This window comes from Glaciimonas sp. Gout2, assembly GCF_035018905.1.
Lineage (GTDB): Bacteria > Pseudomonadota > Gammaproteobacteria > Burkholderiales > Burkholderiaceae_D > Glaciimonas.
The window spans coordinates 57672-115342 of the sequence record NZ_JASJXA010000002.1 but is presented as its reverse complement, the minus strand read 5'-3'; the positions used below and the strand labels follow the sequence as shown (position 1 = coordinate 115342).

Below are 57671 nucleotides of genomic sequence, written 5' to 3'. Positions count from 1 at the left end.
AATCAAAAACATCTCAGCGGTACTGAACGCGATTTTATCCTGCGCGGACAAGAAGCCAAGTACAACGAAAGCCACTCTAAAAAGGCCAGTTGGTCGCAAATTGTCCGCAATCGTAACTTTTGGTCAATCGCTATTCCGCGCTTCCTGTCGGAACCGGCATGGCAGACTTTTAACGCCTGGATTCCGTTATACATGGTCACGGTGCACCACATGAACTTGAAGGAAATTGCGATGTTTGCATGGTTACCATTCCTCGCGGCCGACATTGGTTGCGTATTGGGCGGTTACCTGAGTCCTTTCTTCCATAAATATGCAGGCGTCTCACTGTTCACATCACGCAAAATGGTGGTCGGCGTCGGTGCCTTGTGCATGATAGGACCAGCTTGTATCGGACTCGTTTCCAGTCCGTACATTGCCATCGCCTTGCTATGTGTAGGCGGCTTTGCACACCAGACCTTATCCGGCGCACTGTATGCCATCACGTCCGATGTATTTGGCAAGAACGAAGTAGCAACCGCCACTGGCATGGCCGGTATGTCAGGATATTTAGGTGCGACATTATTTACGCTCGTGTTCGGCATACTCGTTACGCAAGTCGGTTACGGGCCGCTTTTCGTGCTGTTGGCTGTATTCGATCTACTTGCGGTCGTCGTGCTGGTGCTACTGGCGCGTGAGCGTTCCTGTAGCGACGCTGGCACACCGATTGGCGCGCAGGTAGCACTCAATCCCTGATCAACATTTGGCGACGCCACGCGGTTATACTTTTGGAAATGGTGTCAAACTGGTAAATTTGGCGACTCTGGGTATCCGAGCGTTGAATCACTGCACACATCATTTCCATCTTATTGCTAAGCGAATCCAACTATGAACGCATCACAACCTGATCAGCAATCCACCGACGAGACGCCAATTAGCGCGGCACGGCGTGTCTACCGTTACCTGCGCCAACGCATCATCGACATGACACTGGTTCCGGGCGCGCGTCTGGTCGAACGCGATATCGCCGAAGAACTTGGTATCAGCCGCACGCCGGTGCATGAAGCGGTGCAACGATTAGCAGAAGAAGGGCTGATCGAAGTGGTGCCCCGCGTCGGCACTTTCGTTGCGCGTATTCCGCTAGACAGTCTGGAAGAAGCGATGTTGGTACGTTCCGCGCTGGAACTTGCAATCATCGAAAAGGCGGCACAACGCGCTACGAAGGATGGGGTCAGCCGCTTGCAAGCGATTCTTGACGCGCAAAGGGCCTGTATTGCGGCAAACGATAAAGCCGGTTTTCATCAGACCGATGAGGCTTTCCACGAGATGCTAGCGGAGCTGTCCGGCTTTCCCGGGGTATGGCCATTAATACTGCAAGCCAAAACCCAGATCGACCGCTACCGTCAGCTAACATTACCTTTGCAGGGTCGTATGGATGGCGTGCTGGTCGAGCATAGCGAAGTTGTGGCTGCGATTGCTGCGGGCAATCCGTCCAATGCGGTGGCAGCCATGCGCGATCATCTCGACCACGTACTGCCGTTGCTCGAAATAACCCGCAAGATGCGTCCGGAGTATTTTATTGCCAGCGCCAAACCAAAAGCTAATAAATTTTAGATTAACGGGAATTGGACTCAGGCAACATCAACGCCACGGCAACGATTGGTGATGTTTCAGAACACGCCTTCATCTTCCAACCGACAACCTGCCATCTGTCCGGGTAAATATAGATGCCAATACGGCCGACGCACATATGGTTCGACCGTATCAGCAAAGCGGTATTGAAAACAACTGTCCTATTTTAGGCAGCCGGTAAATCATCCTCAATATAAGCACGCACGATATCGTCAAAGTTATCATCGCTGCTAAAGCCGAGAGCCGTTGCTCGGGTTGCGTCCCATGCACCGGGCCAACTGGAAATAATGCGATCTATGGACGGGTCCTGTTTCCACTCCACGCGTTTGGCGACTTCTGATCCGGCGACGCGTTCCAACGCCCCAACCATCTCGCCAACAGTCACTGACACACCTGGTAAATTAATCGTGCGACGCGTACCGAGCGCTTCAGTAGTCAGCGTATAGCCATGAATCAGGCACGCGATGACCTTGCGTGGAGAAAGTAACCAAAGCCGCACTTCCGGGCCGACCGGACAGACCGTCGGCTCACCGTTAAGCGGCTCGCGAATGATACCGCTGGCAAATGATGATGCGGCCTTGTTCGGCTTGCCGGGACGCACACTGATTGTCGGCAACCGCAACACTCGACCATCGACATACCCTTTACGACTGTAGTCATTCAGCAATAGCTCGGCGATCGCTTTTTGTGCACCGTATGACGATTGCGGGTTAAGCGCAGTATTGTCTTGCACCACCGCTGGCAAGTCGCCGCCAAACACCGCCACCGAACTGGTAAATATCACACGCGGTTGATGACCACAAAGACGGCAACGCTCCAACAACAGGCGCGACGCTTCAAGATTGATGCGCATGCCTAACTCAAAATCCGACTCAGCTTGTCCACTAACGATAGCCGCCAAGTGAAAAATAGCCGCAGTATCCGTCGTGATCGCCCGTTCCAGCAATGCGCTGTCGGCGATATCACCAGTGATTTGCGTGACCCGCGCATCGTCAAAACCGGTTGCGGCGACAATGTCGACCAGTACAATTTTGGTGATAGTCTGTAGCGCGCCCTTGCTATCTGGCAACGTTCCCTGCGCTAATAGCTGGCGCGCTAAGCGCTGTCCTAAAAATCCGGCTCCGCCGGTAATAACTACTTGCATGGAATACTTTCTAAAATGATAGATGTTTTAAAGTTCGTCTTGCAGCGCAATGATTCGCTTATTTTTGCGCTGGAAGTTGCTCTGGCAATTAGGCTTTTAGCCAGGGTTTAAGCCATCCCAAGCCTTCAGAGCTACCGGCTTTAGGGCGATACTCGCAACCGATCCAGCCGTCGTAACCCAACTGATCAATCAATGTAAATAAATAGGGATAATTAATTTCACCCAGGTCCGGCTCATGCCGATCAGGCACGCCCGCAATTTGAATGTGGCCGATTCCACCATGCGGCCGCACCATGTCGCGCTTTAATTTAACCGCAAGATCACCTTCTACGATCTGGCAGTGATACAGATCAAACTGTACGCGCAAATTATCCAGCCCAACCTCAGCGCAAATCGCTTGCGCATCATCCTGACGATTCAGAAAAAATCCAGGAATGTCGCGGGTATTGATCGGCTCGATCACCAGCGTGATGTTGTGTGGCGCAAGCTGCTGTGCCGCATACGCCAGATTGTCGATATACACGGCACGATGACGGGCGCGATCCTGTTCCGGGCCAATCAAGCCAGCCATCACATGCAGCTTATCGTTGCCTAATACACTGGCATATTTCAGCGCAGTATCAATGCTACGTCTAAACTCATCCTCACGCCCTGGTAGTGAGGCGATACCACGCTCACCCTTTGCCCAATCTCCCGGCGGTGCATTAAACAATGCCTGCGTAAGTCCATTGTCGTCCAAAAGGTCTTTTAATACAGCAGCAGCATAGTCATAGGGAAACAAAAATTCCACGGCTTTAAAACCATCTTTCGCAGCGGCCTTAAAGCGGTCTGGAAATTCGTGTTCGGTGTACATCATCGTTAGATTTGCGGCAAAACGTGGCATCGCGAAACTCCTTAAATATTTACTTCGGCAGCATGTCTATGCTGCCGAAATGTTATTACTCGCGCTATTACAGACGAACTATTTATTCACCATCTTAGGCGAAGTCAGATAGATGGAAATTGCCCCGACGACGAGCATTCCGGCCAGCATAAACATACCGGTCTGATTGCTATGTGTCGTATCTTTCAGCCAGCCGACCAAAAATGGACTGACGAATCCGGCCAGATTGCCGACCGAATTAATCACCGCAATACCTGCAGCCGCCGCTGTCCCCGACAAAAACGCCGTCGGCAACGACCAAAACAAAGGCGAACACGTCAGCACACCCATTGCAGCCAATGATAAAAATGTGATGGCGATTACCGTGTTGTCCGCAGCCAGCGCTGATATAACGAACCCAACTGCGCCCAACAATGCCGGGATCATCAGATGCCAGCGACGCTCACGCAGACGGTCTGAACGACGCCCGATCAAAATCATCGCCACTACCGCGCACAAGAATGGAATCGCACTGATCAGACCAATATTTAGCGCGCCTTCCACACCAGAAGCCTTGACCAATGTTGGCAACCAGAACGTCAAACCATACTGACCCATAACGATGCAAAAATAGATCAGACACATATGCCAGATACGGGCATCTTTAAAAACACCGGCGGTAGATTTCGGGCTGACTTTACCTTTTTGGTCTTCAACGATTGCGGCTTCCAGAAAATCTTTCTCGTCCTCCGATAACCACTTCGCCTTGCGAATGCTGTTGTCCATTACAAAAAAAACAGCAATACCGATCAGGACCGCTGGAATTGCTTCGATCAGAAACATCCATTGCCAGCCATGCCATCCACTGGAACCGTGAAATGCTTGCATGATCCAGCCAGATAATGGGTTACCGAAAATGCCGGATAACGGAATCGCTGCCATGAAAGTCGCAACCACTTTGGCGCGCCGATGTGATGGGAACCAATAGGTCAGATACAGAATGATACCGGGATAAAATCCTGCTTCAGCCAGACCGAGCAGAAAACGTAAAACATAAAACTGCGTCGGCGTCTGGACAAAGACAAAGCATGCGGACAGCAATCCCCATGTAATCATAATGCGGGCAATCCATAACTTGGCCCCGACTTTGTGCATGATCAAATTACTTGGCAATTCAAACAAAAAATAGCCTAGAAAAAATATACCTGCGCCGAGGCCAAAAACGGTTTCACTGAATCCTAAATCGACCGACATCTGAAGCTTGGCAAAACCAATATTGACGCGATCCAGATAAGCGATCACGTAACACAACATAATAAATGGCACAAAGCGCCAGAATACTTTTTTGTACAATCCATCGGCGTCAATAACGCCCTTTTTTGGGACTATTGGCTTGCCAGAACCGGCTGGTTTATTTGCCACATTTCCTGGGTTAATTGTTGATGACATCTTGTCTCCGTCTTGGTTTTTTTAAAAAATCGTTCTATGCTGCACATTGTTTGAGTGACTGTTTTAGTCATTCTTTTGGTCATGCTTTTAGTCATGCTTTGGGTAACTGTTTATGTTACTTTCACCACCGTACGCCAAACGTCTGACAAAGATCGGCGATCTCGGCCTCATCCAATGCAAGCGGTTTTTCCTGCAACATCATCCACAAACGCGCCGTCTCTTCAAGTTCTTCCAAAGCCGCAGCGGCTTGCAAAATGCTGGTGTGCCATATCACAGGGCCCAGTCGTTCCAATAACACACCACGCACAGAGTTCGCCAATGTTGTGATCTGTTCGCCCACTTTAGGATGACCGGGACGGCAATACGAAATCAGCGGAATACGGCCTACTTTCATCACCTGATATGGGGTAATCGGCGGCAACACTGCGTCCTTACTCCACACACCCGCTAAAGTCAAGGCCACCAGATTGGTCGAGTGGGTATGTATCACGGACTGCGCTGTCGGATTGTTATCGTAGACTGCGCGATGCAATGTCAATGTTTTGGAAGGCTTATCGCCACTCACCCATTGCCCCGTTGCATCGACTTTGGCAATCAATGCGGGGTCCAGCATTCCAAGACATGCATCAGTCGGCGTGATTAACCATCCATCTTCTAATCTGGCACTGATATTTCCAGATGACCCAACGGTATAGTTGCGTTGAAATAGACTGGCCCCCACGCGACAAATTTCTTCGCGCAATGACTGCTCTTTAAGCGATGGTTTATTCGATAAGGCGTTCATTAGTTTGCAGCTCCCGAGCGCAATGCAATGCGTTCATCACCCAGTTGTCGTAAAGCTTTTTCAAAGAAATCAACGGTTCCAAAATTACCAGACTTAAGCGCCAATGCCAGCGGCACATCGCCGATTGAAGCAGTTGCCGGGACACCAGGATCAATCTGCTTGCCGATGCGCAGCGCAGTAACATTGAGTGCTTTGACGACTGCGCCCGAGGTTTCACCACCAGCGACGACAAAACGACGGACACCGAGAGCAAACAAACCGCTGGCAATCTCAGCCAGCGTGTCTTCAATCAATGCGCCTGCACGTTCAACGCCCAGTTCGGCTTGCACTTGCTTGACCTGCTCCGATGTCGTGGTCGCGTAGATTAGTGGCGCTTGATTGGAAAGATGCTCCTGCGCAAATGCCAACGCGTTTGCAACAACCGGCTCACCTCTTGCAACGGCTAACGCATCGATACGGAAGGCCGGATGCTTTTCTTTCCAGTGCCCGACTTGTGCATTAGTCGCCAGCGAAGCGCTACCGGCCAGCACCACCGACCAACCATCAATCGTCGGCAAAGCGCTTGCCTGCACATTTTGCGACGTGTTTAACAATCCGGCACGGACAAAATTGCCAGGTAAGCCAAGAGCGATACCAGAGCCGCCAGTGACTAACGGCAAACCCGCGCACGCCGCGCCAATTGCGTACAAATCGGCATTAACCAACGCATCCACAATAGCCATGCGCACCCCGCGCTGATGCAGCGAAGCCATTTCGGCCTGAATAGCTTCAACCCCTTGCGCCACGACCGGATAGCCAACCAGACCCACTGTGCCAGTGGTTTGCTGTTGCAGCACGCGCACCAGATTGGCGTCCGTCATCGGTGTCAACGGATGATTCTGCATGCCGGATTCGTTGAGTAGCTGATCATTGATAAACAAATGACCGCGATATAGCGTGCGTCCGGTCTCTGGAAATACTGGACAGGCAAGCGTAAAATCCGCGCCTAGCGCATCCAGTAAAGCATCGGTAACCTGCCCGATATTGCCTTGCGCTGTGGAGTCGAAAGTTGAACAGTATTTAAAGAAAAATTGACGACAGCCTTGCTTCTGCAACCAAGCCAGCGCCGCCAGCGACTCTGCCACGGCTTGATTAGCGGGAATCGTGCGAGATTTCAACGCCACCACAATGGCATCTACCTCGGTTGGTGCAACATCCGGTACACCGATGGTTTGCACAGTGCGCATTCCTTCGCGCACCAGCATATTTGCCAGATCGGTAGCGCCGGTAAAATCGTCGGCGATACAACCAAGAAGAGGTTGAGATATTTTGTTGGCTGGATTAGCTATGCTGGACATACGATTACTCCTTCGCAACCGGCAAGTTAATACCCGGGAAAATTTTAATCACGGCAGAATCATCCTCGCCGCCATAACCGGCGGTCGACGCCATCATAAACATCTGGTGTGCCGCCGCTGATAATGGCAAAGGGAATTTGCTGGCACGCGCGGTATCGAGGACCAAACCCAGATCCTTGACGAAAATATCAACTGCCGATAGCGGGGTATAGTCCGCTTTCAAAATATGGGGGACCCGGTTTTCAAACATCCAGGAATTGCCCGCGCTATTGGTGATGACTTCATACAACGCATCTGGATCAACGCCCTCGCGCATGCCCAGCGCCATCGCTTCGGCAGCCGCGGCGATGTGCACACCCGCCAGTAATTGATTAATCACTTTGACCTTCGAACCAATGCCGTGAGTATCGCCAAGGCGATAGACTTTCCCTGCAATCGCTGCCAGCACGGGTTCTGCTTTAACATATGCCTCCGCCGGTCCAGATGTCATCATCGTCATTTCACCGGCATTGGCGCGCGCCGCTCCGCCTGATAAAGGACCGTCCAGCATCAATAACTGCAGTGCGGCCAGACGCTGGCCTAATGCGGCCGAGAAATCGGGCGCAACTGTCGCACTGGCAATCACCAGACTACCCGGCTTCATGGCTTCCGCAGCGCCGTTTTCACCAAAAAGCGCTTGCTCGGTCTGGGCGGCATTAACAACCACGGTTATCACAACATCGCACTGCGCGCCTAGTTCGGCTGGCGTGGCGCAAGCGATCCCGCCTTCGCTGGAAAACTGTGCCAGCACTGGCGGACGAAGATCACATGCGTGCGTGCGCAAACCGGCCCGTAACAACGAACGGGCAACGCCCAAACCCATGGCACCAAGGCCGATGACACCCACGTTTATGGTCATGATTTATCCTGTTTTAATAATGGTGTTAACGCTTACCGCACAACATTGAGCGGCATATTTTTTGGTTTAATAAAATGCACTGAGAATGTTTACAAACTTGACTTGAATAATTGCGTCGTGAGCTAGACAGCATCTACGATTTTTTTGACCTTAATCGAAGTAACATTTTTAACGCTGCTTTTCTTGATCACTCCGCCGGTTATCGCAGGCTTCGCACCCTGCGATAACCGGCGCGCCGCGTTAAACATATGTGTTTGCGCTGCATTTCGTGCACTGAGCGCATCACCAGCCGAGATTGCCGTCGCGATAGCGGCATGTTCCTCATAGACCTGACGCATGAAATCGGCATGCCGCGCTTCATTCGTACGGGTGATTTTTGTCGCCGCTTCGAGATACTGATTTAAGAAAGCCAACGTTTGGAGCAGGAAAGGATTACCCGTGGCTTCGGCGATGCTGCGGTGAAACATCACATCGGCCTTTACGCCATCACCGCCAGCCACGACATCTGCCTCAATTCCGCGCAATGCTGTTTCAATCGACTTAAGCTGGCGTGGCGTGCGACGAATGGCTGCCAACGCGGCAACCTCGGCGTCAATCGCCCGCCGTAACTCAACAATTTGCAGAACGGCATCGGCGGAGGATGCTTCATCAAACTGAATGCGCAGTGGGCGTAAATGGCCTTGTTCACTGACATACACGCCGCTGCCCTGACGTGGTTCGACCGCGCCCTCATTCTTCAATCGCGAAATAGCTTCCCGAACGACGGTGCGGCTGACGCCATATTCTTCAGAAAGTACTGGCTCAGTCGGCAGTTTTGCGCCTGGACCATATTCGCCGCTTTGAATTTTTTGAAGTAATTCCTGCGCGACGGTATCGCTCAGTGATGCGCGATTGGCAGCTAGTTTTTTGAACATAAGGTCTCGTTATTTTCTAATTATTAACTCATTATTTCGATGAATTAGTTTATCGATTTTTCATAATGTGACCATATCATCATATGACTTTGAATAAAAATCAAGCATCAAAATAAAATTTTTATACCTGCTGGCGCAATCATGGCTTCCGAGAAACACTTTAAAGACTTATGCAGTTATTACTACGTGCGCAATATAGTCCAATCGGACGATACTCCTACGCAACTTTCATCGGTACATTGACCCAAACTGCACAAACTTGCCTCTACAAGACAACAGTTTGTGAAAAATTAAACAGGTCATCCATCCTGAATGTGTTCATTAGTCAATCTACTGCGGCTCAAATTCGACTATGCCGACTATAAAAGAGCCGTTCGCACCGACGTGCAAACTTTCTGCTTGGATTACCAGCAAAGGTGTCGTCCAGCAGAGGTTTTCACAGCGACAAGCAACGGGTATCTGACAAAAAATAATAAGGAGACAAAATGCAATTACTTTATAAAAAATCAATCATCGTCAGCTGTGTCCTGGCCACTCTGGCATTGAGCGGTTGCGGCAGCACTGGTTCCGTCGCTTCAAATTCAGGCTCGGGCGGTTCCACTTCAGGAACCGCTGTGCCTGCGGCCGCACCAGTCAATCAAACCGCGACCGCAGTCAGCCAGACCGGCTCTACCATTTCTGATGCGGGCAATCTGATTGGCACGACACCTTTGCCGATTCCAGGGATCGCTACAACCCAAAAAGATCTTGGGGCTACAGTGTCTAGCAGCGGCAATATAGTCACCGCTCTCGGCAATGGCGTCAGCAGTGGGTTGGGCCAAATGGGAACCAACCCAAATTCGGTCGGCACCACGGTTGCCAGCACAGGGAACGTCATCAGTGCAACTGGCATCACACTAGGAAACGTCGGTCAGTTAGCGACCGACTCAGGTGCGGCTGGTAGCCCATTGCAGCCGCTGAGTCCCCTCACAGGACCAGTCGGATCCGCTCTGAGTAACGCGGGTGTATCGATTAATAGTGCTGGTCAGCTGGCTGCTTTGTCGCTCGCTACGGGCCCGGTAGAGCAGATTACCCAATCAATAAGCAGCACCATCACGCCACTTGGGGCAACCATCTCCAGCACTACTTTAACAGTGGGTCAAACTACCGGTTTGGGTCAACCAGTCGCAGGGTTAATCACGACCATCGGCAACGGTATTGGTGGTGCTGGCACACAAGTTGGAGCGAGTTCCAGCAATGTCCTGGTGCAGGATGTGGGTGGCATCGTTACAACAGTTGGTGGCATCATAAATAGCACGACCGGTCTATTGCTCTCCCCCGGCACGACGAATAATGCATCCGGCAGTGCATCGAGCAGTCCGTTAGATCCACTTAAATCAGTCACCTCAATCGGTGCGACCGGCAGCAGCAGTGGTAGTCCACTGGCACCTGTTACCAATCTATTGGCCGGCGCATCTGGTTCGGCATCCACTAGCAATCCGGTAGCGCCGGCCACTAACCTTGCCACTGCCCTCGCTCCCTTATTGAGTAGTGCATCGGCCGCTGGCTCTGCGTCCACCAGCAGCCCGTTAATGCCCGTGACTGGATTATTGAGCGGTGTAGGTAAGGCGCATTAAAACTATTGAGCGAAACACGCACTCCCTGCAAAGTCTTCACCCTGCGAAAGCTGGAGGCTTTGCAACTCGTCAACGAGATGACGCTAGGCGGCAACTCAGCACAAACATAAAAATATCCGGAGACATATAAAATGAAAGTAAGTCATTGCCTTGCTGCTTTAACATTCATTCTGATTTCGAGCATGGCAGCAGCGCAAAAAGCTGGTGATACCGTGGTCAATGTCGGTGGGCTTTACATTAACAACTCCAAAAGTAGTAGCACGCCGCTGCATACTGATCTGGGCGTGTCCTTATTGACCCAAACCACCCTGCTGCCGCAAAAATTCGACTCGCCGGGTACGAACCTCAGGGTAGGTAATGCGGTCACGCCGCTATTGACGGTCACGCATTTTGTCACCGACCATTTCGCCATCACGAATGTTGCTGGTTTGCCGCCAAGCTTTAATATTTATGGCAGTGGCAAGGTGACTACGCCCGGCGCTCTTGGCGCTGCGGTGCCTCCGGTCGTACTCAACCAACCTGGAAATGCTCCTCTGGCAAGCGTATTGCAATGGAGTCCCACACTGCTATTTCAATACTATTTCCGCGATCCAAAAGCGACTTTCCGTCCTTATCTGGGCGCTGGTGTTAGCTATAACTTCTTTACCCACGTCAAACTCAACGACAACTTCAATCAGGAACTGAAAAACACGGGCGGTTATCTTGCCTTCGCCTCCACAGGCAGTAATGCAACCACAATCCAAGCCAAAGCGACTTCGTCGTTCAGACCGGTATTAAACGGCGGTCTGAACATTAATTTTGACGACAACTGGTCTGGCAACCTCGGCGTATCGTATCTTCCTCTGCAAACAGATTCGATCATTACGGTTAAAGACAAGAATGGCAATACCGTCTTGACCAGTACTGCAAGACTGAATATCCCCGCCATCGCCACCAACTTTACCCTCGGCTATAAGTTTTAAGGTACCGTAACTGTTGACGCAGGTCGGACGGCTAAAGTAGTCCGACCTGCACCTTTCGCTCCAGAAAACAACACTGCGTCCTCGTCAATATCTAAAAATATGACCACGCTGCACGTAATACCTTCGTAGGTCTTCCTCTTATCTCACGCTTAACAATCCGTTTACAACCATCGGTTGCCCCACAAGCACCATTGAAGAGCATCACAACTCATCCTTCCGTCCAGATGCCACCAGTTAACTGGTCATTTACCGCATTTTTTAAAAACATAAAATAGCTTTTAAGCACATTTCCTTGAGGAAATTCTGCGATAGAATCAGCATTGATTCACGAAAATTGAATCGAAAACCATGAATTGCGCCCGACAAGCGCGCGTATTTTTTGGACTAGCCAGAAGCAACTACCTTCGCCCGGTTATCCAATAGATTGCCCGTGAAGTTGAGATGATAGAAATGAGAAGCTTCAATGAAAAAAATGTTTCTCAAATGTAATTTGACATTACCCTGGGATGTTGCAACTCACGGTGCAACTGCGACCGCAACTCAGTCAACCGATATAAATTGCCCTACGCCAACTTTTTCCCCGCCAAAAAAAATCATCAAACAAACTAGCAATCCTCCCAATCGGATTAATAGCAGCAACAACAGTTCGAAAATCACATCATCAAATAGCATAAAAAACGGTGCTGACATGACCGAAAAAGCAATCGGTGCGCGACATTTTCCGCCATCCAAAATTAGTCCACCTGCGAACTCTCTTCTTCTCATAACACGTCAGCAAGTCGTTGACCGACTGCTTCGCGCAGACACTGCGAAGCTGATGGTTATTGATGCGCCCGCCGGTTTCGGAAAGACGACCTTATTACGCTCTCTGCATCATTTTTTAACAGCCGAAGATAAGGCGGTCGCCTGGTTGACGTTGGATGTGGGTGACAACGATATTGATCAACTGACGCTCAACCTGGCACAAGCGCTGGAAAAAATGCTTCTTACCGCCAGCATTTTTGCCACTATATTTGCGGATGAAGCATCCGTCCATTCGCGTAAACAGTCACCTCCGGGCGTATTGGATACGGTGGTCGCCAGCGCACTGCCGTTTGTACTAATACTTGACGAATTCGAGACGTTACGCAACTCTGCAGTGATGTCCTTGATACAGCAAACTATTGAAACATTGGGAGCGGGACAACAAATCATTATTGGTTCGCGCGGAAGGCCGCTATTAAATCTGGCGCGGTTGCGCGCCCGTCAGCAATTGCTGGAATGCGATGCTACACACCTACGATTTAGTCTGAAAGAAACCATCGAATTTTTGCGCGATAAACGCCATTTAAAACTCGCCGATCAAGAGTTAAAACAACTCCATACCATTACCGATGGATGGCCTGCCGCATTATGGTTATCATCGTTAGCGCTTGAAAACAATCCTGATCCGCGCCAATTTGTGCAGACGTTTTCGGGTTCGAATAACACCATCGCGACCTATCTGGCAGAAGATGTACTGTCTCAAAAACCGGAATATTTGCAAACGTTCATCCTGCAAACCAGCGTCCTTGATCAATTTTGTATCGAAAACTGTAACGCCGTCACAGGCCGAACTGACAGCCAACAATTATTGGAAGAAATCGAGCATTCCAATATGTTTATTTCACCGCTTGATGAGCAGCGAAAGTGGTTCAGCTATCACCCGCTTTTTGCCACGTTTTTGCGTTCTCAATTGGAGCAAAAATATCCTGGCTTATCGCGCACTTTGCATCGACGTGCAGCGGGTTGGTATCTAGAGCAGAATCGACCAATACCTGCCATTGATCACGCAGTTTTATCATGGGATAAAACGCTGGTACTGGAATTGCTCGAACAAAAAGCAGAATCGTTATTGCTACAAGGCCGGGTCCGTTTACTGGCGCGCTGGTTCGATACATTGAAAGGCCAAAGCATCGATGACAATCCAAAATTAATCTTCGTTTATGCCTGGGTACTGATACATACCAATCGCAGCGGTGAGGCATTAGCGTTGCAGGAGTCAATGGGCAGCGACAGCATTGACGATTGTAATGCTGCTTCTGGCAAGCGAATGTCTTATCCCGCATCAATGGCGCTGCGCACATTCAGCCTTGTGATGCTGGATCGGATTGAAGAAACTGCCCCGATTTGGGAGGGTGCGTATGGCCTCGAAAATGAAGCTTATGCGCCTTTTTTGCAAACGATGCTGATGATCGGTTGCGCCTACTATTACGCGACCATTGGGCGCTATCAGGAAGCGCGGCAGGCACTTGATCGGGTGACGCAGCAGTATTCAACCGGCAGATCGTTATTTGGCGGGGCAGTCGCAGGCTATATGAATAGCATGCTCGATATGCTACAGGGAAAATTTCGCTCAGCGGCTGCGCGGCTGCATCGCTTAATCGGTGAGCCCTCACCTCCGGTCGTGGCACGAGTCGGTGCTGATAGTGGATTTTCCAGTATCTATCTGGCCGAAATTTACTATGAAACCGGACTGCTGGATGCGGCCAAACGTCTATTAAAAATGTACCTTCCGCTGGTCAAAGAAGCGGGCATGCCAGATCACCTGATCGCCAGCCATTTGATTTATGCGCGTATTCTGCGTGCAGAAGGAAATATTAACGACGCCCTGCAAACCCTATTTGATATGGAGCATCTCGGATTACAGCGCGGATTATCACGTTTGGTTGAGATGGCCCGTATAGAGCGCGCCCGCGGTGCGATGCTTGATCGCGATGTCGTCACCGCAAAAGACATGCTGGCGTTAATCAAACCAACGTCGGTCAGCAACCATCCTGATTTTCAACCGATCGCAAATGATATCGACAGTCCAACGCTGGCACTGTTGCGATTGAAGATATATACCGGACAAGCACTCGCTGCCGTTCCGCTGCTAAAAGTCCATTTGGAAGATGCCTCGCGTCGCGGTCGCGTGCGTTATGCGCTTCGTACCAAGGTGCTTTATGCTTTGGCGTTAGACCATGCAAAACAACGTGACCTCGCTTTAGCGATACTGGCGGAAGCTTTGCACGAAGCACTGGCAGAAAATTTTGTGCGTATATTTCAAGACGAAGGTCCTGCACTTTTGACGCTGATCGAAGAGCTGCTGGACGCCCTGCAAAATAGATCACAGGGCAAATCACATACCGGCTTTGCTGATAAACGCAACCAGACGGCACTGCGTTTATTCGCAGAAAAAATCATCGACTCCTACGATCACACGCACGTTGCTGTCAACGACGAAACATCTAAACAACGCGTTGCCATCGCAGAGGGCGGGGACCGAACCGAGAACCTGCGACCGCGCACCGCCAAAAATAGCGGCGACGTAACAGAGCGCGAGCGCGATGTTTTGCTTTTACTCGCAAAAGGCCATGGCAATCAGGTCATCGCCGAAAAGCTATTTGTCTCCGTGACGACTGTGCGCACGCATTTGCGCAACATTAATCTGAAGCTTGACGCCCATAACCGCACCGAAGCGATTGCCATTGCCCGCAAACGCGCCATTATTCGGTAATATTTTCGGTAGCGCCCATCACTCTTGCGGAATCGTCCTTACGCAGTCGATAAGAAAAATTTCTTTGAAAAATCACACTATGCTAGGAAGATGCGAGAAAACCGATACCGCGTCGTTTTACAAACAGGAATAAGGACGCCTATGAAACGAACACCTTGCCTGGTTGCCTCCGGTTTTAACTGCACTCGCCTACGATCACTCCCTACATCCCTATACGCAGGAAAAAATCAATCGTTCTTTACCAAATTTTTTAGCAGATCTTCGATCTCGCGGCCGGTTTTTTCGATGTGTATCCTGAGGAATTTCTCTACCTCAGCCACATTTTTTTCTCGGCATAGCACAAGAATTTTTCTGTGATCGTCCTGCGATTCCCTCTTGTAACCGGTCTTATTCCATAAAAGCCGCAAGTATGGCTCGAGACTAGCTCTTAAACGGTCAAGGATTGCCGTCGTGCGTGGACGATTAGCTTTTCCATAAAGACACTTATGGAAAACGACGTTCAGCGAAATCAGATCGTCGATATCGCGCGCCTGCTCAAGCTGCTTAATCGTCGCTTCTGCCATTTCAAAGTCTTGCGCATTCAACGACGACATGGCCGCCTTGATTAGACTTCCCTCCAAGGTGGCGCGCAAGTCGGTGATTTCGGCCACATCCTCTGGTGACAATGAATACACCACAGCACCGCGCCGTGGCGTCACCGACACCAGTCCTTCGTGTTCCAGAATACGTAATGCTTCGCGGACCGTGACTTGGCTTACTGCGAACTGCTTCGCAACGGCATCCTGCCGCAATGGTTCGCCGCCCTTAAGCACGCCTTTCAGGATCGCATCGCGCAATGCGTCGGCAATCGACGCAGTTGCAGGTTGCCGATTGGCAATGACGCCCTGTGCAAATGATTCAAGTATTTTCATATTCACCTCGTGGTCGACATTCTAACAAATTTATTTGACATAATCGATTATCGATACTAATATTCCCAATTATAAATTATCGATTATCGATTATTAAAGAGGCCCACATGAAGCTAGACCTAACCCAATTCGACGCCCTGACGTTTGATGTCTACGGTACTTTGATCGACTGGGAACCCACGATCATCTCAATGTTTCACAGCACGGCAGACCAATACGGCGTCACGCTCCCGAACGAGCAATTATTGATGGAATTCGACAAGGCACGGGCAGCGCTGCAGAAACAGCGTCCCGCCTTGCTTTATCCGGACGTGCTCCGCGCTGCGTACGGCCAGTTCTGCCGTAAATACGATATTCCGGAGAACGTCCAAGAGCGCGAGGTGTGCGCCAACTCCGTGATGTTATGGCCGACATTCACCGATACGCGGGATTCATTGGCTCATCTGCAGAAGCACTTTAAGATCGGTCTACTTAGTAATATTGACAATTCATCAATCCAATTCTCCGAACGTAAATTGGGAATAAAGGCCGACGTTATCGTTACAGCCGAGAGCGTCAACGCATACAAACCGGATCACGCGCATTTTCAGGCAGCATTCGAGACCTTCGCCGCAATGGGCATTCCAAAAGAAAGAATTCTGCACGTTGGCCAGAGTTTGCGTGCCGACGTCATTCCCGCGAACCAGCTCGGGCTGTCCAGCGTCTGGATCAAACGTCCGGGACGTAGTCTCGGCTCGCGTCCTGAAGATGCTATTGGCGCCAAGCCGGATCTCAGTTTTGACTCGATGCAGGAATTCGTTCTGTATCACCAAGCACACTTGGCACTTGCCTGATCGCATTCAATTTCTTTTTAAGATAGGAGAACGCCATGAGCAGTAACAACACAGAATCCAAAGCCTGGGTCCACTTTGCAGCGTGTATTGCAATAGTGGCTGGTCTTTTTTGTAGTGACGCCAACGCGCAAATGGCCGACTCCACCGTTGCACGCATAAAGGCCACGAACAAAGTGAAGATAGGCGTTCGCGATTTCAGCGTGCCGCTCTCTTACTTGGACGAGAATCAAAAGCCGACCGGCTACACAGTTGAGTTGTGCGCTGCCGTGGTCGCATCCTTGAAGAAGGAATTAAATCTCCCGTCTCTCGAAGTTGTCATGCTATCAGTCGATCTTTCAACACGGATTCCTCTGATTCAAAACGGAATGATCGACATGGAATGCGGCTCTACCGTCAACACACTAGCGCGTCAGAAACAGGTCGAATTCTCTTACGTTATAGCGATTGCTTCCGACCAGCTTCTGGTTAAGGCTTCTTCGCCCATCAAAGAGCTGGAAGATCTAGCAGGAAAGGTGGTTGCGTTGCCGAGCGCCTCCACCAGTTTGGCATCCATAATAGCCATTAACATTAAGAAACACCTGAACATGCGTTTGATGTACACACGCGATCAGGCGGAAGGATTTCTCGCGGTACAGACCGGTCGCGCCGATGCCTACATCACGGATAACACGATCCTCTACGGACTTCGAAAAGCAGCGAGGAATCCAGCCGAATTTCGTATAACCGGACGTCCTCTATCCTATCTGCCTTACGGGATCATGATTGCCAAGAACAACTCTACCTTGCTGGCCATTGTAAATCGTACGATTGCGGAGAAATTCCGCAACGGCGACGGGAAAACGATGTACGAAAAATGGTTCGGCCCATTGAACATGCCACTCTCGCCACTATCCAAGGCATCCTTCGAACTAAATGCCATCCCTGATTGAATTTCGAAATTTCACAGTGCTGTCACTCCATGCGAAGGAGTGCAGCATTTAAACGACAGAAATCCTATTCAAAGAGACATTCCATGCTTGCTCTACAACCCAATTCGAGTATTCAACATTCTTTACTCGGAGAAATTTCGGTGCCTGTCTTTCATGATGTTGAACGGGCTGCGCTGCGTATCAAGGCCTATGTACACCGGACTCCTTTGCTGCGTTCTTCCCTTCTCGATGAAATCGCAAATGCCCAAGTCTGGCTGAAAGCAGAAAACCTGCAGGTCACTGGTTCGTTCAAGGCACGTGGCGCATTCAATGCACTGCTGAACATGTCTCCAGAGCAGATATCACGAGGCGTCATCGCCTATTCGACGGGCAATCACGGGCAGGCAATTGCCTGGGCGGCACGGCAACTCAACACAAAATCAACAATCATTATGCCATTCGACGCTCCAAAAAATAAAATCCTTGGTGCGTCGAAACACGGCGCCGAGGTCAAACTATATGACCGTCGCCATGAAAGCCGCGAGGCCATCGGCATAAAAATAGTAGAAGAAACCGGAGGGACCCTGATTCCACCGGGAGATCACCCCGACGTGCTGGCCGGACAAGGAACGGTCATCCTTGAAGCGCTCGCAGACTTCCAGCGCGAAATTGGCGAAAACCTAGGGAACTTTATCACTCCTTTTGGCGGTGGCGGCCTTGCCGCAGGCAGTAGCCTGGTACTCAATCAGTTGTCGCCATCGACCCGTATCTTCACCGTTGAACCAGCAGGCTTCGACGATATGGCACGCTCACTGTCAAGTGGTCGTCGTGAAAGCAATCCTGCCAGAAGCCAATCGATTTGCGATGCCCTGCAAGCGGTGACTCCCGCCGAGTTGCCTTATGAAATTAACCGACGTTTTATGACCGGAGCAGTCGTCGTAAGCGACGAAGAAGTTATCATAGCGATCCGTTTCGCGCTGGAGCAACTTCATGTTGTGGTCGAACCTGGCGGTTGTGTTGCGCTTGCTGCAATCCTCTCAGGAAAGTTGCCTCTTAATGGCGAAAATACGATACTTGTCCTGTCGGGAGGCAATATTGATATGCCTCTGCTGGAAGGCATGCTGCGTTAAATCCAATATCGTCGCAAACCGCGATGTGCCAGTATCGCCCGCCGGTTCTTACCGCCGAAAATACCCGTCACATGACAACCAAATATTTTAAAATCAAGGATTATGATGAAATCATTTTTTCACTTCGCATATCATGTACACGATCTAAATATCGCTCGTCATTTCTACTGCAATTTACTCGGATGCAAGGAAGGGCGAAGTGCTGATACATGGATCGACATCGATTTTTTCGGCCATCAGCTTTCGCTGCATCTGGGCAAGCCGTTCGAGGTAACGAATACCGGAAAAGTAGGTCAGCATATGGTACCGATGCCACATTTTGGCGTCATCTTGCAAATGGATGACTGGCATAAACTTGCTGACGCACTGTCTGAAAGTGCAGAGGTTCAATTCGTGATACCACCGAATATTCGGTTTCCTGGTGAGGCCGGTGAGCAGGCAACCATGTTTTTTGTGGACCCATCCGGCAATCCTATCGAAGTGAAAGGATTTGCGGACTGCGCGCAGATTTACGAAAAATGAGTCCAGGACAAGCCTCTAATTGTGCCCAGATACGAATTAACATTTTGGCAACCTTAGCCCTTTTACTAAAACTGAGCGTGTTCAATGTTTAGTCTATCCAGCTAACATGCTCCTATTCATAGGCGAAACACCGTCGCAGCGCCAGCCCTCGCCAACGTTCATGCAGATGGTGTCCCAGAATCACACACCAAAATAGGGCGTCTTTCCCCTTTTTAGGGATGCTATTCACACAAAACTTACCAACTTGGTGAATCTTGTACATCAATCTTGTATATCAGATTGGTCCATCAGAGTAACGGACAACCTGGCACACGACTTGCTCATCAAGTTGCATGACAGTTGACCTCCCCACCAAATCCTCCGCCCAGATCGCACAACGGATTACCGATGCGATGCTGGCGCAAAAACTCGCGCCTGGTACGCGGCTCGGAGAACAGCAACTTGCCGAGTTATTTGATGTTAGCCGGACCCAAATTCGTGAGGCGCTCACGCGATTGGTGACACGCGGGATCGTCACCGTCAGCCCACGTCGCGGTTGGTACGTCATTGCACCCACGCCCGAAGACGCACGTGAAGCGTTCGAAGCCCGTCGGGTCCTCGAATTGGGATTACTACGCCATGCACGGCCGATCAGCCTCGACGCAGTACGTCTTTTACGTCGGCACGTTGAGCGTGAACAGGCCGCCGTAGATAGTGACGATGTCGCTGCACGGAGTTATTTGCTGGGTGACTTCCACGTTTGCTTATGCGAATCGTTTGGCAATTCCTTGCTTGCCGATACTTTGCGCGACTTCACGACGCGCACGACATTAACAGCAATGCTTTATCAATCGTCACATCACGCCCGCCAATCGTGTGAGGAACACGCGGGCATCGTGGTGGCACTCGAAGACAACAATCTAGTACTCGCCGAACAACTGATGCGCGACCATTTATGCAATGTCGAGGCGGGTCTCAATCAATCTGTACGCACTGACACACTGTCGCCATTGCGTCAGGCATTGGCGCCGATGACCAACACTATCAATCCACAGCCGCCCAGCATTTTTCCTATCCCCGCTAAAGGAGTCTCAAAATGAAATGTCCGCGTATTCTACTCGCCTTGTTGACTGCGACTACTTTCGTCAGCACCATCATCAGTACAACCGTCCACGCCGATGCGCTGGATCAGATAACTAAAAGTGGCGTGCTCAAAGTCGCCGTGCCTCAGGACTTTCCGCCATTTGGATCGGTCACCAGCGATCTCACACCACAAGGTCTCGACATCGACGTGGCTAAACTCATCGCCAAGAAGATGGGCGTCAAAATTGAACTGATCCCGGTTACCAGCGCGAATCGCGTGCCCTACCTTCAAACCCAGAAAGTTGACCTGATTATTTCCAGCCTCGGTAAAAATCCGGAACGTGAAAAAGTGATTGATTTCAGTGCGCCATATGCCCCATTTTTTAACGGCGTGTTTGGTGGTGCGGATCAAAAAGTGACCAGTGTTGCGGATCTTGCTGGCAAAACCGTTGGCGTCACTCGCGGTGCTGTTGAAGATCTGGAGCTAACTAAGATTGTACCGGCCAGCACGACCATCAAGCGGTATGAAGATAATAACGGAACCATCAGTGCGTTCCTGTCTGGCCAAGTACAATTGATCGCAACCGGCAACGTGGTTGCAGCTGCTATCATCGCCAAGAATCCACCAAAGAAGCCGGAAACAAAATTTCTGATCAAAAATTCGCCTTGCTCAATCGGACTAAACAAAGATGAAAAGAAATTGCTCGATAAAGTAAATGCAATTCTGGCTGAGACCAAAAAAGATGGGGAACTAAACGCCATTAGTGTGAAGTGGCTTGGTCTGCCCTTGCCTGCCAACATGTAACGCAACATCGGTATTCCGCAATTTATCGTCTGCCTGAAACTTTTTTACACCTCAGAACAGGCAGCGCAATACCGATATGAGCGACGATTGACTTAACACGCCTAAAGGCAAAAAGCGCATGAGTTATCACTTCGATTTTCTGGCACCGTTTGACTACACCAGCGTCATTATCAAGGGCGTGCTGGTCACGATCGAATTGATCGCGATTGGTGGAATTTTAGGCATCGCTGTTGGCATTTTTGCAGCCTGGTCTCGCACCCAGGGGCCACTTTGGTTGCGACCTTTGGTCAGCGCGTATGTCGAGCTGATTCGCAACACCCCATTTCTGATTCAATTATTCTTCATTTTTTTTGGACTGCCCGGAATCGGATTGCACATCAGCGAAATGCAAGCCGCTTCCCTTGCAATGGTCATTAATTTGGGCGCCTATAGTAGCGAAATTATCCGTGCAGGAATCGCAGCCATTGCGCCCGGTCAAATCGAAGCAGGTCAAAGTCTGGCAATGACAAAAATGCAGATATTTCGCCACGTGATATTGCCGCCCGCCTTACAAAAAATATGGCCCGCCTTAACCAGTCAGGTGGTGATCGTCATGCTCGGCTCGGCGGTATGTTCCCAAATCGCGGTGGAAGAACTCGCCTATGCAGCCAACTTCATTCAAGGCCGCAACTTCCGTTCATTTGAGGCGTATTTACTGTCTACCGCCATCTACTTGATATTGGCTATCGGCCTGCGTCAATTACTGCGGTTACTCGGGCATTGGTTATTTGGACGGCCCGCAATCAGGAGCGCCGTATGATTTCATTTTCACTCTGGGATATCGTACGTAATCTGTTATTAGCGCTACGCTGGACCGTATTACTATCATTAGCTGCCTTTGCCATGGGCGGATTGCTTGGTCTGATCATCTTATTTCTCCGGACCTCCAAACAAGTCTGGTTACGGCGGGTGACCAAACTGTATATCGAATTATTTCAAGGCACGCCATTGCTGATGCAATTGTTTCTGGTCTTTTTCGGCTTAGCACTATTCGGTCTGGAAGTACCCGCCTGGCTCGCCGCCGTCATCGCGCTGACTTGTTGGAGTAGCGCTTATCTGGCAGAAATCTGGCGCGGCTGCGTTGAGGCCATTCCACGTGGTCAATGGGAAGCCTCATCCTGTCTGGCGATGAGTTACTTGCAGCAAATGCGACACGTTATTTTGCCGCAAGCCCTACGCATGGGTATTCCCCCAACCGTTGGCTTTAGCGTTCAAATCGTCAAGGGCACTGCAGTCACCTCTATCATCGGATTCGTCGAATTATCAAAAGCCGGGACCATGATTACCAACGCAACGTTTCAACCGTTCACGGTGTATGCATTGGTCGCGTTAATGTATTTTGCGCTGTGCTGGCCGCTGTCCAAATATAGTCAGTCTCTAGAAAGGAAATTCAATGCCACTCATCGCGATTGATAACGTTAAAAAAAGCTTTGGTACCAATCAGGTTCTGAAGGGTATCAGCCTCAATGTTGATCCTGGTGAAGTCATCGCGATTATCGGTAAAAGTGGTTCTGGCAAGAGCACGTTGCTGCGTTGTATCAATGGCCTTGAAAGCATTGATGACGGCAGTATCAGTGTGGCCGGATCGCACTTGGGGAACACGGAAATTGAGCTGCGCGCACTGCGCTTGAAAGTCGGCATGATTTTCCAGCAATTTAACCTGTTTCCACATCTGACAGTTGGCCGCAACGTGATGTTGTCGCCGATGATCGTTAAGGGAACGACGGAAAGTGCAGCACGTAAGTCAGCGGAAGAAAATCTGGCACGGGTCGGTCTTTCGGAGAAATTTGATGCATATCCTGATCAGTTATCCGGCGGTCAGCAACAGCGCGTTGCCATTGCACGTGCGCTAACGATGCAACCGCAAGCGTTGTTGTGCGACGAAATTACTTCAGCACTTGACCCCGAACTGGTCAATGAAGTGCTCAGCGTCGTACGCGGCCTGGCAAACGAGGGGATGACGTTGCTCATGGTCACACATGAAATGCGTTTTGCACGCGAAGTCTGTGACCGTGTGGTCTTTATGCATCATGGAAAAGTCCATGAAGTTGGCGCGCCGGAAGATATTTTTGCCAATCCACAGACGTTGGAATTGCAGCAATTTTTAGGCGCGGGTGCGTAATACGCTCTATCCGGTTTCTACAACAGGTTTTTTAAACCTTGTCGCTCCCTTCACCGCCAGTAAGTCCCGTAGCAAGACGTGATGGCGGTGTTAGTCTGAGAATTCAGGCTATACGACTATCATCGGCAACTTAAGGATGAACAACGCCCAGTCGATGCTATCGCTCTACTTCCCTAGCAACTGATAAAAAGTCGGATCGCTGTCGCATTCACCGCCGCCGCACTCCAGCACGGTGGACACTAAATTCGCCGCAATCAGCAACGTGAAAATGACAATGGCGAACTTACCTGCAACATTTACTTTCTGTTTGCTTTCCAGCGGACGTTCCCACGTTTTCAGCATCAACATCGCGCCAATAAACAAGATGGCAGCGAGAGACGAAAGCACCGCTAATGTATAAAAATGGACACCAAATACTTCTGAACCATAACCGTTAGTACGGCCAGGAATGATGTGCAAAAACATTTGACGTGTAGCAACAGCCAACGTCAAAAGAGCGCCAATAAGAGAAACGCCATAGTGGGCGCTACGAATCCCGAATCGGACATTCATCAAAAATCCGATGCCGACCGCGATCAGTCCAACACGCTGAAGAAGGCACAGCGGGCAAGGCAATTCATGCAACGCTAGTTGATAGTAAAAGGCAATCGTCAGCGACAAACTAATGCCAAGTAGTGCAAAAATATTCAGTAACTCACTCGCACCGAGAGATTGTGGAATATCGTTTTTTGGTAATGAATAATCAGGGATCATCGCAAGGTCTCGCTTTAAAAGGACAGATTCAGGGAACTTGTCGCGTGATGGTTAAAGGAAGCGATAGTGACGATCAGTAGCGTTAGCCACAAACCAAGGCCGATTTTTTCTTTTCCGGCGAGCATGCTCAGAACGGCAAGCAACGCGATCAAGAAGGGTAAAAACATAAACATGTGAGATTTCCTTTAAGGGAACTAAGCGCTTGAAAGCCTCTACAAATAAATGTTTAAAACGTGGGCTTTCATTTGCGGGCTGACCGCCAAATAGCTTTATCAACAGCAGTGCATTGCTAAAACTAATTTTCGGCGAGGCAACAATGTACACCTAGTCAGATGCCAGTGCCTGATATCAGCGAGATGTTTAGGGATTTTTAACCCTATTGACAGACCTTCAATTAGTCCTGTTAACGGGATAAACAGCATCACCCCGCTAAACGTTCAGGCGCATACTTTGCATTAATATAAATACAACAACTGATGCAACGATACCATGCTCGTTGACCCCCATCACAAATCAACCTATCCTGCATCATCCACCCAGCAAATCGCGCTAAGGAATTGCAATGCCGCTTATCATCGTCATCGTTTCACTGGTCGCTCTTAAGTATTTTGCCATTGGCCCCTTCGCAAATTTCTCCTGGTGGTGGGTAGCTGGCTTGATGGCGATTGCATTCATCTGGTTTGAGTTTGTGGAACGTATGCTCGGTCTCGATAAACGACGCGCCCACGAAGAGTTGGAAAAGGTCCGCAAAGAGCGCATTGAAAAGACCTTTGAAACAAAAAAACGTCCAGGCCAACGCTAATTTCCTTGCACTCAATCTAAAGCCGACCCTTTGTCATTTTTCATAATCGTGCATTCCAAGTTGCCTTTAAGCATTCAAAGCGGCTATGATCCCACCAAGATGAAACTGGATATCATATGTCTGTAGAGATGCGGCAACTTCGTTACTTCCTCGCTGTTGCCGAAGAAAAGCACTTTGGACGAGCCGCTATTCGGCTACATATGACGCAGCCTCCGTTATCGCAAGCGATACAAGCGCTCGAAGCCGATATCGGCGCTATTCTTTTTGCGCGAACCAAACGCAGTGTGGCACTTACCCCGGCTGGCCTGGCCTTGTTGCCGGAGGCGCGCCGCATCTTGCAACAGGCCAGTACTTTGCCTGATCTGGTGCGGCGCGCCGCAACCGGTGAATCCGGATTATTAACGCTGGCGTTTGTATCGACCGCGGACTACAGCATTTTGCCGCCGTTGCTACGCGAGTTCCGCGAAGCGTACCCGCATGTTCAGATCGATTTGCAAGAGTCCACCAGCGATCTCCAATTGGAACAATTGGCGCAAGGTCAAATTGATGCAGGTTTATTGATTCCCCCTTTGCCAGATCAGGCCAAGCGGGGGCTAGACTATTTGCCAGTATTATCCGAACCGCTGATACTGGCCGCGCCATCCGGTCATAAAGCCTTGCGGGTAAAAGGAAAAATCAGTTTGAGTACGTTGAGCGATTTACCACTCATCATTTTCCCTCGCAGAATTTCGCCCGGTTTTCACGACACGATACTGGCGTGCTTTCGTAATGCAGGGCAAACCCCGCATATCGGGCAAGAGGCGATCCAAATGCAAACCATCGTCGGTTTGGTGTCAGCCGGCATGGGATGTGCACTTGTGCCACAATCAGTGTCCAATTTAAAGCGCCCCGGAGTCGATTACCGCGAACTGAAGGATGCAACGTCGCAAATCGAAACCGGTCTGGCCTGGCGCAAGGACAATACATCACCAGTATTACAAGCCTTTTTAGAGTTATTAAGAAAGAAACAATAAATGCTGATACATCCAATGCCCGATCCGATTGCCTTTTCACTGGGTCCACTTCATGTCCGATGGTATGGCCTGATGTATTTGTTGGCCTTCATACAATTTATCTGGGTCGGTAGAATCAGAATTAAACAACCGCATATCGCAGCGGCCGGATGGAAAAAAGAAGATCTCGATGACATGCTGTTTTACGGTGTGCTTGGAGTCGTCATTGGTGGCCGTTTAGGTCAGGTATTTTTTTACGATCCGGTCTTTTACTTCCATAATCCTTCGCAAATTATCGCTGTCTGGAATGGCGGGATGTCATTTCACGGAGGCTTCATCGGGGTCATGCTGGCGATGGCCTGGTGGGGCCGCAAAAAAGGGCGCAAGCTCATGGACATCATGGATTTCATTGCGCCAATGGTACCGCTGGGTTATGCCGCTGGACGTCTGGGCAATTTTATCAATGCAGAACTACCGGGCCGCGTCGCCGACGCATCGCTACCGTGGGCCATGATCTGGCCGAACGTAGACAATTTGCCGCGCCATCCATCGCCTATTTACCAAATGCTGGTAGATGGTATTTTGCTATTCATCATCCTGTGGTTTTTCTCGCGCAAACCGCGTCCGCGTATGGCTGTTGCCGGTATGTTCAGCTTGTTATACGGCTGCGCACGCTTTTTCACCGAATACTTCCGCATTCCAGACTATAACGTGACGTTTGAAGGAATCACTATTTCGGCCGGACAGATGCTGTCGATACCGATGGTGATACTGGGAATTGTGTTGTTGGTGCTGGCGTATCGAACGCCGCGCTTCGCTAGTGCACCTCAATAGTTAAGCCACGTAATTACCGCTTGAACTTGGCTTGAACTTGTGTACGCGAATGTTATGCACTCCGGAACGAAGGTTGTTCCGGATTTTTTTTGAACAATCGATAGGCGAACCGGTCTTTCAAGCCACATACTTAACCGCATGAAGCAAGCGCTTCTGCTCCAACCATGTTAATGGCGGTCAATCTTCCAGAAGGTTATTGGGTATTGATCACAGAAGGACCGACTGATCTGGGAATCCCACCGCCCTATTCGGGCTGAATACCAGCCGCGTGAATTAAGGTCGCCCATTTACCTTTTTCAGTTCGTATAAAAGTCGAGAGTTCTATGGGGCTACTCAGCGCAACATCAATCCCGATTTTTGCAAATTTGGCCCTTAATTCCGGGTTATCAAGCGCTTTAATTATGGCCGCATTGAGTTGCTTCACGATAGCCGGATTGGTACCCGCGCGTACGCACATTGCGGTCCACGCAACCACTTCGTAACCGGGCAACCCTGACTCGGCGATTGATGGCAATTGCGGCAAGATCGCGCTCCGTTGTGCTGTTGTCACCCCAAGCGCACGCATCCTGCCCGCCTCGACTTGCACCAGCGCAGATGGCACATCGGCGAACATGACCGAGATGGTCCCGTTCATCACATCTGTCAAGCCAGCGGCGTTAGTTTTGTAAGGCACATTCAACATGTCGATACCAGCCATCTGCGCAAACGTGCTTCCTGCGACTTGTCCCGTTGCGTTGGCGCTAGCATAGGACAGCTTACCCGGATGGGCCTTTGCATAGGCAATCAATTCCCGTACCGAATGGACCGGGAGTGCGGGCGTCACGACCAATACAAATGGCAGCAATCCAACGCGGGTAATCGGGGCAAAATCCTTGAGCGGATCATAAGGCAGCGTTTTCATCAAACTGGTATTTGCGGCGAGCGTGGTGGTACTTCCATAGAATAATGTGTAGCCATCCGCTGGCGACCGCAGCACTTCCTGCGCGCCGATAATCCCATTGGCTCCAGGTCGGTTGTCGATGATAACCGGCTGGCCTAGTTCAAGCGTAAGCTGCTGACCGAGGATGCGTAAAGAAGTATCACCGCCGCCACCGACGCCGAAGGGAGCCACAATACGTATTGGATTAGCCGGATAAGGTTGCGCCCAGCCGGATTGCGCCATGCCGGTACTGACGATCAGGCATACCAGCGCGCGCTTAATTAGCGGGCTAAGTTGCAGATCAAGATGTTTTGCAAACCACAACGGAAATACCAACGATCTTTTTCTATTTATGATGGTCATGGTCTATATCTTAAGATACGTTGATTAATAGCTTTTTATGTTGGCGCAATACTCGCTAAATCCGTCATAGGTATTACACCAGCGCTTGATAGTGAATACCGGCTTTATGCAGCATCGCATTAAAGATATCGATCGGCATTTCATCTGGCTGCGGCTGGCGAATTGAGGCCTCGCGCATTGGCGATTCTTCGTATACCTTCAAAGGTATAGCCTGATTTGGGCCCTGCAATGCATCCATCGCCATCTGCAACTCACAGGCACGCTGCAATCGCCAATAGTTCATGAAAGCCTTTTCTACAGTGTGGCCGATGGCAAGTAGTCCGTGCGTGCGCAAAATCAACATATTCTTATCGCCCAAACTCTTGACCAGGCGTGGCTGCTCGCTTTCATCAGTCGTGATGCCCTCGAAATCATGGTAAGCGATGCGTCCTTTAAGCCGCACGCTCACCAGATTATCGTAGCGCAGACCATCCTGTTTTCCAGCTACCGCTGAACCAGCCAACGTATGCGTGTGGATCACGCAATGGGCATCGTCACGGGCCGCATGAATCGCACTGTGGATAACAAAACCAGCGCCGTTGATAGCGTACTTTGAACTTTCGACCTTGTTACCGGCGAGATCTATTTTGACCAGATTGGACGCGGTCACCTGACAGTAATGCAATCCAAAAGGATTAATCAGGAAATGTGTTTCCGGCCCTGTCACACGTAACGTGATGTGGTTATAGATCAGCTCAGTCCAGCCGAACCAATCGACTAACCGATAGAAAGCGGCAAGTTTGAGTCTATGTTCCCACTCTTCTTCACCAACTTGTTCTGGGCGCATGCTTATCGCTTCTTGCAAATCAGAATACATTTTTTGTTCCTTGATGCATGAGAGGACGCATAAACGGAAGCGCACCACGTCGGGAGTCGTCGGTAAATGTGATTTAAAAAAAATCAAAATATTACCAACTAGTATTCTCAACTTTACGCTTGGCGTCACCCAACTTTTTCTGATCGTTAATCATCGGAAAAATTGTTGTAACTTGAAGTGGTAATAGAAGGATAAGTAAGAAGGGACAAGACAACGAGGGAGCGGCTTATATCCCAAGAGAAATGATTAGATGCTGAAACTGAATTAAAACGTGATGTTTTAAGATGCCAACGGAATGCAGAAAGCCAAGCCAAAAAATAGTCAATAACGCTAAGAGGCAATCTGTTTGATCAGATAGCGCCATTCGGCAGCGGAAACCGGCGTAATCGACAGGCGATTTCCGCGACGCAATATTTGCATTTCAGACAGCAATGGTGCAGCCCGTAAGGATGCAAGATTAAATAGCGGCGTCTTCTTTATTGCGCGCACATCTACCAGCATCCAGCGGGGATTTTCACGCGTGGCTTTCGGGTCAAAATACTTACTGTCGGGATCGAACTGTGTGTCATCAGGATACGAGATGCTCGCCACCTCAGCAATTCCGGCGATGCCAGGCTCTGCGCAACTGGAATGATAAAACAGTACGCCGTCACCTACTTTCATGACATCGCGCATATAATTACGCGCCTGATAATTCCTCACGCCATACCAAGGGATGGTCTGATGCGGCAAAGCCAACACATCGTCGATGCTAGCATCTGCCGGTTCCGATTTCATGAGCCAATATTGCATAGTGGGTTCACCGGATAAGGCCAAGTAAAATAAAAAAGCAGCTGCATCTGCATGCAACTGCTTTCGAATTGATTCCCGCTGTGCCGCTTTGCCGGCATCCTGAACCAAGAAGGTTCAAGTTGGCTACAGTTAGTTCAATTTCGGGTTCATCGAACTAGCGACGATCACTCCCATCGAACGATATTCCGTAACCGCTGCGTAAAAATGGTTCAAGGAATTATGACAATGGCGAACACGGCAGGAGCTCTAAGTTTACTCCAAACGTCCTTCATGTCAAACACTTTGGTAAAAAATTAAAACAGTACTTCCTGTGATCCCAAAGCGTCGTCAAGCACCGTATGCATGACAGCAATTTCTTTCTTTACTTCCGCCATAGTAAGATCCGACAAAGGCCCATCAGGCGCTTTTGCCGATAACAATTCTGCCGCCAGACCAAGCGCTGCGATCACCGCGATGCGGTCATTGCCGCGAATTTTTCCTGCATCACGAATAGCGATCATCTTGCTGTCAAGATAAGTAACGGCTTGCTGCAATGTCGCCTCTTCGCCTTCTTTGCAGGATAACGTGTAAGGTTGGCCCATGATTTGGACGCTTAACTGTGTCATGCGTTCTCCTGAACGTGAGGCTGAACCAGCGGTTCATCTTGTGGCAGCGCCGGAATTTTGTCGAGCAATGCGGCAACCCGCCGATGCGCCTCATTAATACGCTTTACAAGGTCAGCGTTTTCGCTGACTAAAGTGGCGGCGTTTTTGCGGAGGTCCGCATTTTCGTGTCGCAATGTCTGCGTTAATTCGGCTAGTAGCCGGACTTTTTCGGATAGTTGGTGGAATTCTGAAATCATGTCGTCACTATAGTGTTGCCGATCAATCTACGTCAATAGATTCGATCAAGGAATTTGCCGCAGCCTAGCAGTCTATCTGAAGTCGCCCTGAATGCGCGATCAATCTGCTCTACAGCAACTCCTTATCTTCATTTGACACATGCTTAATGACAAAGCCATATGCTAGAGTTTGCAATAAAGCCACACTGCTGCCGGCTAACACCTCGCCCACCCGTAATAAGGCAAGATGCAACTCCTCATTCAAGCCGGTCCCCTCGACAGCAGCAGACATTAAAATGACTACGGTTGCGGGACCCAAGCGTCAATTGGCTGGATAGTTATGTAAAAACATTGCTACTAATACGGATATCGCCAATGCTATCAGCATGGAAAAAAAACTCGGACCTAGTATCACCAACGTCAGGCACGCGACAACCGCGCCATTGATGGTATTGATCACGCGCGCCTTGAAATTGGTTTTGGCCAGCGTTATATCCGGCTCAGTCACAACAATCAGAGAAATCATTGCCCAATACGGCTCTGCGATACCCGCTGCACGCAATCCATACCAGGAGATCAACGAGCCGGTCAGTATCTTGATCAGATATAGAAGAGCATTCTTGCGCGGGCTGATGAATTGTAATTCCATTGAATGCATACAATATAGGCGGAGGGCATAGACTAGCACTCCAACCGGCTGAAGGCACGCACAATCCTGCGATGACCGCAACGGCGTTATCTACACGTATTCAATCGTATTTCAACTGACAAATAGCAAAAGACCAGCACTTTGATATTCTAAGGTGATGGTCCATGTAAGTGACGCGTCCGCTGACTCGCTTATGGCGTTTTGATAATCATTTTGCAAGATAATCTATCGCATCGCATCGGCGTGTTCCCGTATGCTTTGGCGCACCATATCGGTCAATTCATTTTCTTCTTGCTCGTCCGCATATTTCAGCAAGGCAGAACGCATGCGCGGCTCCCACGAGCGCTTGATGTGCATGGCGAAATCAGTCATTGCCTGAGGACGGTTTGGCATGGTTTCAAAAAAAGAACCAATCTGATTTGCCATTTTGATGAGATGGTGTACGTTCATTATTTTCTTTCATTTCGCTGTTATCTGGTCTGTAGCATCCTGCTGACCAGATGCGTTAAACACTTAATCTGAATCACTTGGGGCGTGTTGATATTTGAGTGTTGTTTTAAAAGTTGCTTATTGGGTGTTATTGCGATGATTCGATTCATCGATAACTGGAAAAGTTATCGCTCCGTGGATACTGGTCGGGGGCGGCCCGACAGCCAGTTACTTTCTTTTGCTCAGCCAAAAGAAAGTAACCAAAGAAAAGGCGACCGCAGAGGCGCTGCCCTCCCGTTGGTCGGGTCCCAAGCGTTTTAGCCATCAGTCGGGTTGAAAGACCAACTCGCTACGCTCAAACACGTCTTCCAACAATTCCCGCCTGATGACTAAACACTTGGCAGCGCCAATGACGGTGTAGATCAACAGCAACAGCAACAGCCTTTATAGTGAATGTGATTTAGTTTGCACTGACTTCATCTATAAATTTTATATATCAACCGGTCCTAATTCGGATTAATTAACTAGCACTGCGCATTACATTACCATCGATTTTTTTTTACATCACCCCACAACGCGGTCTTTATTCGATCAACAAACGATGCCCGTTTGCGTACACGGCATGAGAGCTTTGGCGCATAAAACCTAACAAGGTGACATTAGCCTCCTGCGCCAACCTGATCGCCAAGGCAGTCGGTGCGGAGATTGCCGCAACCAAGCCAATTCCCATCGTGGCGGCCTTTTGCACCATTTCATAACTTGCCCGGCTGGTAATGAGAACCGCGCCACTAGAAAAATCTTCTTTATCTGCCGCTAATGCACCGATCAGTTTATCTAACGCATTGTGTCGTCCGACGTCCTCGCGCACCAACACAACATCGCCATTTTTTCGCACCCATGCCGCTGCGTGCGTTGCGCCGGTCGCTTGTTGCAACTGTTGTTGCTGTTGCATCTGCTCAATGGCTTTGTGTAAGGCCACAGCCGTAAACTGCGCGTCGGATGCTACCGGCGGCGGCTTGCGGATTGCTTGCGCAAGGGTTTCTGCACCACACAAACCACAGCCGGTACGACCGGTCAAATTACGGCGCTTCTCTTTTAGAGCCATGAATCGTTGCGAGGCTATTTCCATCTGCACCTGCATACCATCGGCAGCGCCCACTATTTCACAGCCGAACAACTCGCCGGGATCAGCAAGAATCCCTTCCGTTAAGGAAAAGCCTAACGCAAAATCTTCCAGATCGGCTGGCGACGCCATCATCACCACATGCGAAATACCGTTGTATTCCAACGCAATCGGAACCTCTTCCGCTACCACATCACGTACCGACGTCACCCGACCTTCGCGCCATTTTTCAATGTCAACATGCGCGCTGGTCGGATAGTCTTCCGAGCTTGAGACGGTTGTTACGTCGGTACCTGATACTGGACTACGCATTTACATCACACTTCCTATTTAAATCGCCTCGTGCCTTTATTTAGAGACTGCTGGTTCAGCAGAAGCCCCTTGCAACAAGCGCATTTGTAGTTCTGATACCTGACTAAAGTTCTTCTGCCACTCTGACGGTTGCGATACCGGCATAACCTGCACCGCAGTCACTTTATACTCAGGACAGTTAGTCGCCCAGTCGGAATTATCAGTCGTAATCACATTAGCGCCAGATTCCGGATAATGGAACGTGGTATAGACCACACCAGGTTGCACGTTATCCGTCACCGTTGCACGTAACACGGTCTGGCCAGCGCGGGACTCAATACCGACCCAGTCATCTTCCTTAATGCCGCGATCTTCAGCATCGTGCGGATGAATTTCCAAGCGGTCTTCGCTGTGCCACTCCACGTTCTCGGTACGACGCGTCTGCGCGCCAACATTATATTGCGACAAAATTCGGCCGGTGGTTAAAATTAGCGGAAATTTCATCGTTACTTTCTCGTCGGTCGCGAAATACTGGGTATTGATAAATTTGCCCTTGCCTCGCACAAACTCCCCAATATGCATGATCGGCGTGCCTTCTGGCGCAGCGTCATTACACGGCCACTGCAAACTACCGACTTCATCAAGCTTGGCATAACTGACGCCCTTAAAAGTCGGGGTTAGTGCGGCGATCTCATCCATAATCTCGGATGGATGGTTGTAATGCATCGGATAACCCAATGCATTTGCCAATGCAACCGTGACTTCCCAATCCGACATACCGGCCTTAGCTGGCATGACTTTACGCACGCGTGAGATACGGCGCTCGGCATTAGTGAAAGTACCGTCTTTTTCGAGGAAGGATGAGCCCGGCAAAAATACGTGGGCGTATTTGGCGGTTTCGTTCAAAAACAGATCCTGCACAACGATACATTCCATCGCCATCATCGCCGCAATCACATGCTGTGTATCGGGATCAGATTGAACGATGTCTTCGCCTTCGCAATACAAACCCAAAAAGCTACCGTCCAACGCTGCATCGAACATATTCGGAATCCGCAGGCCTGGTTCCGGGCTCAACGGTACGCCCCAAGCTTGCTCAAATTCGGTGCGCACTGTGGTGTCGGACACATGCCGATAGCCAGGCAACTCATGCGGAAACGAACCCATGTCGCAAGAACCTTGCACATTGTTTTGACCACGCAATGGATTGACACCAACACCGTCACGACCAACGTTGCCGGTCGCCATCGCCAGGTTGGCAATACCGATCACCATCGTCGAACCTTGCGCATGCTCCGTGACACCCAGACCGTAATAGATCGCACCGTTGCCACCGGTCGCAAACAAACGTGCCGCGCCGCGTAATTCTTCGGCAGAAACACCCGTTACTTCAGCCATTGCTTCCGGTGAATTCTCTGGACGCAAGACGAACTCGCGCCAATCGGCATACGACGCGGTATCGCAACGCTCCGCGACAAAAGCAGCATCTTCCAAGCCCTCAGATACGATGACGTGCGCCAACGCAGTAATCAGCGCCACGTTAGTACCCGGGCGTAATTTCAAATGATAGTTAGCCTCAATGTGCGGCGATTTAACCATTTCTGTCGTACGTGGATCGACCACGATCAACTTGGCACCCTGACGCAAACGACGCTTCATTTGTGAAGCAAATACCGGATGCGCTGCGGCCGGATTTGCACCAATGATCATGATGACATCTGACTTCATGACCGAATCAAAAGTTTGTGTACCTGCCGATTCACCTAATGTTTGCTTCAAGCCATAACCTGTCGGCGAATGGCAAACGCGGGCGCATGTATCGACATTGTTGTTACCAAAAGCGGCGCGTACCAGCTTTTGAACGAGATAGGTTTCCTCATTAGTGCAACGTGATGAGGTGATGCCACCGACAGAGTCCTTGCCATGCTTGGCTTGAATCCGACGGAATTCGCTAGCCGCGTAGCCAAGCGCTTCTTCCCATGACACTTCGCGCCATGGATCGGTAATCTTGCTACGAATCATCGGCTTGGTCATACGATCTTTATGGGTTGCATAACCCCATGCAAAACGTCCTTTAATACAGGAATGACCATGATTGGCCTTGCCGTCTTTATGCGGCACCATGCGCACTACTTCATTGCCTTTCATCTCGGCTTTAAACGAACAGCCAACGCCGCAATATGCGCAAGTAGTGATTGCGCTATGCTCCGCTTGCCCCATCATGATGACGGTTTTTTCGGTCAACGTTGCAGTCGGACAGGCTTGCACGCAAGCCCCGCAAGAAACGCATTCGGACTCCATAAAACTGTCCAGCTGTCCAGCCGACACACGTGACTCAAAACCGCGTCCGTCGATGGTCAATGCAAAGGTACCCTGCGTTTCTTCGCAAGCACGTACACAACGGTTACAGACGATACACTTGGACGGATCATAGGTAAAGTACGGGTTCGATTCATCCTTTTTGAGTTTTAGATGATTCGCGCCTTCATAGCCATAACGCACGTCCCGCAAACCCACCACACCAGCCATGTCCTGCAACTCACAATTGCCATTGGTTGGGCAAGTCAGGCAATCCAGCGGATGATCGGAGATATACAATTCCATCACGCCACGGCGAATATCGGCCAACTTAGGCGTTTGTGTCCTGACTTTCATACCCGGTTCGCAAGGTGTCGTACACGACGCCGGGTAACCTCTCTTGCCGTCGATTTCTACCAGACACAAACGACAGGAACCGAACGGCTCCAAACTATCGGTCGCGCAAAGCTTTGGTACATTCACACCCGCTTCTACCGCCGCTCGCATTACTGAAGTACCGGCAGCGACTTCGACGGTGACGCCGTCGATCTCAAGCGTCACTAATTGCGCAGACAATTTTTCTGGCGTGCCGTAATCAAGTTCATTCATCTGGTTCATGGCTGATTCCTTTTACTGATCCCTTTTACACCCGGGAAGGTGACGTGACATAAGGCCACTGTAGTTAAAATTGACAATTGATACGGTGCCGACCTGGATTGCCGACAGTCCCAAATAACAAACTGCTAAGCAGGAACCGGGCAACTATTTGCCGAAGCCCATCCTGCTGCGCATGTTTGCATTTCAGCAAATTGCGCACTTAGTGTTCAGCAACCTCTTGCTCTGCGGCGATACCAAAATCTTCCGGAAAATTATTCAGCGCCGACAACACTGGTAACGGCGTCATATTTCCCATTGCGCACAATGAACCATTGATCATGGTGTCGCATAAATCACGCAGCAGATGTACCTGCTGCGGCTGATCAAAACCACCGGTTGATCCAGCTACAATCTTGTCGATCACTTCCACGCCACGGGTCGACCCAATACGACATGGCGTACATTTTCCGCACGATTCAACTGCACAAAATTCCATCGCATAGCGGGCCTGTTTTGCCATGTCGACAGTGTCATCAAACACCACGATTCCGCCATGCCCGACTGTACCGCCAACCGCGCTAAAGCTTTCATAATCGATCTTGGTATCGAATAACGATTCCGGCAAATAAGGCCCCAACGGGCCACCGACTTGCACTGCGCGAATGGCGCGTCCGCTGGCGGTGCCGCCACCGAAGTCAAACAATAATTCACGCAAGGTGACGCCGAACGCCTTCTCCACCAATCCACCGAACTTGATATTTCCGGCCAATTGCATCGGCAACGTTCCATATGATCGACCAATGCCGTAGTTCTTATAAAATGCACCACCGCGGGCCAGAATAATCGGTACCGATGCCAACGAAATCACGTTATTGATCACGGTCGGTTTGCCGAACAAACCTTCCAGTGCTGGCAGCGGTGGCTTAGCGCGCACGATGCCGCGTTTGCCTTCCAGACTTTCCAGCAAAGCGGTTTCTTCACCACAAACGTACGACCCAGCACCCTTGCGGACTTCCAGATAAAAAGTTTTGCCAGAATCGCATATATTTTTGCCGAGATAGTGGCGTGCACCGGCAACCGCAATCGCCTCATTTAAAGCGGCAATAGCATGCGGATATTCCGAGCGCACGTAGATGTATCCCTGCGTCGCACCGACGGCCAGCGCGGCAATCGTCATGCCTTCAATCAGCACAAACGGATCGTCTTCCATCACCATGCGGTCCGAAAACGTGCCCGAATCACCCTCATCAGCGTTGCAGACAATATACTTTTGTCCAGCCTGCGCGTTGGCGACTGTCTTCCATTTAATACCGGTAGGAAAAGCGGCGCCGCCCCGTCCACGCAAACCAGAATCGAAAACCTCTTGCACCACTGCTTCGGGCGACATCGCCAGCGCTTTACGTAAACCGACATATCCTTCATGCGCCAGGTAATCATCTAGCGAGACCGGATCGGTGATGCCGACACGGGCAAACGTGAGCCGTTCCTGCTTTTTCAAATATGGAATCTGATCAACCAGGCCGAGTGCTAGTTTATGACTACCGCCGTTTAAGAAATCGGCGTCAAACAAAGCCTCCACATCTTCCAGTTCGACAGGACCATAACCAATGCGACCCGCAGCGGTGGCCACTTCTACCAGCGGTTCTAGCCAGAACATGCCGCGTGAACCATTGCGAATCAATTTAATAGCAATCCCGCGCTGCGCTGCCTTGGCGACGATGGCGTCTGCAATTTGATTGGCACCAAGCGCAATCGCGGTTGAGTCACGCGGGACGTAAACTGTAATCGCTGTGATCATAAAGCACTCCTTTTAGCTTGCACTAATCGATTGAACTTGTCGGTCGTCACGCGCGCATACAAGTCATCTCCGATCATGATATTCGGCCCTGATGCACATTGGCCCAGGCAATATACCGGCTCCAACGTAAATTGTTTGTCACTAGTCGTACCGTGATAATCACAGCCTAATGCTGATTTTGCGTGCGCTTCAAGTAGCTCGGAACCACGCGCCTGACAGGCTTCAGCACGACAGATTTGCACGACGTGTTTGCCAGCTGGGTGTTGCCGAAAATGATGGTAATAACTGATCACGCCGTGCACTTCCGCACGGGACAGATTGAGCTGATCGGCAATCATCGGTACGACATCTGAAGGAACGTAGCCGACGGCATCTTGTATGGCGTGCAAAATTGGTAGCATCGCGCCAGGCTTGTCTTTTAATTCGCCAATAATGACCGAGACTTGCGCTTTGATTTCTGCCGAGATGGCAGATTTAAGATCTATTTTAGCGCCGGTCTTCGGGTTCATCAGATGCAACGGAAACGTCTTTTCTGTAATACTTTGCGTGCTCACAGCAAACCTCCTACCAATACGTCGAATGGCGCGCCGGGCGGCAATGATCTAACGCCCTCGCGTTGAATTAATTCATACTTTTTTAAACGCCAGCTGATAACCCACAAGGGTCAGCAGCAATGAAAATTACACTCTATTACATCCCTACAACCACAAGCTGCAATTATTTAAACAGCACCGCTGCTTTTTGCAATGTCGTGAAAATACCCCAGATTAGCGGAATACCGACTGCAGCCCACGCCAGCATCAAGAGCGCTGGGTTACCACCGCTACCGACGAGCGACATATCCACCACAACCGGTGCACGGACACCAGTCGTCGCGACTATTTTTTCGTGCGCGAGATGCTTTTCATGCTCCAGCTCTTCCGCGGTCATGAAATATTTTTCTGCCACTGGACGAATCATTAAATTGCACACCAAACCCACCAGCAGCATTCCCGCGAGGATATACATGGTCGTGTTGTAGACTGCCTCCCGTGGAATGCCTAATGACAATTGGTACTCACGCATATAATTTACGACTACTGGCCCCAAAATCCCTGCTGTTGCCCAAGCTGTCAGCAAACGGCCATGAATCGCACCCACCATTTGCGTACCGAACAAATCGGCTAAATACGCTGGTGCAGTCGCAAAACCACCGCCGTACATCGACACGATCAAACATACCGCTGTGACGAATAACGCCATGCTACCGGCCGCGCCAGACCATGGCAGCGATACAAAGAGAATGAAACCAAGTATAAAAAAGATCATGTAAGTTTTCTTGCGCCCTAGAAAATCGGAACATGAAGCCCAGACGAAACGACCACCAATATTAAACAAACTGATAAGACCAGTGAATCCTGCTGCAATAGCGGCAATCGCGCTCTTCTGCTCTAAGGACAATGCTGAAAATTTTGTGGCAACGCCAAGCAAGCGACCACCAAATACTTCTTGCAACATCGGCGAAGCCATCCCAATCACGCCAATACCTGCCGACACATTCAGGCATAGCACCAACCACACCAGCCAGAATTGCGGAATGCCCCAAATTTTGCTGACATGCACATGTTTCTGCGTAATCATCGTGTTTTTAGATGGCGGCGGCGGCAACCAGCCAGCCGGTTTCCAGCCCGATGGCGGAATCCGATAACCAAACGCACCGGCCATCATGAAGACAAAATAACCTAACGCCAAAACCACAAAAGTTTGCCATACGCCAACGCCTGTATCGCTGGCAAAATATTGCATCAGCTTGAATGCCAAGGGACTGCCGATCAACGCACCACCGCCAAAACCCATAATCGCCATTCCGGTCGCCATACCGCGCCGATCCGGAAACCATTTAATCAATGTCGACACCGGCGAGATGTAACCTAATCCCAGACCGATACCACCGATCACACCCGAACCGAGCCACATAAGCCAAATTTGATGAAGATAAACCCCGAGGGCCGAGATCAGCAATCCGCCGCACCAACATAATGCGGCCACGAAACCTGCCTTACGCGGTCCAACGTGCTCCAGCCAGCTTCCCCAAATTGCTGCAGAAGTGCCCAATATCACGAAGAACATAGTGAATATCCAGCCCAGCATTGAAATTTTCCAGTCGCAATTGCTTGCGAATATCTCAGCAAAAAATCCTATATCACTGCCACACGCCAAAGACTCTTTAATCCCAATCGCCTTGGATAAAGGCAACCAGAATACCGAAAAACCGTAGGCCATTCCGATACAAAGGTGAATCGCCAAGGCCGCAGGCGGCACTAGCCATCGATTGAATCCAGCACCGGCAATAGTCCGTTCTTTTGATAAAAAACCCATATCTCCCCCGCTTATTTCTTTTAAGAGCCCCAATTATATGTATTTAATTACATATATTTTTATAGCAGCTAGATTTTATTTAACTATTATATCTATAGCTTCTCTTAAAATACCATTAAGGGGGGCATTCTTCAATATGTAAAATATTGCATATATTTTTCCAGAAGTTGATACAAATATCGTATTCTGAGCGTTACTCGCCGTCATCGCCGCCTTACAAAAGATACTGTTTAAAAACCCATTTTTTAACACCCAAACCGCCTGGGCGCTTGTTTTGAGACTGCCGTCATGGAAAATCGTATGTATAAAGTTACAATCAAACCACATTGGGAAATTGGACAAACTTCTGATGCCGTTCTGGACACGACCGGGCTGTTGATTTTGCTGACATCAATCCGGGAAACTGGCTCAATTTCCAATGCGGCCAAAGCCACGAAGCAATCGTACCGTCATGTTTGGGGACTCTTGCGCGCCGCAGAAGAACTTTTCGGTCATCCACTGGTATTGACCGAGCGCGGTCGCGGCAGCGTTCTCACACCGCTTGCAGAAAAATTAATTTGGGCCGACCGCCGTATCGCCGCTCGCTTGTCGCCCACGTTAGATAGTTTAGCCTCCGAATTGGAGGGCGAGTTGAGCAAAGCCGTCGCTGGCTCGAGCAAAACGATTCGGCTAAATGCAAGCCATGGATTTGCGGTTGCGGCATTGCTGAGTCAGCTAAATGCTATTCAATTACCAATCGATCTGCGCTATCGTAGCAGCACCGACGCTGTGTCTGCTCTATCTCGCGGCGAATGTGATCTGGCAGGTTTTCATGTTCCATTTGGCGAATTTGAAGATGCGATTATCTCCCTTTACGCGCGCTGGCTGAACAAAAAAACCCACTGCCTGATCCATCTGGCAGTGAGAGATCAAGGATTGGTGGTCGCACCCGGTAATCCAAAAAACATTCATACGTTGACTGATCTGGCTAACAACGGCGTCCTTTTCGTAAATCGGCAGACTGGGTCCGGCACCCGCCTGCTCCTGGAAATGCTACTGGCCAAAGCCGGAGTCGCGCAACAGGCCATAAACGGATTTGAGAGCACCGAATTTACACACTCTGCGGTGGCGGCTTTTATTGCCAGCGGTATGGCCGATGTTGGATTCGGCGTGCAAACTGCCGCAGCCCGCTTCGGCCTTGAATTCATCCCGTTAGTCCGAGAGCGTTATTTCTTTGCGCTGCCAATCGCGGCAATGCAAGATCCTCTGATCCAACAAATCATTACCACAATACAAACCGATACCTTCCGCGAAGTGGTCAACCAGTTAGCTGGCTATGATGGAAGCGCAACTGGTGACATTTTGTCGCTGCCGGACGCATTTGCGTATTTACGCTGAACGCGCGATGACGGACACACTAACGATGGTGATGATGATGATGATGATCGGATTTATGCTCGCAAGAAGGTCTCATCTGTACTCAAAATAAGCTAACACGCAGACGTTGTACTCGGTATTCGTACCTGAGCTTATGTTAAAAGGCATCTATATAAGCCAGATATCACACCTTTTTATGGCGATAATTAAGTAAAAGTACTAAAAAAATCCAGGTCAATCGGTCGCTGTTACCATCCTCACCTTAAAATGGCCGACTATTCGCAATTGGTGGAATCACGGAGAATATTGATGAAAAAGTTGTCTAAAGCGTTGCTATGCGTAGCATCAAGTGTTGTCCTGTTGGCAGCATGCGGCAAAAAAGAAAATAAAGAAGCACAAGTGGCGGTATCCGCCCCGTCGGTCTACGTAGTCGGTGCAGAGGCAACCTTTGCGCCGTTTGAATATCAAAACGAACAAAAAGAAATCGTTGGCTTCGACGTCGATCTGATGAATGCGATTGCAGACAAAGCGGGCTTCCAGGTCAAGTTCGTCAATACGCCATTTGAAGGCATTTTCAATTTTCTCGCACAAGGCGACCGCGATTTACTGGCATCTGCGATCACGATCACCGATGAGCGCAAGCAAACCGTCGATTTTTCTGAACCCTATTACGAATCAACCCAGTTGATCGTCGTCCCCAAAGACTCTAAAGTGACAAAATTCAGGGATTTAGAAAAACTCACCGTCGGCGTACAAAGTGCCACCACCGGTGATGAAGTGGTCCAAAAGCTATTGGGTAAGAGTAATCCGAAAATCAAGCGTCTTGAATCGGCGACGTTAGCCTTGAAAGAATTGGAAGGCGGCGGTGTTGATGCGGTGGTCCTGGATACCGGCCCGGTAAAAAATTACGTTAAAAATAATGCAGCATTAGGCTTTCACTTTATCTCCGATCCAGATTTTCCTAAAGAGTATTACGGTATTGCAGTCAAAAAGGGCAATGCCGCTTTACTTGCTAAAGTAAATCAAGGCCTTGCTGCCGTCAAAGCCGATGGCACTTATGACAAAATCTTCAAGAAATACTTTGCTGATGACGCGAAATAATGACGAATAGCCAATAACTGATAGCTATTGGCGATAGCGATGGCGACGAATGTGGCCTCGTCGAGAGTGAAGTGTAATTCTAAGGACTTAAGGAATCTCACATGAAGAAAAGCTTTCTGTCTCTGTTAGCCTTGACCTGCGCGTGCGCCGCCTTAGTGGCGTGCGGAAAAACTGATCCAAAATCGGCAGAAGCAGCTTCCGGAGCAACAAATCCGGTCAATACTAACGTTGAATATGTAGTGGGAACCGATGCCGCTTATGCGCCCTTCTCATCAATGAACGAACAAAAAGAAGCGGTCGGCTTTGAAATGGATATCATCAAAGCTGTCGCCGAGCGGGCAGGTATTAAAATCAAAGTGGAGAATACGCCGTTTGATGGCATCTTCAATGCGTTAGCGCAAGGAGATCGCGATATCTTGATATCCAGCATCACCATTACGGATCTGCGCAAGCAAACAGTTGATTTCACCGATCCATACTTTGAAGCCAATCAATTGATTGCCGTGCCGTTAAATTCTAAAGTTACAAAATTTTCCGACTTAAAAACGCTCAAAATCGGCGTACAAAGTGCGACGACGGGTGACGAAGCAGCCCAGCAACTGGTGGGTAAAAATAACCCCAATGTCAAACGCTTCGAATCTATGCCCTTAGCATTTCAGGAGCTTAACGGTGGCGGCGTTGACGCCGTAGTCGGCGATAATGGCGTCGTGGTTAATTACGTAAAAAATAATAGTGCCAATAGTTTTAAGATTATTTCTGATCCTACCTTCCCAAAAGAGTTTTACGGAATCGCCGTCAAAAAAGGTAATACGGCTTTACTGGAAAAACTGAATAAGGGACTTGCAGATATCAAGGCAGATGGTACTGCCGACAAAATTTACGCAAAGTATTTTTCGGGAAAGACCTAGGAATCATTAAGCAACATTGCATTACTGACAACCAACCCTACGATGAATGTGGGTGTTTGCCTGCGAGTACGGTATAATTTTTGCCTAATTTTTACGCGCCGAAATGCGTGACCAGTAAAAACCGTTGAGTTAAAAAGCGACAATTGCATCGGAAGTCGAATGATATTGGCTTACAGCGACTTACCACCAATATCCAGGTCATAAGTCGCTGTCGGTGAATGTAAGCCGATGTCATACAAATGTTTCGATACACGAATACAGACGCTATTTCACACTCGACAAGTTTTTTGGTTACGCATTTTTTATTCATCCCGCCGCATTGTTTTCTCTTCACAAAAATATGGATTTTCGCTGGAGCATCATCCAGGGCTACGCGCCACTGTTCGTACAAGGTTTTTTCATGACTGTGCAGGTTGCGGTCATCAGCATTATTATCGGCACCTTACTCGGTCTTTTTTTAGGTATGTTGCGCGTCGCTGAAGTCAAGCATGGTCCTTGGAAATGGCCGTTCCGTCTGGTCAAAGCATTAGCAAGTTTTTACGTTGCATTTTTTCGTGGCACGCCGCTGTTTGTCCAGATTCTGCTCATTCACTTTGCTGTCATGCCGGTCTTGATCCATCAGGACAACGGCCTGCTCATTTCCGGTGAACTGGCACGCACCATCAAACAAAACTATGGCGCGTTCATCTCAGGTGTGGTGGCGCTTTCACTGAATGCGGGCGCTTACATTTCTGAAATTTTTCGCGCAGGGATTCAGTCAATTGACCGCGGACAAACCTATGCCGCATCAAGCTTAGGCATGGGTTATCGCACCACGATGCGCTACGTGGTGTTGCCACAAGCATTTCGTCGCATGCTGCCGCCACTAGGTAACGAGGCCATTACATTACTGAAGGATTCATCACTTGTATCCGCGATTGGATTAGCTGAATTAGCCTACGCAGCACGAACGGTAGCGGGTGCTTACTCTCGCTATTGGGAGCCCTACATAACAATTTCTGTAGTCTACTTCACCATGACGATGTGTTTAGCCGCTCTGGTTTCAAGGCTCGAACGTAAGTACGCTGCGCCAGGTCGCCACTAACCGGCTCTTTTGGACTAAGGCCGATTGGCAAACCAATTTGGCAAGAGGAAAAAGATGCATCTTCGCCTTCTTGACTTGTCGCTTTGCCAGCCTTGTTTGCCAAACTACACCATCAGTCCGCCCAGCATTAAAAGTCTCACCCTTAATGGAGATGCTGATTAGGCCACTTCCCACAATTGGCCGTCGGTCGTGATGACTGCCGTCCTAAGCGTCTTGCCAACAAATATCTGGGCGGCAGCGGCGCGATAACCGATCAACTGCGCCTGATATCCCGCACGCTCACTATCCAGTAGCTGGCGTTTGTAATCGAGTATCCATACTTCATCCTCGAACATTACCACCCGATCAAAGCGCAATAAAACATCCGTCATCACTTCCATTTCATTACGCGCTGCGATATGCAAACCCGGATTGAAGAAATGCGTAAGTGACGGTTGCGCCAAAATCGTCCTGGCCTGTTGTTGCACGATCAAAGCCAAGGCTGGTGTACACGGCAACCAGCGCGCAATCGTCGCGACATCAGGTACATTAATCGGCCAGTGCCCATGCTGCGTCAATCGCTCCAATAATGCATGGAGCGCAATACCTTCGTCGATAGCGTCATTATTTGCAGCTATTTCATCTTCAACAAACGGCGATGTCAACGCTAATAGCAATGCGTCGTCATCCATCGGCAGGTTATTTTGAGTAGCAGTAAGTGCCCGCTTCAACGGCAACGCCGTTGGATCAAATATCGGAAGAACAAATTTAAGCTCGGCATCCCTATTCTGAGTTACATCATCCACCTGCATGCCCGACGATGCTAACGCATCCAATTCGGTTTCCGGCACCCATTCCAGACGCGCATACCAACTTCCTTCCGTGACACCGCCGGCTGTGCTATTTCTGGCGCCTGCAACGCCACTAATGATCAGCAGTTGCTTGGCGCGGGTGGTCGCCACGTAGAGCAAGTTCCAATCCTCTTGGGTCTTAAATCCGTCCTCGGCGGCAAATAATTTGTCGCGTGCCGCGCCCCTGTCAGCGGCGCGGCCAAATGCAGAAAAATGCACCGGTGCGTCTTCGTCCTGAGGCCAGTCACATAGAATGCCAATGTCATCACGGGCCGGATCGCTGTGGTTGGCGTCCAGTAACACGACAATCGGCGCCTCCAATCCCTTGGCGCTATGCACGGTCAATATCCGTACTGCGTCCATTGAGGCGTCAATACTGGCCTCATCCGGTGCGTCACTTTCAGCAGTATTTTGCAGCACACGCAAAGCGTCGATAAATTTTGGCAAACTGGGGTAACGTCCGGCATCCATATTCAGCGCCAGTGCCACAAAAGCCTCAATATTGCCAATCGACTGATTCCGCGTCAGTGCGGTCGCATCCTGCGCATAGCGTTCGATCAATTGCCCTTGATGCAAAATGACATCGAGCAAATCATGGACCGATAAACGTGGTGCAACGTCCAGCCAGTGCGCCAATAAAACGGCTGCGCGCTGCAACCCGTCAGAAGCTACCTCTGCAAGTTCGGCGGCCTGCGTCCGCTCCGCCACCGCCGCCAAAAGCCGTGGCCACCAATTCTTTTCACCACGTTGCGCCAAGACGATTAAATCGTCATCGGTCGCAGCGAAAATCGGCGATTTCAGGACATGCGCCAGAGCGCGTCCATCATCGGGGGTAATTAAAAACGTGAGCAAAGCAATCAGATCAGAAATTTCTAACGATTCCAGCAAACCACCGCGCCGATCTGATACAAAAGGAATGCCAGCATGCCGGAGCGCGTTCTCATAAGCACCCAAATGTGTTCGCTTTTTTACCAACAACATGACATCCGACCAACGCACATTACGGCTTCCGCTCCCAGTTTTTATATGCACATGCTGACGCACTGCGATTAAAGCGTGCGCCACGCTCGTCCCCTCGTCGCGACGCCGCGCATCCTCCGACTCTTCCCGCGGTGTGATTAACGGATTGCGTAAACCTGGTGCTGTCGGAGCTTGCTCAACTGATTCAGCGCTAACCTGTTGAATCAACGGCAAGCGCCACACCGCACCGCCCTCTTCTCCTAACGTCGTTTGGGCAGAAAATAGCGGATTTGCATAAAAACTGGTGTTTAACACTTTAATAATCGCCGTAGCATTGCGTCTGGTCTGATTCGCTTGCAACACCGTTGCGCCCTGCGCTTGCAACAGATCCCGTGCAGCGACAAACACTCTTGGTTCAGCGCGTCTGAAGCGATAAATCGATTGCTTGGGATCGCCAACGATGAACACGCTGGGTTGACCGGCGTCCTCGCCATAAGCATTCAACCAGGCGCGGACGATGCTCCATTGCAGTGGATTGGTATCCTGAAATTCATCCAGCAAGATGTGCTTGTAACGGCTGTCGAGCCGACTTTGGATGTACGCGGCACTATCGGGATTGGTTAACAGGCGATAAGCTTGCCACTCCAGATCAGCAAAATCGAAGACCCGCTGTTCTGCCTTCATCGCCTGATAAATGTCGACCAGCGCATCACCGACCACGAACAATGCACGATTCAGCGCCAGCACGTCGCGTTCGCCGCTGCGGCGGCGCAATAATTTAAGGGCTTCGCCGACGTTAGAAAATTCTTCGTCGAAAGCGCTGATGCCGTCTACACCGAAGTTATTTTCCAGCGCTTTTTTGAGATTATTAGTTTTGGAATTGCCACGCGGATTTCCGTTGTCGTCAAAAAATTGATGACATAGCGCATCAAAGTTTACTAATCCTGCACCTTCGGATAGCGCTGTTTCAATTGCCGTTGCACGTTTTTGATTAGTGGCTGTGCCTTGCCCAAGCAACCACGCGATGCTCGTTATTTTGGCGGTCAGTTTGGCGTCATCCCACAACGATAAACGCGCATCGATTTCGGCGTCGTCGCCACACAATTCTTTAAGCCAATTTAGCGGCACGTCGAGATCGCGTGGGGCCATGCTGCTGGCCCACCATTCAGCGCGCTTGCTGACGAAGGCGTTCAATAATTTGCGAGCGTTGCCATCGCCGACGAGTTGATACAAATCTAGCAGCGCTTGTTTGGTATCCGCGTTGTCCTTGTTGTTTAACGACTGCATAAACCGCCTATAAGCATCGGCAAGAAGTTCGCCGGTCTTGTCGGTCAATGTATAACCGTGTGGCACCCCAGAATTGAGCGGCGCGATTTGCAGCAAGCGCGCAAACCAGCTATGAAAAGTGTCGATGGACAGGCTTTGTGGACTCGACAAAACACGTTCATACAAACCGCGTGCGGCGTGCACAGTTTGCTTCAAGTCGGTTTGCAAGATGCCGCGCTCCACAAGCAACACGCGCACCTGCTCATCAGACGCCAAAGCCAGATCATGCAGCAGTTCAAGCAAACGGTCGCGCATTTCCTGTGCTGCCTTGCGAGTGAACGTAATCGCCAGCAGTTCGGAAGGTGCAGCGCCAGCCAATAACAAGCGCAGCATACGTGCTACCAACAACCAGGTTTTGCCGCTGCCAGCACAGGCTTCCACCACAACGGAATGCTGCGGATCGCAGGCGGCGTTGACGAAGCGCTGCGCCTCTACTGGCACGCCGTTCATTTGATAGGCATGCGGTATTACCATATCGACTTGGCCAGCTTGGCCATCATTGTGTATTGATGTTGGAGTGAGGTCATCCATTACCATGCTCCTTTGCGGCACAAACCACGTACATCGCAATACTGACATACCGACTCGGCACCATTGGCGACCATTGGTGCGCCATCGGAAATCGCCTGCATTGTGTCCTTAATATGCTCTTCCAACATTTTTTGCGCCTGTGCATAATCTTGTGCCACTACATCACCGATTTTGTCCTTGGTGATTTCAAGTGCCACGTAATGTGCGGCGTCCACCGACACGTCTGATAACAAACCATAGAATGCCAATTGATGATCTTCATGGTCTTTTAATTTCTTGTTTAATACGGCAATACTATTCGATTTATAATCCAGCACGGCGCGTTCGCCAGCATCGTTTTGATCAATCCGATCCACGCGTCCGTGTAACGTTATTTCGCCCGTTCGCAATGGCAATATTTTTTCATAAGCCTGTTCGCCAAAAACAAAATTCCACCCATTCGCTTCGCGCTCGTTAGCCCACATTACGTAGGCAGAAATCACTTTCTGCCAACGTGCATAATAGCCGAGCGCCGCCGCATTTTTGGCAATCACCTTGTCGAATAATTGCTGCGATATATCGACCAATACTGCAACCCGCTGATCATGGTTGTTGACAATCGCCTCATCGCGAATTGTTTCGTGATAGGTTTCCAAAATCTGATGTAACCAACCGCCGTAATCCCGCTTTTCCGGCATATCGGAAAGTTCATCAAGGGAAGTCAATCGCAACATCCGTTGCGCAAAAAATTGATACGGGCAAGATACGAAACTGTTGTAGCCACTAGAAGATAAACGCGTGGGACGCAACGCGCTAGCAACTGGTGCCGGCATCGCTGCCGGGATCTCGAGCAAACTGCGCTCGACAATCGGCGCCCGATGACGCGGTAACGACGCTGCACCCGACCGCGCCAGCGTCAGTTCCAGCCGCTCAATCCACGGGCTTACGGGATTTGGCTCGCCATCCTGATGCGCTTGCCAGGACAACACCACCAACGGATTCATCGCCAGCAACTCTGCTACATCGCGCATTTGCTGGCGCTGACGACTTTCACGTGTCGCCAGATTTAACTCGCGTCGGACAGTATTCGCAAAAAACAGCGTCTCCTGGGGTTGCGAAGGAAGATGACTGCTATCAGCACCAACCATCAACACCGCATCAAAGTGTCGCAAACGCGCACCGTTCAGTGGAAGCATCACCACGCGTCGATCGATGGCGGGACTGATGAAGCTGGTCTCATCCATTTGCAGGTTGACCAATGCCCGCCATTCTGAAAATGAGAATAAGGCATCACCTCCTTCATCATCCTCCATGCCAGCAATATTTTGCAGCATCTGCAAAACCTGTTGACCGGCAGGATCAGCGTTCAGTGCACTTGTCATGCCGAGCACCTCGAACACCGTTCCCGTATTGATCCACCCGCGCAGCGTTTTGCGGCCAGCATATAAGTTCGCTTGCTGCGCCAGCGTGGCAACCATTTTTTGCGCGTCAGGAAGATCAGTCAGCGCATAAATGACACTATTCCATTCACCCAGTACATTCGCCCTTCGCAGTGCGATTTCGACCGCCATTACCTGCGCCGATTTATCAGGCATATCAGCCAATGCAAATGGCGACTTCAAAAAATCCAGCAGCGCGGTTGTTTCACCGCGTTGGGTGACAACATCAAACCAGGCAGCGATAGCCGATGCCGCGCGCGTGGTCGACAACTTCCAGCCAGTCTCATCAGCAACGTGAACCTGTGCCCGTTCCAGCAAAGCACGTATCCGCCGTGCAACGACACGATCTTGCGCCACGATCGCCAGTTGCGTTTTACCTGCGTGCAACCAGTCAAGTACCGTCTGCGCACCCTGCACGGCCTCGTCTTCGATACTTTGCGCTGCGCATAGGGCGATACCCGGCGGCAATGCAACATTAAATTCTGCCGACGCAAATAAGTCGTCCGGAGGTGTCGGAAGCTGGCTCTCGGGCGTCGCCGCGACATCAATCAACTCCGGCCATGCAGTGGTATATGCCGAGGCGATAGTGTCAACGCGCCAGTCAAGTGAAATCTGCAAAACGGGCTGATATTGTGCGTAAGCCTGCAAAAATGCGCGTTCCATCGGCTCCGGCTCGACCGAACTAATCCATGCTAACGGTGAGTTGGCCTGCGCTGCAAATCGCAGCATTTGACCAAAACGCACTGCAAGCGCATCGTCGCCATCGAGCTGACTTTTCCAGATTGACCAGACCAGTTCGGTCTCGTCGGACAGTAGCTCGCGAGAACTCGGCGTCAATTCTTCAAGCGCAGTCTGCCAGCGCTGCGCAACGTCGCTCGCATCCTGCATCGACGGCAGCAAGGCCTGCGTCAACTCATCTGATAGGGATAACAGCGTTTGCGCCAACGGTAGCAAATCGGTATTTCGCCTCGCGGTAAATATTTTTTTCAGCCAGGCATGCTGTCGTAACTCCGAATACAACCGCATCAACCGTTCACTACCTGCGCTGGCGATAGGAGCATTCAACGCTGGCGGTAAGGTATCAAGCAGGGCTGATAAGGTATTCATCCGCGGCGGTACAAATGCACCCGGTAGTGCGCTCGCCAGTGCCGCTCTTAACAGATGCGCGTGCGCAAATGCCGGAACGACCACTCGCCAGGCAGACAGATCACGATTATTTTCGCCTCCGCTTTCAAGCGAGGCTGCCGATAAAGCACGCGCCACTTCCGGCCAAAACGCGTTGGAAGGCGGAATAGAGTGCAACGTCAAGCGGGATTTTAATAAAGACGGTGGCAACATGGACTCACAAAAAATAAGGTGTGGATGAAGCCAGCCACGCAAGAAATCTGCGGTGCTGCTCGTTTTAGCAACAATTGTTTTGCATTTTATGCGAGCAATCGGTGAATATAAGTAAAAAATAAGCAAAAAAAGAAGATCGTAGTCTCCCCTTTTTATTAAAATCGGTTATGATTTAACGAACACCCCGCCGCAACACCATCTAATCACACCCGCAAAACTTGAAGTCCCGCACGGCGCCCCCACTTATTCATTAGAATAGGGACCCAACGCGGGATCCAACGCAGGTAAGCCGCCCAGGTGAACAGATAAGTTGACTTGGTACACAATCATTTTTTTTCCCTCTTCCAGAGGAACTCATGAGCGAAAACATTAAACATATTACCGATGCATCCTTTGAACTAGATGTGCTTAAATCAGACAAACCCGTATTGGTCGATTTTTGGGCCGAATGGTGTGGTCCATGCAAAATGATTGCACCCATTCTGGAAGAAGTCGCCAAAGAATACGACGGCAAAATCCTGATCGCCAAGATGGACGTTGATGCCAATCAGGCAGTACCTGCCAAATTTGGTATTCGCGGTATTCCAACGTTGATTCTGTTCAAAAATGGTGTTGCCGCTGCTCAAAAGGTAGGCGCTTTAGCAAAAGGGCAGTTAACATCTTTCATCGATAGCAATATTTGATGTAAACTAGTCGACATTGCGGTGGTGCGCCCGCGCCGCCGCTTATATTTTCAGAGATACAGTACAATTTAAGTACGAGTAATGTAGAGACACAGTACAAGCAAGATACTACTCACACCACGAAGTCCCCTCCCCCACCAGACAATTCCCACCCCGGGATACTCATATACTATGCATTTATCCGAATTAAAGGCGCTACACGTCTCAGCACTGCTAGAAATGGCAATTGGCCTAGACATTGATAACGCCGCGCGCTTGCGCAAACAAGAACTGATGTTCGCCATTTTGAAAAAACGCGCGAAATCAGGAGAACAAATTTTTGGCGATGGCGCGCTTGAAGTCCTGCCTGATGGCTTTGGCTTTCTGCGCTCGCCCGACGCCAGTTACATGGCGTCCACTGACGACATTTATATCTCGCCCTCACAAATCCGCCGTTTCAATTTACACACCGGCGATTCGATTGAAGGCGAGGTCCGCACACCGAAAGATGGCGAACGCTATTTCGCACTGGTCAAAGTTGACAAGGTCAACGGCGAATCACCAGAAGCGTCCAAACACCGCATTCTGTTTGAAAACCTGACGCCACTGCATCCGAACAAGCCACTTCCGCTAGAGCGCGATATGCGCGGTGAAGAAAACATTACGGGTCGCATCATCGATATGATCGCGCCTATCGGTAAAGGCCAACGCGGTTTGTTGGTGGCATCGCCAAAATCCGGTAAATCGGTCATGCTGCAACACATTGCGCATGCGATTACGACCAACCATCCCGACACTGTGATGATCGTCTTGCTGATCGACGAGCGTCCTGAAGAAGTGACCGAAATGCAGCGCTCAGTGCGCGGTGAAGTCGTCGCGTCGACTTTCGATGAACCCGCAACTCGCCACGTTCAGGTTGCTGAAATGGTGCTTGAAAAAGCCAAGCGCCTCGTTGAGATGAAAAAAGACGTAGTGATTCTGCTGGATTCGATCACCCGTCTGGCCCGTGCTTACAATACCGTGATCCCTGCTTCCGGCAAGGTATTGACCGGTGGTGTTGATGCAAATGCACTACAACGTCCAAAACGTTTCTTTGGCGCGGCCCGTAACATCGAAGAAGGCGGCTCGCTGACCATCATCGCAACGGCGCTTATCGAAACCGGTAGCCGCATGGATGACGTGATTTACGAAGAGTTCAAAGGTACCGGTAACATGGAGGTCCACCTTGAGCGTCGCCTTGCAGAAAAACGCGTTTATCCGTCGATTAATCTGAACAAATCCGGCACCCGCCGTGAAGAATTGCTAATCAAGCCAGATCAGCTGCAAAAAATCTGGGTATTGCGCAAGTTGCTGTATAGCATGGATGAAATCGAAGCGATGGAATTCATCCTCGACAAAATCAAATCAACGAAGACCAATCTGGAATTCTTCGACATGATGCGACGCGGTAACTAATCAATTGGATCAATTTGGGCCTTCGTCATAACTGATGACAATAAGCTCAAATCGAAACAATTGAAGCAAAATGTGTAAAGGGTCTGACATGCGAAAGCTTGCCGGACCCTTTTTTGTAACTGCAATCTGCTAACCAACATTTTACCAAATCGGCCTGAGGCCATGAAGAGCGGCTAAAAAACTCTTAAACCCAAGCAATTTTTTCTATTGCCTGTAGACATAATCGACCGATGAGAACAGAATTATGGAACGTGCAAACACGCAGTTTTAATTAACAAATAACCAACAGCAAGAGACCTTAAGAAGTTCAAGAATGCCATCCTCGCATTACTCGTTAAACAATATCCTCATTTGAAGATCGAAAACTCACCTCTTGGCCTCGGTATTCCCAACGGCTAAGTAAAACAACAATACTAATCTTCAACTTTAATTTTCTGGCGGAAAAAACATGACAATCACCAAGTCCAGCCCATCAAAAGTCGCTACCGTCCTGCGCGTTACCAGCGGTAACTTCATGGAAATGTTCGATTTTTTCCTCTTTGGGTTCTACGCAACGTACATCGCAAAGACCTTTTTTCCTGCGAGTGATGAATTTGCATCACTGATGCTGACTTTTATGACCTTTGGCGCAGGATTTTTGATGCGTCCTTTAGGAGCAATCATTCTGGGTGCATACGTTGACCGCATTGGCCGACGCAAAGGGTTGATCGTTACCCTCGCACTCATGGCAATCGGCACCATGCTGATCGCCTTTGTTCCTGGCTACGCCACCATCGGCTATCTGGCTCCATTTCTGGTGTTAGTCGGTCGCCTTCTCCAGGGCTTTTCTGCTGGTGTTGAACTTGGCGGCGTTTCTGTCTACCTGTCCGAAATGGCAACTCCCGGTCGCAAGGGATTTTATGTTAGTTGGCAATCGGCAAGCCAACAAGTCGCGATCATTTTCGCTGCAGCCCTCGGTTATGGCCTTCAGGTCTGGCTTCAGCCCACTCAAATCGCTGACTGGGGCTGGCGCATCCCATTCTTTATCGGTTGCATGATCGTGCCTGTATTGTTTGTCATACGCCGCTCGCTGCAGGAAACAGAAGAATTTTTGGCCCGTAAGACGAAACCGAACATGCGCGAGATTTTGCGCTCGATGGTCGATAACTGGGGTCTTGTGGTGGCTGGCATGATGCTGGTATCGATGACAACCGTCTCGTTCTACCTCATCACCGTCTACACACCGACATTCGGTAAATCGGTGTTGAAACTCAGCACCACAGACGCGTTGGTTGTCACCTTTTGCGTCGGTATCTCCAACTTTATCTGGCTCCCGATAATGGGCGCATTATCTGATCGCATAGGTCGCCGTCCTTTACTGCTGGTATTTACGGTCCTTACCATCCTCACCGCCTATCCAACCTTATCCTGGCTGGTCGCAGCACCGAGTTTTGAGCGGATGCTGATTGTTGAGTTATGGTTGTCATTTTTATATGCAAGTTACAATGGTGCGATGGTCGTAGCACTGACCGAAGTCATGCCGGTGGATGTCCGTACTGTTGGTTTTTCTCTGGCGTATAGCCTTGCAACTGCCATTTTTGGTGGTTTTACACCAGCGATTGCGACTGGCTTGATTCAAATGACCGGTAACAAAGCTGCGCCGGGTCTGTGGATGAGCTTTGCCGCCATCTGTGGTCTGATCGCAACACTGGTACTGTATCGAAAAAGTGGCAACCAACGCACATCGGCAGTAAAAGCATCAGCCTGAGTCGACAGGCGCTAACAAGGCGCTTCGTTAATCTTGCAAGATAAAAAGAAGGTAGCACTCGGGGCTGACCGCAATTTGTTGCCGGTCAGCCTGTGAATTCGCTCCTCATGACTGAATCCACAGAATACATGTCGTTTTACTGTATAATCGCGTGTTTTCCACCTTGGCAAGTGATCGACAATCGGGTCAAGAAGCATGGCGACCGACGAAGTGACGATTGGCTACCGAATTTTTAGAGGCAATTATGAAAGACGGCATTCACCCAAATTATCGTGAAGTTTTATTCCAAGACATGTCTTGCGATTTTAAATTCGTCACACGTTCGACTATTCAAACACGCGAAACAGCAAACTTCGAAGGTAAAGACTATCCTCTAGTGAAGATTGAAGTTTCTTCGGAATCGCACCCGTTCTACACTGGTCAACATAAAATCGTTGATACAGCTGGGCGTGTCGACAAATTCCGTAAGAAATTCGGTACTGTTGGTTCGAAAACATCCGTCGCTGCAGGTTAATTCCTATCAGCGTAGTCGATGTTTCAAAAAGGCAGCTATGGCTGCCTTTTTTAATTTCAGCAACGCATTCCTCATCCAATGCATTGCCACTTGCAAGTGATGTCTGGCAAGGCTAGTTGAAGTCAACTGATACTGGCAAAACGTAAGCGATAGTAAGTGATGTCTCACGCAACCAGCGAATCGCTATAATTGCCAAAGACTTTATACCCGATACGCTGTGCCCTATGCCGTTTTTGCGGCACAATACTCCCCCAACTTACTATTCTCATAAAGCCATATCGTGATGAAGCCAGTCCGCCTTCCCGCTTCTGCCACCAGCGCATTGCCACGCTGGGGATTATGGGCGCTTGGTCTACTCTATATATTGCCCGGCTTGTTTGGTCGCGACCCGTGGAAAAATGAGGATGCATCGAGCTTTGGGATCATGTGGACCATGGCGCACGGCAGCTTCAATACGTGGCTGGCACCACAAATCGCGGGTTTACCTATGCCAGGAGAAAGCCCGTTAACCTTTTGGATTGGTGCCATCTGCATCAAATTATTCGGCTGGTTATTAGGCGATCCATTGGCAGCCCGGCTGTCCACGATTATTTTCTTTTTAATTGGCTCACTATCTGTTTGGCATGCCACGTACTTGCTAGGACGCCGCAGTGAAGCGCAGCCGCTTCGACTGGCATTTGGCGGCCAACCCGAGCCAAGGGACTTTGGTCGCACGCTCGCGGATGGCGCGTTCCTCATTTATCTGGGATGTTTGGGGCTGCTATTACACAGCCACGAAACGACCGCAAAAAGCCTGCAGATGTCGCTGGTTGCCTATGCCATCTATCTCGCTGTCCGTTTGTTCGATGCGCCTGCCACCGGATCAAGTACAAAACCATCCAACACCGAAAATCCGAATTCCTCAGCACTCCATAGCGCAGCATTACTCGGCATAGCACTTGGTCTACTGACGTTGACCCGTGGTTGGGGTGTCCCGGTTGCTATCCTTGCAGGCTTAATCGGCCTTGCTCTGTTACGTCAAAAATCTATCGCCATACACCTGCTATGCGTCACTTTACCGGTCGCTATCGCGATTGGTGGCGCATGGTTCGTCGCTGGATATTATTACCTCCCCGAAGGTAATAATTACGCCTTATGGCAAGAACAAAATCTGCAGCAATTCGGCTGGCCGTCGTTACACGCTTTCGCCTATTACTTCAAATATGGCATTTGGTTCGCATGGCCCGCGTGGCCGTTCGCTGGCTGGGCTGTCTACGCCTGGCGTCAACAACGCAAAGCGCTCCATATCGCGCTACCCCTCGCATTCTTTATCAGTCTGAGCGTCATGATGTTGCTGATGCCACGGCCTGATGAAGGCGTGTTGTTGCCACTGTTACCAGCGCTCGTAATTCTGGCAGCGTTTGGCTTGCCGACCATGAAGCGTGGTGCCATTAATGCGGTTGACTGGTTCTCCGTGATGACACTCAGCACCTGCGCCGCGTTCATCTGGATCGGATGGATTGCTAAAGAAACCGGTTGGCCCGCACAAATTGCCAAAAATGCTTACAAGCTGGCTCCAGGATTCAAACCCGGCTTTAATCTGACCGCCGTCGTCATTGCCGCTCTCGGCTCAATCTGTTGGATTCTGTTGGTTAACTGGCGTCTTTCAAGACGACCGGCGGTACTCTGGCGCGCCGTAGTATTGTCATCCGGCGGCGTCGTATTATGCTGGTTATTACTGATGACACTATGGCTACCGTGGATCAACTACGGCAAAAGTTATGCCGGTGTCGCTGAGCAAATCAACACGCATTTACCAACGGTCAAACAATGTGTCGATACCAATGTGGGTCCGGCGCAACGCGCCTCGTTTGCCTATTTTGGTAGCGTCCCTTTTTCCGCTTTAAGCCAGGAGCGCTGCGACTATTTGCTTTATCAAGATAACAACAGAACCAAATCCGACGATGCCGCCATTAAACGCGCCTTTGGCGGTCGCTGGAAATTACTTTGGACCGGACGACGCCCATCGGATCGTGATGAACGTTTCCGCTTATATCAACGCGTTGGTAACTAAGCAGCCGCCCCCTACCATTAGCCGAACATACTATTAACCAACGAGCAGAACATTACACTTTCATTCCTTCATCAAGCTAAAACGCGTCTCGGCCGCTCTAACACAGTCCGCATCGCCAAGCTGGCGTGGCCCATCCTCATCGGGCAATTGGCGATTGTATTGAACGGCGTCATCGACACCGCCATGACATCACGATATTCCGCGACTGATCTCGCCGCCCTGGCGTTGGGTGGCGCGATCTATGTCAGTGTATTCGTCGGTCTAAGCGGCGTTCTGCAAGCACTTTCGCCC

At 50.0% G+C, this 57671-nt stretch carries 50 protein-coding genes, 1 other RNA gene and 1 pseudogene (2 of these 52 cut by a window edge); 27 read left to right on the top strand and 25 right to left on the bottom strand.

All coding sequences use genetic code 11. From position 1 onward, the window contains the following. Together QN379_RS03015 and QN379_RS03010 are read left to right on the top strand one after the other, a co-directional pair. Positions 1-732: the 3' portion of an MFS transporter gene (locus QN379_RS03015; RefSeq protein WP_323505961.1), read on the top strand. The gene continues 567 nt to the left of window position 1, outside the view; 732 of the gene's 1299 nt are visible here — the last part of the coding sequence; the start codon falls outside the window, past its left edge; it ends in the stop codon at positions 730-732. 132 nt (positions 733-864) lie between these two features. Continuing rightward, positions 865-1590 carry a GntR family transcriptional regulator gene (locus tag QN379_RS03010; RefSeq protein WP_323505960.1) on the top strand — a complete coding sequence of 242 codons (726 nt, stop codon included), beginning with the start codon at positions 865-867 and terminating at the stop codon, positions 1588-1590. A 184-nt stretch (positions 1591-1774) separates the two neighbouring features. Here the strand turns inward: QN379_RS03010 and denD are convergent, their stop codons facing one another. The 7 genes from denD to QN379_RS02975 all read right to left on the bottom strand — a co-directional run bounded on the left by denD (position 1775) and on the right by QN379_RS02975 (position 8996). After that, a complete protein-coding gene (gene denD, locus QN379_RS03005) occupies positions 1775-2752 on the bottom strand; it encodes a D-erythronate dehydrogenase (RefSeq protein WP_323505959.1) in 978 nt (325 codons plus the stop codon). Between the two features lie 88 nt (positions 2753-2840). Next, positions 2841-3635, bottom strand: coding sequence for a 2-oxo-tetronate isomerase (otnI, locus tag QN379_RS03000; RefSeq protein ID WP_323505958.1), 795 nt, complete (start codon positions 3633-3635; stop codon positions 2841-2843). A 78-nt stretch (positions 3636-3713) separates the two neighbouring features. Next, a complete protein-coding gene (locus QN379_RS02995) occupies positions 3714-5063 on the bottom strand; it encodes an MFS transporter (RefSeq protein WP_323505957.1) in 1350 nt (449 codons plus the stop codon). 121 nt (positions 5064-5184) lie between these two features. Next, positions 5185-5847: an aldolase gene (locus QN379_RS02990; RefSeq protein WP_322232813.1), complete on the bottom strand. Its 663-nt coding sequence runs from the start codon at positions 5845-5847 to the stop codon at positions 5185-5187. Further along, complete coding sequence (gene otnK, locus QN379_RS02985) at positions 5847-7184, bottom strand: 3-oxo-tetronate kinase (RefSeq protein WP_322232815.1); 1338 nt, start codon at positions 7182-7184, stop codon at positions 5847-5849. The genes QN379_RS02990 and otnK overlap by 1 nt, the downstream gene beginning before the upstream one ends. 4 nt (positions 7185-7188) lie before the next feature. Beyond that, positions 7189-8082, bottom strand: a complete 894-nt coding sequence (ltnD, locus tag QN379_RS02980; protein ID WP_323505956.1) for an L-threonate dehydrogenase — start codon at positions 8080-8082, stop codon at positions 7189-7191. A 122-nt stretch (positions 8083-8204) separates the two neighbouring features. Further along, positions 8205-8996, bottom strand: a complete 792-nt coding sequence (locus tag QN379_RS02975) for a FadR/GntR family transcriptional regulator (protein WP_322232820.1) — start codon at positions 8994-8996, stop codon at positions 8205-8207. Positions 8997-9481: 485 nt separating this feature from the next. Here QN379_RS02975 and QN379_RS02970 point away from each other — a divergent pair, with 485 nt between their 5' ends. The 3 genes from QN379_RS02970 (at position 9482) to QN379_RS02960 (ending at position 15091) form a co-directional block, all read left to right on the top strand. Further along, on the top strand, positions 9482-10612 hold the full coding sequence (locus tag QN379_RS02970; protein ID WP_323505955.1) for a collagen-like triple helix repeat-containing protein: 1131 nt from the start codon (positions 9482-9484) through the stop codon (positions 10610-10612). 131 nt (positions 10613-10743) lie between these two features. Next, the gene (locus QN379_RS02965) at positions 10744-11574 is read left to right on the top strand and encodes an OmpW/AlkL family protein (protein WP_322232824.1); all 831 of its coding nucleotides are present in this window, start codon (positions 10744-10746) and stop codon (positions 11572-11574) included. 688 nt (positions 11575-12262) lie between these two features. After that, positions 12263-15091, top strand: a complete 2829-nt coding sequence (locus tag QN379_RS02960) for a LuxR C-terminal-related transcriptional regulator (RefSeq protein ID WP_322232826.1) — start codon at positions 12263-12265, stop codon at positions 15089-15091. A gap of 227 nt (positions 15092-15318) precedes the next feature. Here QN379_RS02960 and QN379_RS02955 read toward each other — a convergent pair whose 3' ends face one another. Further along, entirely contained in the window at positions 15319-16002 is a 684-nt protein-coding gene (locus QN379_RS02955) for a GntR family transcriptional regulator (protein ID WP_323505954.1), read from the bottom strand. Between the two features lie 107 nt (positions 16003-16109). Between QN379_RS02955 and QN379_RS02950 the strand changes: the two genes are divergently transcribed. The 9 genes from QN379_RS02950 to QN379_RS02910 all read left to right on the top strand — a co-directional run bounded on the left by QN379_RS02950 (position 16110) and on the right by QN379_RS02910 (position 23423). Further along, positions 16110-16835: an HAD hydrolase-like protein gene (locus QN379_RS02950; RefSeq protein WP_322232829.1), complete on the top strand. Its 726-nt coding sequence runs from the start codon at positions 16110-16112 to the stop codon at positions 16833-16835. 35 nt (positions 16836-16870) lie between these two features. After that, on the top strand, positions 16871-17764 hold the full coding sequence (locus tag QN379_RS02945) for an amino acid ABC transporter substrate-binding protein (RefSeq protein WP_322232831.1): 894 nt from the start codon (positions 16871-16873) through the stop codon (positions 17762-17764). A gap of 83 nt (positions 17765-17847) precedes the next feature. Then, a complete protein-coding gene (locus QN379_RS02940; RefSeq protein WP_323505953.1) occupies positions 17848-18873 on the top strand; it encodes a threonine/serine dehydratase in 1026 nt (341 codons plus the stop codon). Between the two features lie 105 nt (positions 18874-18978). After that, positions 18979-19395, top strand: a complete 417-nt coding sequence (locus QN379_RS02935) for a VOC family protein (protein WP_323505952.1) — start codon at positions 18979-18981, stop codon at positions 19393-19395. Between the two features lie 332 nt (positions 19396-19727). Continuing rightward, on the top strand, positions 19728-20474 hold the full coding sequence (locus QN379_RS02930) for a GntR family transcriptional regulator (protein ID WP_323505951.1): 747 nt from the start codon (positions 19728-19730) through the stop codon (positions 20472-20474). Further along, positions 20471-21262, top strand: a complete 792-nt coding sequence (locus QN379_RS02925; RefSeq protein ID WP_323505950.1) for a transporter substrate-binding domain-containing protein — start codon at positions 20471-20473, stop codon at positions 21260-21262. Before QN379_RS02930 ends, QN379_RS02925 begins: the two co-directional genes overlap by 4 nt. A gap of 118 nt (positions 21263-21380) precedes the next feature. Then, a complete protein-coding gene (locus tag QN379_RS02920; protein ID WP_322232839.1) occupies positions 21381-22061 on the top strand; it encodes an amino acid ABC transporter permease in 681 nt (226 codons plus the stop codon). Next, positions 22058-22714 carry an amino acid ABC transporter permease gene (locus QN379_RS02915; protein ID WP_322232841.1) on the top strand — a complete coding sequence of 219 codons (657 nt, stop codon included), beginning with the start codon at positions 22058-22060 and terminating at the stop codon, positions 22712-22714. The genes QN379_RS02920 and QN379_RS02915 overlap by 4 nt, the downstream gene beginning before the upstream one ends. Next, positions 22695-23423, top strand: coding sequence for an amino acid ABC transporter ATP-binding protein (locus tag QN379_RS02910; protein WP_323505949.1), 729 nt, complete (start codon positions 22695-22697; stop codon positions 23421-23423). Before QN379_RS02915 ends, QN379_RS02910 begins: the two co-directional genes overlap by 20 nt. 165 nt (positions 23424-23588) lie before the next feature. Here the strand turns inward: QN379_RS02910 and QN379_RS02905 are convergent, their stop codons facing one another. Continuing rightward, entirely contained in the window at positions 23589-24176 is a 588-nt protein-coding gene (locus QN379_RS02905) for a disulfide bond formation protein B (RefSeq protein ID WP_322232845.1), read from the bottom strand. Between the two features lie 14 nt (positions 24177-24190). Beyond that, a complete protein-coding gene (locus QN379_RS02900) occupies positions 24191-24349 on the bottom strand; it encodes a DUF5993 family protein (protein ID WP_322232847.1) in 159 nt (52 codons plus the stop codon). Between the two features lie 389 nt (positions 24350-24738). Between QN379_RS02900 and QN379_RS02895 the strand changes: the two genes are divergently transcribed. The 3 genes from QN379_RS02895 to lgt all read left to right on the top strand — a co-directional run bounded on the left by QN379_RS02895 (position 24739) and on the right by lgt (position 26804). Next, complete coding sequence (locus tag QN379_RS02895) at positions 24739-24978, top strand: TIGR04438 family Trp-rich protein (protein ID WP_322232849.1); 240 nt, start codon at positions 24739-24741, stop codon at positions 24976-24978. A 116-nt stretch (positions 24979-25094) separates the two neighbouring features. Continuing rightward, on the top strand, positions 25095-25991 hold the full coding sequence (locus QN379_RS02890; protein WP_323505948.1) for a LysR substrate-binding domain-containing protein: 897 nt from the start codon (positions 25095-25097) through the stop codon (positions 25989-25991). Next, the gene (lgt, locus tag QN379_RS02885) at positions 25992-26804 is read left to right on the top strand and encodes a prolipoprotein diacylglyceryl transferase (RefSeq protein ID WP_322232853.1); all 813 of its coding nucleotides are present in this window, start codon (positions 25992-25994) and stop codon (positions 26802-26804) included. Positions 26805-27048: 244 nt separating this feature from the next. Here lgt and QN379_RS02880 read toward each other — a convergent pair whose 3' ends face one another. The 13 genes and pseudogenes from QN379_RS02880 to QN379_RS02820 all read right to left on the bottom strand — a co-directional run bounded on the left by QN379_RS02880 (position 27049) and on the right by QN379_RS02820 (position 40097). Further along, positions 27049-28086, bottom strand: a complete 1038-nt coding sequence (locus QN379_RS02880; RefSeq protein WP_323505947.1) for a tripartite tricarboxylate transporter substrate binding protein — start codon at positions 28084-28086, stop codon at positions 27049-27051. A gap of 73 nt (positions 28087-28159) precedes the next feature. Then, positions 28160-28942: a class II aldolase/adducin family protein gene (locus QN379_RS02875; RefSeq protein WP_322232857.1), complete on the bottom strand. Its 783-nt coding sequence runs from the start codon at positions 28940-28942 to the stop codon at positions 28160-28162. 330 nt (positions 28943-29272) lie between these two features. Beyond that, a complete protein-coding gene (locus tag QN379_RS02870) occupies positions 29273-29734 on the bottom strand; it encodes an EVE domain-containing protein (RefSeq protein WP_323505946.1) in 462 nt (153 codons plus the stop codon). Positions 29735-29803: 69 nt separating this feature from the next. Then, positions 29804-29981: non-coding RNA, 6S RNA (ssrS, locus tag QN379_RS02865), on the bottom strand. Positions 29982-30027: 46 nt separating this feature from the next. After that, a complete protein-coding gene (locus QN379_RS02860; protein WP_322232861.1) occupies positions 30028-30339 on the bottom strand; it encodes a cell division protein ZapA in 312 nt (103 codons plus the stop codon). Next, the gene (locus QN379_RS02855) at positions 30336-30575 is read right to left on the bottom strand and encodes a DUF904 domain-containing protein (protein WP_322232863.1); all 240 of its coding nucleotides are present in this window, start codon (positions 30573-30575) and stop codon (positions 30336-30338) included. Before QN379_RS02855 ends, QN379_RS02860 begins: the two co-directional genes overlap by 4 nt. Before the next feature lie 109 nt (positions 30576-30684). Beyond that, positions 30685-31203: pseudogene (locus QN379_RS02850) on the bottom strand (FUSC family protein). 225 nt (positions 31204-31428) lie between these two features. Beyond that, a complete protein-coding gene (locus QN379_RS02845; protein WP_322232867.1) occupies positions 31429-31653 on the bottom strand; it encodes a formate dehydrogenase subunit delta in 225 nt (74 codons plus the stop codon). Between the two features lie 562 nt (positions 31654-32215). Then, the gene (gene fdhD, locus QN379_RS02840) at positions 32216-33067 is read right to left on the bottom strand and encodes a formate dehydrogenase accessory sulfurtransferase FdhD (protein ID WP_323505945.1); all 852 of its coding nucleotides are present in this window, start codon (positions 33065-33067) and stop codon (positions 32216-32218) included. Positions 33068-33103: 36 nt separating this feature from the next. Beyond that, the gene (gene fdhF / locus QN379_RS02835) at positions 33104-35962 is read right to left on the bottom strand and encodes a formate dehydrogenase subunit alpha (protein ID WP_322232871.1); all 2859 of its coding nucleotides are present in this window, start codon (positions 35960-35962) and stop codon (positions 33104-33106) included. Between the two features lie 199 nt (positions 35963-36161). Next, positions 36162-37739, bottom strand: coding sequence for an NADH-quinone oxidoreductase subunit NuoF (locus QN379_RS02830; protein ID WP_322232873.1), 1578 nt, complete (start codon positions 37737-37739; stop codon positions 36162-36164). Further along, positions 37736-38248, bottom strand: coding sequence for a formate dehydrogenase subunit gamma (locus tag QN379_RS02825; protein ID WP_323506042.1), 513 nt, complete (start codon positions 38246-38248; stop codon positions 37736-37738). Before QN379_RS02825 ends, QN379_RS02830 begins: the two co-directional genes overlap by 4 nt. A gap of 208 nt (positions 38249-38456) precedes the next feature. Beyond that, a complete protein-coding gene (locus QN379_RS02820; protein WP_323505944.1) occupies positions 38457-40097 on the bottom strand; it encodes an OFA family MFS transporter in 1641 nt (546 codons plus the stop codon). 300 nt (positions 40098-40397) lie between these two features. On the opposite strand from QN379_RS02820, the gene QN379_RS02815 reads away from it, so the two are divergent. From QN379_RS02815 to QN379_RS02800, 4 genes are all read left to right on the top strand, one after another. Next, positions 40398-41474 carry a substrate-binding domain-containing protein gene (locus tag QN379_RS02815; protein ID WP_323505942.1) on the top strand — a complete coding sequence of 359 codons (1077 nt, stop codon included), beginning with the start codon at positions 40398-40400 and terminating at the stop codon, positions 41472-41474. 288 nt (positions 41475-41762) lie between these two features. Beyond that, positions 41763-42554 (top strand): basic amino acid ABC transporter substrate-binding protein, encoded by a 792-nt coding sequence (locus QN379_RS02810; protein ID WP_322232880.1) that lies wholly within the window; start codon positions 41763-41765, stop codon positions 42552-42554. 101 nt (positions 42555-42655) lie between these two features. After that, positions 42656-43462 (top strand): basic amino acid ABC transporter substrate-binding protein, encoded by an 807-nt coding sequence (locus QN379_RS02805; protein WP_322232882.1) that lies wholly within the window; start codon positions 42656-42658, stop codon positions 43460-43462. 340 nt (positions 43463-43802) lie between these two features. After that, positions 43803-44546, top strand: coding sequence for an amino acid ABC transporter permease (locus tag QN379_RS02800; RefSeq protein ID WP_322232884.1), 744 nt, complete (start codon positions 43803-43805; stop codon positions 44544-44546). A gap of 158 nt (positions 44547-44704) precedes the next feature. Here QN379_RS02800 and QN379_RS02795 read toward each other — a convergent pair whose 3' ends face one another. Together QN379_RS02795 and QN379_RS02790 are read right to left on the bottom strand one after the other, a co-directional pair. Beyond that, the gene (locus QN379_RS02795) at positions 44705-48136 is read right to left on the bottom strand and encodes a UvrD-helicase domain-containing protein (protein ID WP_323506041.1); all 3432 of its coding nucleotides are present in this window, start codon (positions 48134-48136) and stop codon (positions 44705-44707) included. A gap of 56 nt (positions 48137-48192) precedes the next feature. Then, on the bottom strand, positions 48193-50949 hold the full coding sequence (locus QN379_RS02790) for a PD-(D/E)XK nuclease family protein (protein ID WP_323505941.1): 2757 nt from the start codon (positions 50947-50949) through the stop codon (positions 48193-48195). A 356-nt stretch (positions 50950-51305) separates the two neighbouring features. Here QN379_RS02790 and trxA point away from each other — a divergent pair, with 356 nt between their 5' ends. The 6 genes from trxA to QN379_RS02760 all read left to right on the top strand — a co-directional run. Beyond that, a complete protein-coding gene (gene trxA, locus QN379_RS02785) occupies positions 51306-51632 on the top strand; it encodes a thioredoxin TrxA (protein ID WP_322232888.1) in 327 nt (108 codons plus the stop codon). Between the two features lie 171 nt (positions 51633-51803). Further along, a complete protein-coding gene (rho, locus tag QN379_RS02780) occupies positions 51804-53066 on the top strand; it encodes a transcription termination factor Rho (protein ID WP_205319314.1) in 1263 nt (420 codons plus the stop codon). 448 nt (positions 53067-53514) lie between these two features. Next, on the top strand, positions 53515-54813 hold the full coding sequence (locus tag QN379_RS02775; protein ID WP_323505940.1) for an MFS transporter: 1299 nt from the start codon (positions 53515-53517) through the stop codon (positions 54811-54813). Positions 54814-55057: 244 nt separating this feature from the next. Continuing rightward, positions 55058-55327, top strand: a complete 270-nt coding sequence (locus tag QN379_RS02770) for a type B 50S ribosomal protein L31 (protein WP_205319311.1) — start codon at positions 55058-55060, stop codon at positions 55325-55327. Positions 55328-55610: 283 nt separating this feature from the next. Continuing rightward, a complete protein-coding gene (locus QN379_RS02765) occupies positions 55611-57380 on the top strand; it encodes a glycosyltransferase (RefSeq protein ID WP_323505939.1) in 1770 nt (589 codons plus the stop codon). 51 nt (positions 57381-57431) lie between these two features. Further along, a protein-coding gene (locus tag QN379_RS02760; RefSeq protein ID WP_416348518.1) for an MATE family efflux transporter crosses the window boundary here: on the top strand, positions 57432-57671 show its 5' portion. Its footprint extends 1158 nt past the window's final position; 240 of the gene's 1398 nt are visible here — the first part of the coding sequence; it begins with the start codon at positions 57432-57434; the stop codon falls past the right edge of the window.

What these genes read in the sequence shown, in the direction of transcription:
- QN379_RS02815 (WP_323505942.1), top strand. Translation starts at nt 40,398, where the DNA reads ATGTATAAAGTTACAATCAAACCACATTGGGAAATTGGACAAACTTCT.
- QN379_RS02880 (WP_323505947.1), bottom strand. Translation starts at nt 28,086, where the DNA reads ATGACCATCATAAATAGAAAAAGATCGTTGGTATTTCCGTTGTGGTTT.
- QN379_RS02975 (WP_322232820.1), bottom strand. Translation starts at nt 8,996, where the DNA reads ATGTTCAAAAAACTAGCTGCCAATCGCGCATCACTGAGCGATACCGTC.
- QN379_RS02955 (WP_323505954.1), bottom strand. Translation starts at nt 16,002, where the DNA reads ATGAAAATACTTGAATCATTTGCACAGGGCGTCATTGCCAATCGGCAA.
- QN379_RS02805 (WP_322232882.1), top strand. Translation starts at nt 42,656, where the DNA reads ATGAAGAAAAGCTTTCTGTCTCTGTTAGCCTTGACCTGCGCGTGCGCC.
- QN379_RS02930 (WP_323505951.1), top strand. Translation starts at nt 19,728, where the DNA reads ATGACAGTTGACCTCCCCACCAAATCCTCCGCCCAGATCGCACAACGG.
- otnK (WP_322232815.1), bottom strand. Translation starts at nt 7,184, where the DNA reads ATGTCCAGCATAGCTAATCCAGCCAACAAAATATCTCAACCTCTTCTT.
- lgt (WP_322232853.1), top strand. Translation starts at nt 25,992, where the DNA reads ATGCTGATACATCCAATGCCCGATCCGATTGCCTTTTCACTGGGTCCA.
- QN379_RS02925 (WP_323505950.1), top strand. Translation starts at nt 20,471, where the DNA reads ATGAAATGTCCGCGTATTCTACTCGCCTTGTTGACTGCGACTACTTTC.
- QN379_RS02800 (WP_322232884.1), top strand. Translation starts at nt 43,803, where the DNA reads ATGGATTTTCGCTGGAGCATCATCCAGGGCTACGCGCCACTGTTCGTA.
- QN379_RS02825 (WP_323506042.1), bottom strand. Translation starts at nt 38,248, where the DNA reads ATGAACCCGAAGACCGGCGCTAAAATAGATCTTAAATCTGCCATCTCG.
- otnI (WP_323505958.1), bottom strand. Translation starts at nt 3,635, where the DNA reads ATGCCACGTTTTGCCGCAAATCTAACGATGATGTACACCGAACACGAA.
- QN379_RS02855 (WP_322232863.1), bottom strand. Translation starts at nt 30,575, where the DNA reads ATGATTTCAGAATTCCACCAACTATCCGAAAAAGTCCGGCTACTAGCC.
- QN379_RS02920 (WP_322232839.1), top strand. Translation starts at nt 21,381, where the DNA reads ATGAGTTATCACTTCGATTTTCTGGCACCGTTTGACTACACCAGCGTC.
- QN379_RS02935 (WP_323505952.1), top strand. Translation starts at nt 18,979, where the DNA reads ATGAAATCATTTTTTCACTTCGCATATCATGTACACGATCTAAATATC.
- QN379_RS02795 (WP_323506041.1), bottom strand. Translation starts at nt 48,136, where the DNA reads ATGGTAATACCGCATGCCTATCAAATGAACGGCGTGCCAGTAGAGGCG.
- QN379_RS02960 (WP_322232826.1), top strand. Translation starts at nt 12,263, where the DNA reads ATGACCGAAAAAGCAATCGGTGCGCGACATTTTCCGCCATCCAAAATT.
- trxA (WP_322232888.1), top strand. Translation starts at nt 51,306, where the DNA reads ATGAGCGAAAACATTAAACATATTACCGATGCATCCTTTGAACTAGAT.
- fdhD (WP_323505945.1), bottom strand. Translation starts at nt 33,067, where the DNA reads ATGCGTAGTCCAGTATCAGGTACCGACGTAACAACCGTCTCAAGCTCG.
- denD (WP_323505959.1), bottom strand. Translation starts at nt 2,752, where the DNA reads ATGCAAGTAGTTATTACCGGCGGAGCCGGATTTTTAGGACAGCGCTTA.
- QN379_RS02900 (WP_322232847.1), bottom strand. Translation starts at nt 24,349, where the DNA reads ATGTTTATGTTTTTACCCTTCTTGATCGCGTTGCTTGCCGTTCTGAGC.
- QN379_RS02895 (WP_322232849.1), top strand. Translation starts at nt 24,739, where the DNA reads ATGCCGCTTATCATCGTCATCGTTTCACTGGTCGCTCTTAAGTATTTT.
- rho (WP_205319314.1), top strand. Translation starts at nt 51,804, where the DNA reads ATGCATTTATCCGAATTAAAGGCGCTACACGTCTCAGCACTGCTAGAA.
- QN379_RS02875 (WP_322232857.1), bottom strand. Translation starts at nt 28,942, where the DNA reads ATGTATTCTGATTTGCAAGAAGCGATAAGCATGCGCCCAGAACAAGTT.
- QN379_RS02790 (WP_323505941.1), bottom strand. Translation starts at nt 50,949, where the DNA reads ATGTTGCCACCGTCTTTATTAAAATCCCGCTTGACGTTGCACTCTATT.
- QN379_RS02970 (WP_323505955.1), top strand. Translation starts at nt 9,482, where the DNA reads ATGCAATTACTTTATAAAAAATCAATCATCGTCAGCTGTGTCCTGGCC.
- QN379_RS02905 (WP_322232845.1), bottom strand. Translation starts at nt 24,176, where the DNA reads ATGATCCCTGATTATTCATTACCAAAAAACGATATTCCACAATCTCTC.
- QN379_RS02810 (WP_322232880.1), top strand. Translation starts at nt 41,763, where the DNA reads ATGAAAAAGTTGTCTAAAGCGTTGCTATGCGTAGCATCAAGTGTTGTC.
- ltnD (WP_323505956.1), bottom strand. Translation starts at nt 8,082, where the DNA reads ATGACCATAAACGTGGGTGTCATCGGCCTTGGTGCCATGGGTTTGGGC.
- QN379_RS02910 (WP_323505949.1), top strand. Translation starts at nt 22,695, where the DNA reads ATGCCACTCATCGCGATTGATAACGTTAAAAAAAGCTTTGGTACCAAT.
- QN379_RS02945 (WP_322232831.1), top strand. Translation starts at nt 16,871, where the DNA reads ATGAGCAGTAACAACACAGAATCCAAAGCCTGGGTCCACTTTGCAGCG.
- QN379_RS02870 (WP_323505946.1), bottom strand. Translation starts at nt 29,734, where the DNA reads ATGCAATATTGGCTCATGAAATCGGAACCGGCAGATGCTAGCATCGAC.
- QN379_RS02950 (WP_322232829.1), top strand. Translation starts at nt 16,110, where the DNA reads ATGAAGCTAGACCTAACCCAATTCGACGCCCTGACGTTTGATGTCTAC.
- QN379_RS02995 (WP_323505957.1), bottom strand. Translation starts at nt 5,063, where the DNA reads ATGTCATCAACAATTAACCCAGGAAATGTGGCAAATAAACCAGCCGGT.
- QN379_RS02860 (WP_322232861.1), bottom strand. Translation starts at nt 30,339, where the DNA reads ATGACACAGTTAAGCGTCCAAATCATGGGCCAACCTTACACGTTATCC.
- QN379_RS02830 (WP_322232873.1), bottom strand. Translation starts at nt 37,739, where the DNA reads ATGATCACAGCGATTACAGTTTACGTCCCGCGTGACTCAACCGCGATT.
- QN379_RS02990 (WP_322232813.1), bottom strand. Translation starts at nt 5,847, where the DNA reads ATGAACGCCTTATCGAATAAACCATCGCTTAAAGAGCAGTCATTGCGC.
- QN379_RS02915 (WP_322232841.1), top strand. Translation starts at nt 22,058, where the DNA reads ATGATTTCATTTTCACTCTGGGATATCGTACGTAATCTGTTATTAGCG.
- QN379_RS02890 (WP_323505948.1), top strand. Translation starts at nt 25,095, where the DNA reads ATGTCTGTAGAGATGCGGCAACTTCGTTACTTCCTCGCTGTTGCCGAA.
- QN379_RS02820 (WP_323505944.1), bottom strand. Translation starts at nt 40,097, where the DNA reads ATGGGTTTTTTATCAAAAGAACGGACTATTGCCGGTGCTGGATTCAAT.
- QN379_RS02775 (WP_323505940.1), top strand. Translation starts at nt 53,515, where the DNA reads ATGACAATCACCAAGTCCAGCCCATCAAAAGTCGCTACCGTCCTGCGC.
- QN379_RS03010 (WP_323505960.1), top strand. Translation starts at nt 865, where the DNA reads ATGAACGCATCACAACCTGATCAGCAATCCACCGACGAGACGCCAATT.
- QN379_RS02965 (WP_322232824.1), top strand. Translation starts at nt 10,744, where the DNA reads ATGAAAGTAAGTCATTGCCTTGCTGCTTTAACATTCATTCTGATTTCG.
- fdhF (WP_322232871.1), bottom strand. Translation starts at nt 35,962, where the DNA reads ATGAACCAGATGAATGAACTTGATTACGGCACGCCAGAAAAATTGTCT.
- QN379_RS02770 (WP_205319311.1), top strand. Translation starts at nt 55,058, where the DNA reads ATGAAAGACGGCATTCACCCAAATTATCGTGAAGTTTTATTCCAAGAC.
- QN379_RS02765 (WP_323505939.1), top strand. Translation starts at nt 55,611, where the DNA reads ATGAAGCCAGTCCGCCTTCCCGCTTCTGCCACCAGCGCATTGCCACGC.
- QN379_RS02845 (WP_322232867.1), bottom strand. Translation starts at nt 31,653, where the DNA reads ATGAACGTACACCATCTCATCAAAATGGCAAATCAGATTGGTTCTTTT.
- QN379_RS02940 (WP_323505953.1), top strand. Translation starts at nt 17,848, where the DNA reads ATGCTTGCTCTACAACCCAATTCGAGTATTCAACATTCTTTACTCGGA.